Source organism: Symplocastrum torsivum, assembly GCF_059505465.1.
The window spans coordinates 1-57,671 of sequence record NZ_JCACKQ010000017.1; the positions used below are offsets into that span (position 1 = coordinate 1).

A 57,671-nucleotide genomic window follows, 5' to 3' on the forward strand; every position below is an offset into this window, starting at 1 on the left:
TAATAAGAATCCTACTACCTGATCTCAGCGGTAAGCTTTTTCTCGGAAATCACCTAAGGTCATCAAAACTTGGTCTTCCAGACAGATTTTCCCAGGCCGTCCAGTTTTCTTTTTTTGTTGACTATGTTGGTGAACTATTTCCACCATCTGCTTAAAAGTTTCTAGCCGGACGCCACAAAAGCGCTTAAATTCTGCTGGCTTGAGATGTTTAGCTCGTTCGTATTTCATCAGTTTTCCTTATGAATCTGTCGTGGTGAGCGCAGAAAACGGGTGAGCGATCGCCTAATTTCAGACCTCATATTACCCCAGCGACGACTTTTGCAAGAGGTCTAGTGAATGCGATCGCGTGAGACGAAGCCATAGCGACGTTAGCGAAGCGAACCGTAGGCTAGGAGCGTTAGCTAGTAGCGATTGTAAGGAGCGTCGGCGTTAGCCTAGCGCAGATCGCACTAAAGGCGCAGCCCTTAAAAGGTTCGTAAGTCTGATAGAAGTTGACAACTATTGATCGGAATGCACACATCTCACCTCTATTAAACAGATTTTTATGGCTGGACTCAAGAGCAAGTAACGCGGCTCAAAGCTCAGCAATTTCCTCAATTAGATTCAGTCAATCTGATTGAGGAAATTGAATCGTTGGGCAGAAAAGAGCGACAAGAGCTGAGGAATCAACTGGGAGTGTTGTTAGGACACCTGTTGAAATGGCAATTTCAACCTGATTTAAAGGGCGCGTTCGCCCAACTGATAACTTAAAGCCGTGCGATCGCTCTTTGGTAGTACCAACAGTATCGGAAAGTAAGTTCCGCAATGCTCTCTGCTAAAGTTGGGTTACAGCCTACCGATTAAATATTCCAGAATACTGGGTAGTTGACCCACTGACATCAAGGGTAACGATTTTCACCCTGATCGAGGAACTGTATGAAGGTGCGGAGTTCAGTGGTGCTGAGCAGATTATTTCAAGTACTTTTCCAGAGTTGACTCTGACAGTCGAGCAGATTATTTGGGCTGGGGCAATTCCTAGCGATGAAGAAAACGAATGAAAGACAATTCCTTACACAATAGCTCTGCTCACTCAGACTTGTTATTCTAGGCTTCAGTTAGAGGGATTCAAAACTAATGCCATGACATCAGGAGTAATTTATCCTCACATTGAGAAAGCGGAAGGTCAACCCGCACGGTTACAGAGGATACCGCGTGTGCGTGTCGCTCAGATTGTCATGGATTACTTGGCTTATGGTTGGTCAGTTGAAGAAATGTGCCGACAGCATCCTTATCTGACACTATCAGAAGCTCATGCGGCGATGGTGTATTACTTTGATCGCCAAGATGAAATTGATAGTGAGATTCGCACGGAATGGGAGCAAGCGCAACAGGCAAAATCTCAAGCATTACCTTCTCCTTTTTTTGTGCGAATGAAGGCAAGAGGGTTGTTGTAAGTGGCGATCGCACTCTACATGGACGTTCATGTACCTCAAGCTATTACAGATCAATTGCGTCGTCGTAGTGTAGATGTTCTCACTGCAATTGCTCTCGCCTCAGAACCAGAGAAATGGCTCAATGTGGTAGAGTACCTGCCTTTTTAGTGCGATCGCACATTGGTCGTAACAACCGCATCTGAAGAATTCCTAGTTGCAATTGACCAAGCACTGGATGATCGAGTTTGTGTGCTGCGTAGAGTAAAGCTGCTTTCAGCTCGTCCATTTCAAGGTCTGGCATTTCTTCTAAGATTTGCTCAAAACTTAAAATCTCATCCAATTCATTGTTAAAGGCAAATTCCGCTCCACTCAGCGAAGCTGAGTCAGAGCGCTTTAGTCTAAACTCCAGTAACTTACAATGATTGCAGCTGCTATTCGATTGCTCATGGTGAGTGCGAATAGTCTTTGGCTATGCAGTGGCATCTGAAACCACGCGCCGTTAAGTGAAACTTTGCATGGAAAAGGAACCTTCATGACTAAAATAATCTCTTTGTTTAACAACAAAGGTGGTGTAGGCAAAACAACTACTATTTTTAATTTGAGTGCATCACTTGCCGCAGCAGGTAAAAAGATTCTTTTGATTGATTTTGATCCTCAGTGTAATCTTTCTATTGCAACAATTGGATATGATGAATTTGCTGACTATCTTCAGAGAACAGAAGAATTTCCATTTGGAAAAACAATTCGAGCTTTTGCTCAACCATCTCTTCAACCTACTCAAAATAGCGAAAGTTACGTTACTCAGCCTAAGTATCAGAATGACACGATTAATGATAGAATTAATACAATTTATGCTCAGACTATTATAGATATAGTTCCAGGAGATTTCTGGCTTAATAGTTTTGCTGATATACTTACGGTTGGTACAGATGTAGTGCAAGGTACTGGTTTGTATAGATTCTTAGTTCCCTTTCTTTTTGTAGAACATCTTAAAAAAAATGGAAAATCTTACGACTATGTATTAATTGATTTGCCTCCATCATTTAACACACTTGTCCGTTCAGCTTTATATTGCTCGGATTATTTCTTAGTTCCTTGTACTCCTGATTCATTTTCTGCTTACTGCGTTAGCCTCATTGGCGAAGTATTACCAACTTTTATTGATGATTGGAATCAAGGAAAGCGACGTTATGAAAGTTCAAATCAATACGATAAAGTTATACCTGGAAAAGGTCAACCTAAGTTTGGTGGATGGATTTTCAACGGATTTGATACTAAAAAATATACGAGTACTGGTGAACGGAAAGAAATTGGTGCAGACAAGGCTCATTTGGATAAAATTATAGAGAAAATAAAAAATGATTTAATCCCTAAATTGGAAGGAATATCCAGTTACGAGTGTTTACCTAAGTTTATAAATACAGAACCCGTGGTAAAAATTGAAGATTTGAATGTCATGGCTTCGGAAATTCAAAAATTGAATATTCCTCTTAAATATTTATCCAGTCAACGCCCAACTATATTTTCCGCATGGTCATCTTACCAAAAGGAGTTAATGAAGAGAATGAATGCACAATACGATTTTCTAGCAAAATATATAATTAAGAACTTCGACGCTGAAAATGAGAGTTAACAGGTAATTTGTCAGAATTAATATCAAATACGCTAACGCTCTATTCTCCTCGAAGTCCACTCCCCCAAAGTTGAGGCTGCATGAGAAGCGATCGCCCCTTACTTTGTTAAGCTGCAACATCACTAGATACTGGCTCAAAATGCAGCACCATAATTTGCTCTGGACGTAAACCAAGAGATTCGTAAGTGCGTCCTGTGCGATCGCTAAATTCAACTTCAAACGCCCTACCATCGGCAAGGATTTCAACAACTGTACCCACTTGCCCACGCCACAGATTGAACTCAAGCAAATCGACCGTAAGAGCAACTACATCTAACAACTTGATTGTATCTGTCATATAAACCTCCAACTCTTACAACGGGTAGCAGGTTGTCAATCTTGGAGTATCTGAGTCATGTTCAATAATCCAACCGCTACGAACAGTGGCAACGGTGGAGTGAGCGCTTATACTGTACCTTTGCCTAAAACCACTTCAACGGCTTACTGTCGGCGTGGCGATGGCAGTAAATTGAGTATTTGTCTGCTAGTCTTGCGGGTAATCTCATTAATATCAGTTCGTTGGTCTTCTGAAAGATTCTGAACCTCGTTTAATCCCTCCACTATTCCAGCACCTCTGCGTCTAGCAGACTTATATTGATTCTGTTGCTCTGGACTCAGCAAAGCTTCGATCTGAGTAATAGCTTCAGCTTGAATTTGATTGATTCGAGACTGTTGTTGCTGAAGCGGAGAAGGGGGTTGTGGGGGACGTGGGGGTTGTGGGAATTGGGCTAAAGCTATGCTTGGAGTTGCCAAGATGATGACAGCGGCAAGGAGTGAGGTGCGATCGCGTTTCAGCATAGGTTTCTTGGAGTAAAGGCTGTTGAAATCTATCCTACCCAAGAGGTGAGGATTATCTTAACCTCATAACGTGCGATCGCCTTTGGCACTGCGTTAACGCGATCGCTACATCAACGATTGGGACTTTCTTCGCTGTTCTCTATTTCACCGCCAATTCGCTCCAATGACCAGCCACCGAAGCCAAGGGAGGGAACCTAAGTGGTTTAGGACGCATGGTTCGACTGACTCTGTGTTGAACTAAACTCTGTGCAAACCCCGGCTGGATCGACTTGAAGATTAAACAAAGCGCTATCTTCACACTGACAGCTTCCCTGACCGAAAAACTGGCATACGGCACAACAATCTTGTCCTGATGCGATCGCTTGTTGTCTTGCTTTTTGTCTAACTAAACTTTGTTGTGTTAGAGGAATCAGTCTGAGCGCTATCCCATCCCACTTGGCGAGGACTGTGCCACTTGCGGCAAATATCTGCCAACGAGGGTCAGTCTCTACAATATCTTCTGGAATGCGTAACCATGCTCCTTCTACTTCGGCTTCTATTTGAACTTCAAACTCTTGTGGCTGTTCAATCTTGGTAATTTGCGTCGCACTTAAATGATTTGGTGCTTGACCATATTCCACTTCTTCTCCCACACAGGGGATATGAATGTAGTGCTTGGACCGTAAATCCCCGCTTTTGGCAAGTTCATGCAAGGCTTCACCACTACCATGAACTAAAATCAAGTGCTTTGGATTGACCTTGTTAATCACTTGAGTCAAACCAATTTTGTCAGCATGAGCTGAAAGATTAAAGCGCTCAATCCGTGCTTTTACTGTAATCTCTTTACCATCTAATTCAACGGTATCACCCGTTTTTAGGCTTTGTAGCATTCGCCCAGGAGACTCTTCATCGGTGTAACCCGAAATAAAGATTGCTGCATTTTCTCTCTCTAGCAGCACGCCAGCATAATACACACTGGGTCCACCTGTGAGCATTCCTGAACTTGCAACTATCACACTTGGATGAGCAATTGCTAGAGGTCTTTCTTTATGAGAGCCGATTGGAATAATGGGAGGATTAGGGTTTTCATTAAAGAATGGTTCCTCTTGTTTCGCAAAGTTTTGTACTGAGGATGGGAGGAGTTCCAAATTATCTCGAAATGTATCTGTAATTGCCCGTACTAACCCATCGACATAGATAGGAATTTTTAGCTTTTTGAATAAAGCACTTGTCCGAATTGCGAGTAAAATTTCTTGGGCACGTCCCAAGGCAAAACTGGGTAGAAGAACATTTCCTCCAGCTTCAACAACAGACGCGATCGCATTCATCAATGCTGTCTCTTGATTCCTTCTTGCTGGGTGTGTATCTGCCCCATAAGTAGACTCGGTAATCAATATGTCTGCTTGAGGCAAATCGGCAAGTTTTAATCCTTCAGTCGTTCTACTAGACGTTGTATTGTAGTCCCCGGTATACAACAAACTCCTCTCTCTATACTGGAGATAAATACAAGCCGCTCCCACAATATGACCTGCATTGATAAATTGCACCTTTAATTCTGGCAGAGGTTCAAAGTAGGAGCCAATCGGCTTCGTCTCTAAACGAAACAACGTCCGTTGCAATTCATTCTCATTAAATAATTCATTTGCATCCTCATTTCTCTGTTGAACTTTTAAGCAGTCAGTTAACATCACATGAGCAATTTCACGAGTACCCGGAGTACAAATCATTGGCACGGCTGGGTAGCGGCTGTGAAAGACGGGAACAGCGCCTAAATGGTCTTGATGAGCATGAGTAATGAGGAGAAGATCTGGATTTTTGAGGTGTTCTAGTGCTGGTAATGGGTCATAGCCTTTTGGTCTTGTGCCGCAGTCCAGAACAACTTCATAGGGTCCGATGAAAACTTGAAAACAACTGGCACCAATGCCACGAGCAGCACCTAACGGTTTAACAATTAAACGTTCTGTTTCATCGTTATTAATGGGCGTGTTACTAGGCAGCTCATGGCTTTGGTTCTCTGTATGTAATGGGTACTGGTAAACACTAGTCTGTAAGCTGAAGTGCTTAACAGTAACTCTTGCTCGATGTCCAGTGTCATTGACAGCTTCCCATTCCCAACCCTTTAAGCGGCGCTTAGGTGTGAGAAGTTTCCAGCTATCTACACCTGTTTCTTGCTGTAAGGCGAAAAGAGCTTCTTTCGTTGGCAAAGAGATATTCGGTAAAACTGTAGTAACAGCATTTTGAGGAGGATTAGTCGAGTTGTTTGAGGGAACCTCACGCTCTTTTACTGATTTTGCAGGTGCTTGGTTGGTCGTTACTGATTTGGTAGGTGCTTGGTTGGTAGTTACTGATTTGGTAGGTGCTTGGTTGGTAGTTACTGATTTGGTAGGTGCTTGGTTGGTAGGTGCTTGGTTGGTAGTGGCAGGGACTTGACTAGCCTCAATAGGATTAGCTGTTTTAACTTTGAGAGTATTTCCATCTCGTGTAAACAAGACTTGCCATAACTGACCAATCTTCATCCGGGGGTCAGGAGATAGCAGGTTGATTTTTAGGGTTTTTTCTCCGGGACGAGGGATTTTTAGTTGCAGGTGACGTTTACCCAGTTGCACAACTCTCCCAAGCGTCTCGCCTATTTCGGAATCTCCACTCTCTTCATCTAACAAGCTGACGGTTGCAATTACTCCTGTAGAATCTGTACTCGGAATAACTGACCAAAGTCCTTTACTGGCTGGTGGATTGGATTGAGATTTTACAATTAATTTTGTTAAGTCAGAACAAACAAGGTAGGTAACATCTTCTACTTTTTCTATAGAGCCATTTATTGTTAATTTAAAATAAAAACTTATGCTGTCATCCATTGGAACTTTCAGGAATTATAGTTAGCAATATGGTATCGCACTGAACACCTATACAAAGCTATAGCACCAGAAGCCTTGCGATCGCGTCTCAACAGAAAAAGGTATAGCGGTCTCCTGGAGAGATGAGGTACAGCGGCAGGTGTGTGAAAACTAGATCAGAGCAAGGAACACAAAAAGCTGATAGCTGATAGCTGAGGGCTTCCTGCTATAAAACAAGTCTCATTTGACACCAAAATCGGCAAAATAGGGAATCATTAGACTCAGGAGATATACGCGAACGCTTGGACTGGGATGGATTCTACTGCCGATTTGCCTGCTGAACTGACGACTGTTGACCGGATACCTGTGGTGCAGACTGTTGACCTGAGAAAGGTCTATCGCACTGGATTTTGGCTCAATCAAAAAATTGAGTCCCTGAAAAATTGTACCCTTACCGTCTATCAGGGAGAAACCTTCGGCTTACTCGGCCCCAACGGAGCCGGAAAAACAACGCTACTGAAGACACTTCTCGGAATAGTACGCCCAACATCAGGACGAGCCTGGTTACTAGGGAGTCCAATCGGCAACATTAAAGTCAAACAACGCATCGGCTACTTGCCAGAAAACCCCTACTTCTATGACTATCTCACGGGTTGGGAGTTTTTACAGTTTATCGCAGGGCTATTTGAAATCCCATCTGAACTACAAAAGCAGCGCATCCCAATGCTGTTTGATTTAGTAGGCTTATCCCAATCAGCGGCTCGTAAAAAGCAGATGCGACAGTATTCTAAAGGGATGCTTCAGCGGGTTGGGATGGCACAAGCCTTGATTAATGACCCGGAAGTCGTGTTTTTCGATGAGCCGATGTCAGGGCTTGACCCGATGGGACGCTACCAGATTCGGGAGATTATTCTCTCACTCAAAGCGCAAGGCAAGACGATTTTCTTCAATAGTCATGTTCTGTCGGATGTCGAGAAAATCTGCGATCGCGTTGCTATCTTAGCAGAGGGAGAATTAATTTGTATTGGTTCCCTCGATGAACTACTTGGCACTTCTGAGATTTACTATGTCAAAGGTCAAGGTGGCAACTTAGAGATTATCAAACGCTGGGTAAAAGACTTCAACTTTGATTCAGGTTACTGGTACGGTAAGCTGCAAGGTGACCCCCAAGAGTTTCTCGCAACACTCCGCCTCACGGGTGGTCAAATCATTGCCATGAACCTCACACGTACTTCATTAGAAGAGTTTTTTGTGCAGCAGTTGCGGCAACGGGGAATCACATCCAGCCATTAACCACAACTCCAACCTTTGAAAGATGCTTGTTAAATCTTCTATTTGTAACTCTTAACAAGACACACATTTTCAAAGAGACAAAACTCTATGGCTGATATCGTTGAGACTGCCATCAATGCAGGTTCATTCAACACACTGGTCAAGGCGGTTGAGGCTGCCGGTTTAGTTGATTTCTTAAAAACTCCTGGTCCCTATACTGTCTTTGCACCTGTTGATGAGGCATTTGAAAGACTGCCAGAAGGCACATTAGATGAATTGTTACAGGACATCCCAAAGCTCAAGAAGATTTTGACTTATCACGTTGTCTTTGGTGATGTCAGAAGTGATAACCTTCTTGAAATTGAGGAAGCCGAAACCGTTGAAGGTTCAATCATTGCCGTTGATACGTCCAACGGCTACAAGGTAAATCAAGCCTTAGTTATCACACCAGATATTCTCACCGACAACGGTGTCATTCACGTTATTGACTCGATCCTGATGCCAGCCGTGCTGGAATTCCAAACACTCTAAACGTCTAGTTGCACTCTTCTTTAGGGTAATCGGAGGCATCAATTATCTTGATGCCTCCGATTTTTTTGCTAAGGTATCAATTAGCTGAACCAAGGATGCAACCTGAGCGCGGTGGCAGTTCTAGGGACAAGTAGTTGGATTCTCCTTCTGTCTTCCACCCTGCCGCCGCGCTGCCATACAACATCTGGCTCGGCTGAGACTGTAGACCCGTTACCTGAAAACTCACAGGCACGGCTGCTGTCCCGATGTTGACGGCAATGATTAGCTCTTCACCGCCTAAAATTCGAGCAAAGACATAAACCGTTCCCTCGGCAAACAGAACTTGGTAGCGACCTGTCCGAAGTGCGGGGTAAGCATGACGCAAGGCAATCAGCTTGCGGTGGTACTCTAGAACATCACGTTCCCAGTGAGCTTCCATTGGAAAGCCGCGACGGGAATCTGGATCGAGGCGACCAGGTAAGCCGACCTCATCGCCATAATAGATGCTGGGCGCACCGGGAAAGGTCAACAGTAACAGTGTTGCCAGCTCTACACTGGCTTTATCACCTCCGGCAATTGAAAGTAGCCGCGCTGTGTCGTGACTCGCGAGAAGGTTTAGCTGGGTGAGTTGAATTTCCCAAGGGTAGAGTTCCAACAAGTACTGGATTTTTTCACCATACTCGGCAGCCAATAGTGGTGGATAGGGTTGATAGGAACGGTCTTGCACTTGTTCCATATCCACGCGATCGCCTGCGGTAAATGCGATCGTTGGTGCGGTAAAGAGATAATTCATCACCCCATCAAATTGGGTGCCATCCAACCACTCTCGCGAATCTTCCCAAACTTCCCCGACAATGTAAGCTTCGGGGTTGATGGCTTTAACGCGATCGCGAAACTCCTGCCAAAAACCTGGCGTTCTAATCTCAAACGGCACATCCAAACGCCAACCATCAATACCAAATTTAATCCAGTGTTCGGCAATCTCCATAATGTATTCCCGCACTTCTGGATTGTCATGATTAAATACGGGCAAGGCTCGATTATCCGCCCAACCAACATAGTTAGCGGGAAAATCTCCATTGTAGGCAGACAGCGGCCAGCCTTCAATTTTGAACCAATCTACCCAAGGTGAATGGGGTCCATTTTCCAGCACATCATGGAAAAAGAAAAAGCCGCGACTGGAATGGTTAAACACTCCATCCAAGACAACCTTGATGTCTCGTTCGTGACACGCCTCTACCAGTTCTCTAAAAGCAGCATTCCCGCCCAACATCGGATCGACTTGGTAATAATCGTGAGTGTGATAGCGGTGATTGCTGGCGGATTGAAAAATGGGAGTGAAGTAAATCGCATTCACCCCCAACTCCTGCAAGTAACCTAACTGCTCAATTACACCCCACAAATCACCACCTTTGTAGCCTTGGAGTGTTGGCATTTCATCCCAAGCTTCCCAGGAAGCATTCTTTAAAAGTAGCTTTCGTGGCTGCTTGCTGCGAGCAAAACGATCTGGGAAAATTTGATAAAAAACAGCGTGCTTAACCCAATCTGGGGTTTGAATCTGCATAGATGACTCCCTAGCTTTTCCTCACTAAGGTACAGATACACGAAGTTTTCTAACTCAAACTTCTGGTAGAAAATCCTCGTTGAAGCATGACTGATTTAAGCCAAAATTTCGGTGAGCCTGCATCCCAACCTACTTATTTAGATGTTCCATAGGAAGAGTACCCATCAGGGTACTGTCAAGAGTTCTCCAATTTTCCAGAATATAGAACAGACAGAAACCTAAGTTGCTCAATGTAGTAATTAACTCAGTTTCGATTGCATCAGCTTCTAGTGCAGCGTGGCAAAAATAATTCCGCAAAGCGGCACTAGCTTGGTTGGTCAATAAAATCTGAGAAGATAAAATTAAGCGTCATTATAGATACAGTATTCAACCAAATCCTGTGCAGTCTGTTGAATGAATAGGCGCAGTATTGTTTTTGCACGGAATTACAAGGGAGGTCAGATATGCAACCTGAAAAAATTTCTCCGGGACTGTTAGTTGCTCTACAAGATTACAGATCAGAAGGACGAGTCGGGATAATTCCCCATACGCGATCGCTAGGGCTAATCTCTAAAGTAGACAGCCCAAAGCCAGCGCGTACTGTAGTCTTTATCTACTGTGATGAAGATGCAGAACTTAGTCACTTAGAGCAACATGGCATCCGCGTCAACCAGTCTACAGGCAGAATCCGCACAGCAATTTTGCCAATCCAGAGTTTAGACCCCTTATCAGAAGACCCTGCCGTGCAACGCATTAAGCCATCGCGCTACTTGCAGAAGCGGATGGACGTTGCACCAGAGAAAGTCAATCTACCGCAGTTTCGGGAAGCAAGCGGACTGACGGGACAGGGAGTCGTCATCGGGATTGTCGATACTGGCATTGACCCCAACTACCCTGGATTCCAAGGACGGATTCTGCGAATTTGGGATCAAGCGCTACCGGGTTCAGGTGTGCCGGAGGGAGACTACGGCATTGAATTAACAGGAACGCAACTCACAACCTCTCGCGATACAGACGGTCACGGCACCCACGTTGCGGGGATTGCGGGTGCTGCCGATCCTACCTATGGTGGAATTGCGCCTCAGGCAGAGTATGTCATCGTCAAAACCGACTTTCAGGACGCTCACATTGCTGACGGGGTTCGCTATATCTTCCGAGTTGCCAGTGAATTGGGACGACCAGCCGTTGTGAATCTTAGCCTAGGTGGACACGCTGATGCTCATGATGGCAGCGATTCACTCTCACAAATTATTGATGCTGAGTCTGGGCCAGGACGAATTGTGTGCTGTGCAGCAGGCAACGAAGGCAACGACAATATTCATGCTCAAACTACCGTATCTAGCGGAATGCGTACTATACGCTTTCGTGTGCCAGATAATTTGGTCGGAATCGCTTGGTTAAATGGTTGGTACTCCGGAGATAACTCCTTTGAAGTGTCAGTGCGTAGTCCTGGCGGCTTCGTGACACCGTTTCAAGGGGTAATCACTGAGGGCAATCCAGCACAAGAATACACTCTGGCAGATGCACGAGTGCAAATTGTGACACCTGGCCCCGACCCTGCCAATGGCGACCATAACTTCTTTGTTCAAATCCGGGGTATTGGCAGGCAAGCAGTCAAGGGAGGCGTGTGGCAACTGCGAGTCCGCAACGCTTCCTCAAATGAGGGACGGCTGGACGTGTGGACACTGGACGATCGCTCTGCTGTATTCTTCACTGGCGTAAGTGTACAAGACTCAGTGAAAATTGGTTCACCTGGAGCCTCGAACACTGCCATTACTGTTGCCTCCTACACAACAAAAGTGAACTGGACGGATATCGATGGTAATCCTCAAGAAGTTGGGTTGGAGTTGGATAAAATTTCTGACTTCAGCAGCGAAGGCCCTCTGCGTAATGATGTCCAGAAGCCGGATGTCGCTGCACCTGGGGCGATGATTGTTTCTGCTTTGAGTGCTGATTCGGTTCCAGATCCCTCAAATCGGGTGGATGAACAGTATCTGGTTTTAGCGGGTACAAGTATGGCTTCGCCATTCATCGCTGGTCTTGTTGCACTGATGCTAGAGCGTGACCCAAACATCGACCCTGATACAGTTAAGGCATTGCTGCGAGAAAATAGTTTGATTCCCGATCAGCCAGCCGGAACCTTCGACATAAAATGGGGCTTTGGGTTGATTAATGCGGCTGGGTTATAAATTTTATAGATTCCTTGGTTGAGAGCTTCTCTGATAGCCTTTCACCATAGGTCTATACAAGCTTTGAGGGCGCAAAACCTTGCGCCCCTACTGTATTCTGAGGCGAAAATTTCGCGATGAATTATCAGAAACTAGATGCCGCACTGGCAATGGCACTGAATGACGTTCAAAATCCAGAAGAACGATGTTTGGTTGTCTTCATCCATACGGAACCAGTGCCAGATGCGATCGCAACCGCTTTTTTAGAACGTTTAGGTGTCAAGGTTACGAGTGGGCGAGATATCTTTACAGCAACGCTATCGGTTAATGCGATATCAGAGTTGTCTGACCAACCTTGGGTGCAGTACCTTAAGCTATCTCAGAGGTTGCGCCCGTTGCAGCAGAGGTGAGGAATAGGAAATTTATATTAATTGGAACAGGCAAGATGCCCGTTCCACAAGAACTAGAGCAAGCATCAATTGGTTAATTGAGATGCACAAAAGCCTATTGATTTGTTGGAAGCTTACACTTGACCTGTATTTCTAAATTACTTTCAGCCGTGCCTTCAGTGATGTAAGGAATTCCCGCTTTACCACCTAGCTTTAACCCAAATTTAAGCGTTACTTCTTCAATTTCTGCTGCACCAAAATCCTTGAAAGCGCTGAGGGCATACTTGGTATAACCTCGAATCATGTGTCGAGCTTGCTGCATTTTTATGATCGCATCGTTGGATGGAAATCCGTAAGACTCATCCTCGTCATCATCTTGAGGACTTGGAACTGTTGGCGGCATTGTCGGAGTCGATTTTGATTCGACGTAAACCTCATAAGTCTCACCCTCTTCTTCTATTAATAAACGTTGCACTTCTGCCATAATCGCTGCCTTAGTTAAGTTTTTCGTGTGTTTTGCGTAATATTCCCGCCAATCCCGGAAATCTTTAGATATCCTAGTGTTTGCCTAAAATGGCTAGGGTGCCAATCATCAAGGTTTTGCAATAGTAATATCAATTCTCATAAATGGCTCGTTACGCTCTCGTTGTTGGCATCTCCCAGTATTGCAGTCCCCTGAAAAGTTTAGAGAAGACAGCTACAGATGCAGAAGCTGTTGCACAGGTTTTGGAAGAGTATGGCGACTTTGTGGAGGTGAAACGTCTTCCCTCACGGCGTAACCCACAAACTCAGAAACGCGAAATGGTAGCGAAGGTAGTTACGGGGGCTGAACTTGGACAAGCCTTACAAACACTACTACTAGAGCAAGCGTGTCAGAACGAGGCGCTAATCTACTTTACAGGGCATGGTATTACTGTGCCAGGTAACTTGGGTCAGCCGAGGGGGTATTTAGCGACTTCTGATTGTGAGATTGAAGCGGAAGGACAGCAGATAATTAACCAAAAGCACGGAATTGCCTTTGATGATCTCAATGATCTGATTAGTAAGTCTGAGCTGAGCAGTCTAGTTGTTTTATTAGATTGCTGCCACAGTGGTCATTTTCTGGAACGTAATCTGATTGAGCGCACCTTCAGAACCTTCAGTACACAGAAAGATTACTATTTGATTACAGCAGGTCGAAGTTTTCAACCTGTCTATGCTCGAAGAAATGAGCCGCACAGCGTCTTCACTAGCGCACTGCTAACAGGACTTGCTGCACAAAATGCTGATAGCGAACGGCGAGTTAGTGGCGATCGCTTATTTGATCATATTAGTCGAGAACTCCGAGGCACTGAGCAAGAACCACTCCGCTTGGGATGGGGAAAATCTCTTACTTGGGTTACTCATCCTCCGTTAGTTGTTCCTCCTTCTGTTGACGTTCCCGCAACTACTGCCGTTAATCGAGAAAATCCTTATCTAGGATTACGTGCTTTTGACTCTGGACAAGCAGATTATTTCTTCGGGCGTATTTTAGCAGTCCGAGCGTTGTTAGATCGGCTTAACAACAGCCGTTTTTTGGCGGTGATTGGTGCTTCTGGTTGTGGCAAGTCTTCGCTTGTGAAAGCAGGATTACTGCCGTACCTCAAAAGCGATCACATTCCGGGTAGTAGTCAGTGGATTATTGAATCATTCACTCCTGGTACACGTCCCCTTGAATCACTACAGAAAGCTTTAGAACAACAGCAACAAAATCAACCACTTTTGCTGTTTATCGATCAGTTCGAGGAAGTCTTTACTCTCTGCGAAGATGAGACAGAACGGCGAGAGTTCATCTGCCGAATAACACAGGAAGCTACAAGTTCTGACCGACTCACGCGAGTAATTGTAGCGATGCGAGGGGATTTTTTAGACCGTTGCGCGGCTTATGAAGAAGCAGCAGTCCTAATTAACCGGACACAACCTACAACCTACTTTGTAACGCCATTCACGCTTCCCGAATTAGAGGAAGTGATTGAAAAGCCAGCAGATAAGCATGGTGTCACGCTTGAGCGAGGATTGGTGCCACAGATTATTGCGGATGTAATGAACCAACCCGGAGGCTTACCACTACTGCAATATGCGCTAGCTGAGTTGTGGCGAGTCTGCATCACAGAATCTCCTCCCAATTCTCAACTTACGTGTAAAGGTTATGAACAGATTCGTGGTGTCAAGGGTGCATTAGAAAAACGAGCAAATGATCTTTATCAAAATCTTGCTCCGGCAGACAAAGTATTTGTACGTCGCCTGTTTCTTGCACTAGTACAGCTAGGTGAAGCTAAGGAAGTGACGCGCCGCCGTGCTACTTGGCAAGAGTTGGAAGTAAGCGCTGATTCCCAAGAACAACTATTACGGGTGACGCGACAACTAGCGAGTCAAGAGCAACGCTTGATTATCACGGATGAAAAAACGGTAGAAGTTGCTCATGAAGCATTGCTATCAGAGTGGGGACGATTGAAAGAGTGGGTTGAGCAAGATCGGGAAAATCTCCGTCTCAGTCGCCGCTTAGAGGTAGAATGCAAGGAATGGCAAAGGAATGATTGCTCAGAAGGGTTGCTGTTAACAGATGCGTGGTTGGCTGCGATCGCGGATTGGGTAGAAAAGACTCAACCTAGGCTTTCCCAGCTAGAGCAAGAGTTTTTGCAGGAGAGTTTAGAAAAGCGCGATCGTGAATTAGAAGCCAAAGTAGAGCAAGAACGCCAATTACGAGAACTAGCAGAATCCCGACAACGAGAAGCAGAAGCTAAAGCTAAAGCTGAAAAACAACGAACTCAAGTAGTAATGGGAGGGGGAATTGTAGTAGCAGTACTACTCACGTTGTTAGGGCTGTTACAATTTCAAGCAAAGAATAAAGAAATACAGACAGCAAAGATAGGTGAAATTAGGGCATTAATTGTATCGTCTGAGACAAATCTCCGTACAAACAATCAGCTTGAAGCCTTGTTGGCGAGTGTCAGGGCACTGGATAAGCTAGAAGAGGCAAAGATAGTAGACGCTGATGCGCTAAATCGACTCCAAGCAATAACTCAGAAAGCCCAAGAACGGAATCGTCTAGAGGGTCACACTTTGAGTGTTAACGGTGTAAGTTTTAGCCCTAACTCTAAAGATAAGCTAATTGTTTCTGCTAGCTCTGATAAAACTGTAATGCTTTGGAAGTTAGGTAATACTTCACCAAAAGTTCTGAAAGGACATACTGACAAAGTTTGGATTGTCAATTTTAGCCCTGATGGTCAGTATATTGCCTCTGCTAGTGCTGATAAAACCATTAAAATCTGGAACAAGAAGGGCTTATTAATAAATACTCTTACTGGTCATAACGACGATGTAAACTACGTTGCTTTTAGTCCTGATAACAGAACTATTATTTCTGCTAGCTCTGATAAGACTATGAGGCTTTGGAAGTTAAACCGCAATCTAGATAAAGTCATAAAAACAGAAGTTTTCAAAGAACATGATAGCGATGTTTTTAGCGCTGTTTTTAGTCCAGATGGTCAATTCATTGCTTCTGCAAGTGATGATAAAACAATAAAAGTATGGAAATCCGATGGGACTTCACTAACCTCACTAGTTACTCTTAAAGGTCATGAAGACACTGTTAGATTTGCTAGTTTCGGGCTTGATGGTCGAACTCTAGTTTCCGTTAGTGATGATAACACTATTAGACTATGGCAGCGGACAAGAGATTCAAGGGATTGGAGAGTCAGCAACGTTACATCAACTATTCTGACAAGAGAGAGTGATCGCTCTCAAGCAATACACTACAGTCCTAACGGTCAGTTAATCGCAGCGACAAATGCTGATGGAACTGTAAAAGTTTGGAAATCAGATGGCACACCACTAAAGCCAGTGACAGGTCATAAAGGTCAAGTCAATGATTTGAGTTTTAGCCCTGATAGTAAGAAAATTGCTACTGCTAGCCGTGACCGAACTATCAGAGTATGGAATCTTGACTCTCATTCCAGTAATTTTGAACTGAATAGTTACAGCTTACTAAAAAGAATTTGTAATAATTTATACGATTATTTGCTAAGTAATTTCAAACAACATCAAGATGAGTATGAAGCTTGTAGAGACATCAGTAACTAATGATAGTATATTGGAATCTTTAGATATATAAATTTATATAATCAACTGTCAATTTTTAGAAAAAATTAAGAAAACAACGCCAATGTGCTTACGTTATGTATAATTTATAATTGTAATTAGTACTGAAAAATACTATGTTGAACATGACTGCCTTAGAAGCCTCTGTAGAAATTTTAAAAATAGTTGCAGCAAGTGAATCTTTTGACAACCTAACTCTTGAAGAAAAAACTCAAAACATTCTGGAAACATTTAAAGTTATATATACACAGGTTTCTGGGATGAAAAAAGATTTTACTTCAGAAAACTTTGATTTTAAAATAGAAAAAATAACACAAGCTTCTGCAAATTTCTTAGATGTGCAAAATTTTAATCCTCAAGAGAAAGTTAGATTATTTAGTAGTATGGCATCTGTGATAAATAGGGATTGTGGTAAAGATTAGGTCTTTATTCAAGATAAGTGAGGGTAGTTGATATAAATCGATAGTCAGTTGAAAAAGGGTTTCGCAAACAGGTTATTAATTATTAGTTCTCGCAACAGTGTAGGTAGTCTTTGCCTCTTGCAAAATGAACTTGCTCAGTTCCTAAATACCAAAACATGATCGCACAACTTTCCCAGCTCAATAAGGCACTAATTGCCTAACCAAGCCTAAGTGTCAAAACTAGCTGTTGATGATTTCGTATACATAAATCACAATAACTATAAGAATTATTAAGAAAAGTTTTATATTTCAGTAATTCTGCTCTGCTCCTTGTGGCTTAGGTCAGAGCATCTTTATACTTAAGGTTTCACTCAAACGGTAGAGGCAGCAAAGACTTCTTATCTAGTAAACTGTGGAATCGAACGGTAATATAACGTTTACTATATCTGTACCATGTTGTCCTGTCAGAACCCTATTTTGCGTGTTCTTGTTGTTGATGACCATGAGCTAACTCGCTTCAGTCTGAAGCTGGCGCTATCTAACCAGAGGGACATAGAACTGGTTGGTTTGGCAAGCAACGGGAAAGAAGCGATCGCAATGGTTGAGCGCTATCGTCCTGATGTCGTCATCCTCGACTTACAAATGCCTGTGATGGATGGCTTAAGCGCTTCTACCCATATCAAAGGCATTAACCCAAATACTCAAATCATTGCTTATTCTTCAGTGGATGACCCCCAGATTGAAGTCATGAGCCAAACCGCTAGGGTTGATTTCTTCTGTAAGAAGGACACTGCTACCAAAGATTTAATCAACATCGTCAAGGAAGTGGGTAGCCGCAGTCCTCAATCCCCTGACGGAAATAACAACCAAAGCTACACCGGACAATAAAAATTGCCGCTCTAGCAAAAGAAGTGTAAGAGCGGCAATTTTGAGCAGCTACAGTTAGCTAGCTCCTGTTGTTTCCGGGAAAGTACGCTTAAATTCCTCAATTAGGTCATCTAGTTCTTCCAGCGCCTGATTGACATCAATTCTTAGTGTGCCTAAATCTGGCTTTTCCAAAAGCTGCACTAGAGATTCCCGATGGCTTTCGATCAGGGCGATCCGTTCCTTAAGTGTTTGTGGGTCCATCATTGGCTTACGTTACCTTTCTTTATATCTAGATACTGACAAGACTAGCGCAGGAAAGGCGGACGTTTCGGGTTTGCAGGCTTGTTTTTGATAACTTCTGAAATAAATCGCTTCAGTGCTTTATCACGATTTTTCATAAAAGCAGCCCAGAAGCCTGGTTGAAACTCATCCATAGTCTTGGCTAACGCCCAAACATCTACAGCCAAAATGTTATACAGAGTTTCATCCTCCTGCTTCAGGGAATTGAGCTGGTCGAGGATGGTGCTACTTTTTTCTGTAGCGTGCTGGCGTTCTTCCTTAATCATATTGAAGACTGGGCTAGGGATAAAGGATGGCAGATAAATACAACTATAGGCTAGACACTTCAGAAGTCACCCACAGCCAACGATAATGAATCTGAAGTAGATGCTAGGAGAGATAATCAGTGTGAAAATATTACCTCAAACTTCTCTAGGAACATTGGGTTTGTGGGTCGGTGGTGTTCTCACCATCACAGGCTTCATCGCCTATGCTACCGCCAATGCAACCTTAAATCTGGCAGGATTCTTCTACGGAATTCCCCTTTTACTCGGAGGTCTTGCCCTCAAAGCCTCGGAATTAAAGCCGATACCCTTCAGCCAGCCAACCACGCCTGAGGTGCTGAAACTGCGATCGCTTAAAGCCACTTCCACTCAAAACCAAATTCGTGACGATGTTACACGGTATCGTTATGGTCAAGAAGCCCATCTAGATAGTTCCCTTGAAGCGCTGAAGTTATCACCCACCGATGAGGAAAGACCAGTTTTGATCGGCTTACGAGAAACTGAAGTGGATGGTGAGTATGTTTTAGTGTTGGAGTTTAACTCCCCGCTTATTTCCTTTGAGACTTGGCAGCAAAAACGGGAAAAAGTTGAGAAATTTTTTGGTCCTGGTGTTCGAGTTGAGATCACACAGCCAGAAAGCGATCGCATTGATGTCGCCTTAATTACCACTCCTCAAGAAGCAACCAGCGTCTAGAGACATTCCCTGTAACCTCTCTACTTTTCCATCCGCACAACGTACCACTGTAAATACTGTCCAGGGCCAACATCAAGATCGCAAGACGTTTCCATCAAATACTGAGCTTGTTCCTCTACAGAAGCAAACTTCTGCAAATCTCGCGGCAAGTCATCCTGACGAGTCGCTAAAATTGCCTTGAGTTTTTCTAGTAATTCTTCTGGTGTCAGGAATTGCTCTGGTTGATTGGGTTCCAGAACAACAAAAGCGTCTTCCTGAAACATGATCGAGTCTGGCATTTTTAACTCCTAGCTTGCATGAAACTTAAGTGAACCCTTTCCCTAGAGAGGTTATCTAAGGGTAGGAAATCGCTATTGTCAAGTGTACTGCTATCAACCGATGACCTGAATATGTTCCTCTCCCTCAACTACGAACCCGCCTTGGAATCCTTGGGAACTGACTACTTTGACAAAGTAGCAGCAGCAGAATTTCCTCAGCATATCTTGAGGTTTCGCAATGACCACCTGTTACCGATACTGGGACTCGTCCCCAAAGAAGTCACCGACGCTGATTTTATCCAAGCCTTTGGCAAATTCGAGGGCGTGCGACCCTTTTTGGCACTACGGTACCACGGCTATCAGTTTGGCGAATATAACCCCAGGCTAGGGGATGGTAGAGGCTTTCTCTACGGTCAAGTGCGAGGAACCGATGGCGAACTCTACGACTTTGGGACAAAGGGTTCTGGAACAACCCCCTACTCTAGAGGTGGGGACGGGAAACTCACGCTTAAAGGTGGTGTTCGGGAAGTGCTTGCAGCAGAAGCGCTATACAGCCTCGGTGTTCGCACGTCCCGATGTCTAAGTTTGATTGAGACGGGTGAAGATTTGTGGCGGGGAGATGAACCGTCTCCTACCCGTTCTTCTGTGATGATACGTTTTAGTCGTTCCCACATCCGGTTTGGCACTTTTGAACGGTTGCACTATTTCAAGCGTCCAGATTTGATCAAAAAGCTGTTAAATCATGTGATTGAGCAGTATTACCCGAAGATTACCCCCCTAGCCCCCCTTACTAAGGGAATAAGAGATGAGGAGATTAAGGGGGGGGCAAGAGATGAGGAGCAATATATACAGTTTTATGCCGAGTTAGTAGAACGTGTTGCTCAACTGGTGGCGCAGTGGATGGCGGCTGGTTTCTGTCATGCTGTTTTGAACACGGACAATATGTCAATCACGGGGGAAAGTTTTGATTATGGGCCTTATGCCTTTATCCCAACTTATAACCCAGAGTTTACGGCTGCTTATTTTGACTATTACGGGCGCTACAGTTACAGCAATCAACCGGGGATTTGTAAGTTGAACTTAGAGATGCTTCAGCTACCCTTAGGGGCGGTAATTCCCCAACCGGATATGGAAGCGGCGTTAGCAACGTTTGATGACCATTTTTACAACGCTTATGGGCAGTTAATGCTCAATAAGTTAGGCTTTGACGTGCTGCCAGAACCACAAACCGACGCAGTAGTGGGTGATACAATTCAATTTCTCAAAGATAGTCAAGTCGGCTATCACGCCTTCTTTGCGGAACTCGCACAACAGTTTAACTCTAGCTGGCGAGATGATAGGGCACAGATTTTCAGTAGTGCATCGTTCTTGGAAACAGATGAGCAGCGTACACTTTTAGACAAATGGCGACAGACATACCATCACGCATTACAGAGTCTATCAGCGGTTGAGTTGGAGAATATTGCTAAGCGATTACGGCATCATAACCCCAAAACGGCGTTACTTCGACCTATGATTGAAGAAGTTTGGGATGCGATCGCACAGGACAATAATTGGCAGCCTTTTTCCGATCTAGTGAAGCGATTACAAACTAAGGAGTGATAGTTTTAACTAAAAAATTAGTATCACTAGCCGTCGCTAAGTGTTTCATTCCCAGGTTTTTGAGCAACTGCACGTCGTTCCTGCCAGACTTGCAAACTAAAAATACAGGTAATTAACCAAACTAAGCCTGCGGCGTACCCAGCAACGATATCAGTCGGCCAGTGAACACCAAGATACAGCCGACTTAAGCCAATCCCTGTTACTAACAGAATCGTTAAGCTGATAATCCCTATCCGCCACAAGGGAAACTTGGAACTCACTAAGTAGCCAATTATCCCAAAAATCACCATTGAAATCATGGCATGACCACTGGGGAAGCTGTACTGTCCGACATCGACAACTCGTTCCCAGAGCATTGGTCTTGCCCGACCAAATAGTACTTTGAGCAAATTGTTTAACGCAATGGCACCCGCTGCGGCAATTATGAGAATTGTAGCTTGCGATCGCTGTCCTCGCGTCAGTAACCAAGTGCCGATAACCAGACACACTATCAGTAAAATTACTGGTTCCCCCAGGAAGGTAAAACCTAGCATGACTTTATCCAGCACCGGGGTATGTAATTCTTTAAGAGTCAGTAAAATTTCCTTATCAAATGTAAAGCTTTCTTTGTCGAGGATTTCATCAGCGATCGCACTAAATAACCACAAACCTAGGGCAGCTAGCAAAAATCCAGCCACCCGAATCGTCAACAGTAGTGGCAGCAGGTGTTCTCGCACCCTAGACGGCAAAGCTAAAATTAACTCTCGGCTGAGCTTAGGCATTATTGTGATCTCACAACTGGCGGCAGACTTTCCCAGGCTTGCGCCACAATATCACTGAGCCAGCGTCTTTGGGCCTGGTCAAGTAAAGTATCTTCCGCTAGCACTTCGGCGGTTAAATCGTCTAGAGACTGTCCCTGTTGGCGAGCTATCTGAATGACACCCGCGATCGCTGCCGCCACCAATTCTTCATCGACGGGTTTTTGACGTAGAGCCACAATTTCTTGAGGGCTAACTGGGATGGGATAATTCATGGCTAGTTAACAACGGCACCCCTTACATTAACAAAATGAGAAACGTGTAAACTTTTTTTTCTAATCTTAAACAAATCAGTATCCGGAAGCTTAGCGTATTTTGTCCGCTTTTGACCTCCGTCTTCTTTCGTAATTGACTACCCGATGAGATCACCAAGATGAAAGAACTTTTCTACGTAGAATTACCTACCCCGGATACAGATGCCGTCTGCACCTGGTTACAACAGGAATGGCAGCCTGAGCGTGGGAAGAAAATTATTACTCGTGACGGTATCCGTTTGCAATTCGAGGGTGTAACTTCCAGCAATCAAAATCCTACAGCGGCGACGGAAACGATTCCGGAAATTTCCGTATTTCTTTGGTCAGTGCAGCGAACGACCTACCTTAAAGCCTTTCGCTGGGCTGTTGAGTCTATTAGAGGTGAGCATCAAATCTTACAACAGCTTGAGCGTAGTCTGAGAAGTCAATTTCCCTACCAATATCCTGAACCACCAGCCGTTGATTTATCCAAGCAATCAATCTTTGAAGCCTTAGCGGCATATTATCCTCAGACTGTCCATTTCTTTCAAAAAATGCCGAATGGGGAATATGACCTCAACCGCGTCTACTGGTGGGAGAAGCAATGGCGTGAGGGAGTCCGTAATCCCCAAAAGCCCAAGCAAGTCATATTTTCTCAGAAGGGTAAATCGGGAGATGGGGAGAACTTACCTGAACATCCCAGTTACGACTTAATCTATATCGGCGGTGCTTTGGGAGTCATCCATGCTGCTGTTATGGCACGACTGGGTTATCGAGTGTTGCTCATTGAGCGACTACCCTTTGGACGGATGAACCGGGAATGGAATATCTCACGGGATGAGTTCCAAAGCTTGATTGAGCTAGGTTTATTTACTTCAGCAGAGTTTGAGAGCCTCATTGCTAGAGAATACGTTGATGGCTTTAATAAATTCTTTGATGGCAACAATCCACCTCATCTCAAAGCCGCTGTTTTGCATACGCCTACAGTCCTCAATGTCGCATTAGATTCTGAGAAACTGTTACAGCTATGTAGCGAAAAGCTTAGAAAAGCTGGTGGAGAAATTTGGGATGAGACAGAGTTTATCCGGGCAGATATTCATCCCAATCAAGTCGTCGTTGAACTGCAACACCTGCCAAGTCAAGCGCATCGACAAGCTAGGGGGCATCTGTTAGTCGATGCGATGGGAACCGCTTCACCGATCGCATGGCAGTTGAATGGTGGTCGTGCTTTTGATAGTGTTTGCCCAACTGTAGGGGCTGTGGTTGCAAAGGGGTTTGAGCGGGGAGTGTGGGATTCTGATTATGGCGATGTTCTTTATAGCCATGGAGATGTCTCACGAGGGCGCCAGCTAATTTGGGAGTTATTCCCCGGTGCGGGTGAAGAACTCACCATTTATTTATTTCATTACCATCAGGTGAATCCGAGGAATCCTGGCTCACTGCTGGAGATGTATGAAGACTTTTTCACGATTCTCCCAGAGTACCGTCGCTGTGACATGGAAAAGCTGGTGTGGAAGAAACCGACGTTTGGCTACATTCCAGGACATTTTAGTGTAGGAAGTCGCGATCGCATTGTTGCATTTGATCGCCTTGTGTCCGTCGGCGATGCTGCCTCACTCCAGTCTCCCCTAGTTTTCACGGGCTTTGGCTCCCTGATTCGCAATCTTTACCGCCTTACTAACCTTTTGGACACTGCGCTACGGCATAACCTTCTTAGTGCCCAAGACTTGAATCAGATTCGTGCCTATCAAAGCAACGTCTCAGTGACCTGGCTATTTTCCAAAGGCATGATGGTGCCTACAGGCCGCCACCTGCCACCTCAGCGGCTTAATTCAATGCTCAATACCTTCTTCGGGCTGTTAGCAGACGAACCCCCAGTTGTTGCCGACAACTTCATCAAAGACCGCGCCGACTGGTTCACCTTCAACAGACTTGCACTGAAAGCAGCAGGGAGAAACCCTGCACTCTTACCTTGGATTTGGGAACTGGCGGGTTCAAAAGATATCTTTCGCTGGCTAGGTAGTTACTTCAATTTCACAGCTTACGCCTTAGTTAGCTGGTTACTCAGAGGTTGGTTCCCTAGTTTCATCCGGCGTATACAGCCTTGGGTAGAAAATCGTTATCCTGCTCTCTGGCTCAGACTGTTGGCTCAAAGCTATGCGATTACTGCTGGTCTAGGTCGTCCTGAAAGAGTGAAGATTAAGGAAGTTCAAGTGACCAGTGAAACGCTTAATGAACTGCCCCGTCCTCAATAGGCAGATTTATTGTGGGGTGGGCATCCTGCCCGCCCTATAGCTTTGACAGGCTTTCCGGCTTGTCCCACAAGAAAATGTATTTGCACAATTAGGATGCTCCCGAACAAAGTAGCTCTATTTCATCCAAATAAAAGCTGATACCGATAGGGCAGCCAAGCACGTCCGTCTTCCGGAAGAGACGGCAAGCACTCCTAAGGATTACGGTTGTGCCCACTGAGCAAAGTCCACCTTAGAGGGATACATTGTATTTACGAAGTACATAAAACTTTATATAAGGGTGATGTTCAGTTCACCCAATTATTAAACCGCTCGGTAAGGTGAACCCACCATGTTTGAACATTTCACAGATAGAGCCATCAAAGCCATCATGCTCGCTCAGGAAGAAGCACGTCGCCTGGGACACAATCTTGTGGGAACCGAGCAGATTCTCTTGGGGTTGATTGAAGAAGGAACGGGTGTTGCGGCGATTGTGCTGGCTGAGTTGGGCATTAACCTAGAAAACGCACGGGAAGAAGTTGAGAGAACTATTGGTCGTGGCTCTCGCTATGTTCAGTCTGAACTTCCCTTCACCCCCAAAGCTAAACGTATTTTCGAGCAAGCCTTCAAAGAGGCTCGTCAACTTGGACATGACTATATTGGTACAGAACACCTCTTGTTGGCAATTACTCAGGATAAAGAAGGTGTTGCTGCCAAAGTAATTGAAAATCTTGACGTTGACTTAGCGAAAGTCCGCACACAAGTCATTAGGGCATTAGGCGAAGTAGCTGCCGCCTCCACATCGACTAGACAAGACCCTTCAATGATGGGCGGTACCTCAAGGGCTAAAGCCACCTTGGATGAGTTTGGTACCAATCTGACGCAACTTGCCGCAGAAGGCAAACTTGACCCGGTTGTCGGTCGTGCGAAGGAAATTGAACGGGTAATCCAGATTTTGGGTCGTCGTACCAAGAACAACCCTGTGTTAATCGGGGAGCCAGGAGTTGGTAAAACAGCGATCGCAGAGGGCTTAGCTCAACGCATTGTGAGCAAAAATGTCCCTGACCTGTTGGAAGATAAGCAGGTATTCACGCTGGATATGGGTTCAGTAGTGGCAGGTACCCGCTATCGGGGTGATTTTGAAGAGCGCATCAAGCAAATCATGGCGGAAGTGCGTCAAGCGGGGAACATCATCGTGTTCATTGACGAAATCCATACCCTAGTTGGTGCAGGTTCACTTGAAGGTGGCATGGATGCCGCAAATATTCTTAAGCCTGCTTTAGCACGAGGTGAGATGCAGTGCTTAGGAGCGACCACGCTGGATGAATACCGCAAGCACATCGAGCGCGATGCGGCTCTAGAGCGTCGTTTCCAGCCAGTAATGGTCGGAGAACCTTCGGTGGGTGACACCATTGAAATCCTGCACGGTCTGCGCGACGCTTACGAGCAGTACCACAAGGTTGAAATCTCTAATGATGCCCTAGAAGCGGCTGCGAAGCTCTCAGACCGTTACATCTCAGATCGCTTCCTACCTGATAAAGCAATTGACTTGATTGATGAAGCTGGAAGCCGTGTTCATTTGAGGCACTTCCAATCGTCTCCTGCAACCAAGGAACTGAAGAAGGAACTGCGTTGCTGCACGAAAGAGAAAGATGAGGCAGTCAAAGCTCAGGATTTTGATAAGGCGGGACAGTTACGCGATCGCGAATTGGAACTTGAAGCTCAACTAAAAGCACTTGTTGAGAACACAGAGGAACAAAACAATTCCCTTACGCCAATTGTTGACGAAGAAGATATCGCCCATATCGTCGCCTCTTGGACGGGTGTGCCTGTAAGCAAGCTGACTGAATCCGAATCAGAACTGCTGATGCACATAGAAGACACCCTACATCAGCGACTGATTGGTCAAGAGGAAGCTGTTAGTGCTGTCTCTCGTGCGATTCGTCGGGCGCGGGTAGGCTTGAAGAGTCCTAATCGCCCAATCGCTAGCTTTATCTTCTCTGGTCCTACTGGAGTCGGTAAGACGGAACTCGCTAAATCTCTAGCGGCATACTTCTTCGGTTCAGAAGAGGCAATGATTAGGTTCGATATGTCTGAGTTCATGGAACGCCACACAGTCAGTAAGCTGATTGGTTCGCCTCCAGGATTTGTTGGCTATGACGAAGGCGGTCAACTTACCGAGGCTGTTCGACGCAAGCCTTACACGGTGCTGCTATTCGACGAAATCGAAAAAGCCCATCCTGATGTATTCAACGTGCTACTGCAACTTTTGGATGACGGTCGCTTAACCGATGCTCAAGGTCGCACCGTAGACTTCAAGAACACGCTGATCATCATGACCTCTAATATCGGTTCTAAGGCGATCGAAAAAGGTGGTAGTGGTTTCGGCTTTGACTCCTCCGACAACCAATCTGAGGCACGGTACAACCGTATCCGTGAACAAGTGAATGAAAACCTTAAATCATTCTTCCGCCCTGAGTTTCTCAATCGCCTTGACGAGATTATCGTCTTCCGGCAGCTAACCAGAGATGAAGTTAAGCAAATCTCTGACATCATGCTCCGTGAAATCTCAATACGCTTACTTGAGCAGGGAATCACACTGGAAGTCACAGAACGGTTCAAAGACCACTTGGTAGAACAAGGTTACGATCCCAACTATGGTGCAAGACCGTTACGCCGCGCCATCATGCGCCTTCTAGAAGATAGCTTGGCGGAGGCAATGCTCTCTGGTCAGGTAAACGATGGAGATACAGCCTTGGTTGATGTTGATGCTGATGGTCAAGTGAAGGTATTGCCTAGCAAGCGGCAAGAGTTGTTGCTCCAAGCTGTTGGCTAAGATTACCCCCTCTATCTGCTAGGTAGGCAATAAAGACAATTAAACCCATCCGCTCTTGATGCTAGGTAGCTAATACAAGAGCGGATTTTTTTGACAATTTCAAAGAAACATTTCAATCAAAGAAGAAACATTGCAGCCAGAGAAAATCCTTGGCAAGGCTTGGTAATCTTGAAGTGAACATTGAGACTGGCAACTTCCGTATCTTTTAGACAATCTCTTCTGTTTAGGAAGATTCCAGAAAAAATTAAGTTAAATAGCATTAAGAGGGTTTTATGGTGGCACAAACCTATGGGTTAGAGCGTGTTTCTGACAAACTGCAACAGATACTGAACCAGGAAGCACGTAACCCTTCAGCGGATAGGAGAGATGAGGTGGCAACCCTACTGAATTCTGAGCATTCTGTATCTTCCTACAATGCCTGTGTTTGGTGGGATGGATGCTACTACTGTCAGGATGAGAGTAAGAATTGGTACTGCGTTAAATGCTGCTTTTTTTAGCGATCGCATAGATTAAACACCCAATAAATCTGTCTTGTAGTTGCATTTTAACTAGCATAGTTGGGGTGTAGGGGAGAAGGAAGAGTTTCGGTCTACGACTTGCTTCTCAACTATTTCATGCCCATACATGGAAGTATTAAGTTTAGCGTCTTCCTTGATTTTGGTTCTTGACAAACGCCGAATCTTACCCTAATATTTTAATTATTATTTTCCAGTGGGTAGCCTAATTTTTATCTGGCAAACGTAATCATTTCAGAACGCCAGATAAAGAGCGGAGGAACCAAATCGTGGGGCTAATCTTGTAACCAAGAGAGACACCTTCCAGTCTTAGCCCGTCAGCTAACTCCGTCGGCAATGGGAGGAGCACCATAGGCATAAGCTTTTACAAGCCGTAGTCCTTGGGGTCTCCTAAGTAGATATCTGTAACACCAGTTGCAGGGATATTCTGCTGCCTGACCCACCTCGTAAACCGCTACAAACTAATGGAGGTTAGGGCAATGATGAGTTACAAGGAATGGAATCTAGTCACGAGCGAAGAATTAAACGGTATCGCTATTGACTATATTGACCCAGAAGGACATTCTTACAGTGCGCCGTTCTGCTTTTACACACTTGAAGAAGCCTTGAATTACGGTAAACTTTGCATCGACCAATCAATTCGATCCAAGACTTCGGTAAGCGATCGCATTGAGACCGTTAAAGAAACAATGAGCAATTAGGTTGTATTACGCTATAATTGTTCTTTCTAGATAAGAGTATGTCTCTTTTCATAGAAGCACTGCTCCTGGTCTAAGGGTGTTGTAAGAAAAAACAGAGTTTACTTTGGGTGTATCTGCAAAGTGACTGATTTTACTTTGCATAAGTAGGCTGAACGCAACTAGCCAAGCTATTGTCATAGCTTTACTCCTGGTTGGGGTAGATTGGGAAACGACTGGTACTGTGTCAGCCTACATTTTGACCAAATCTACAAATAGGCTCATAGAGCTATAAGTCAAAAGCCTCGGTACTTACACCGAGGCTTTTTGTTGTAAAAATTGTCTTTTAGTGACTGTATAGCAGTCGCCAAGGCGACTCTTGACGCTCACCAAATACTGAAACCTTGACCCGTCAATATGCATTCCTTCTGCCTTCTGCCTTCTGCCTTTTGCCTTCTGCCTTTTGCTATAGCTACTTGCCTGACTCACTTGAAAGGTTGTTCATGCACAGACTGTTTCAATTACTACTCAATTTCTGTATAGCTTTTATTCTTGTTTTTTGTGTTACGTCTGCCTGTCAAGCATCGTTGAGCGAAGTTACCGAACATGAAACTCCTCCTTATGGTTCTTCTAGAGGCAATGAGGGAAAAGTTGCTAGTGCTGACGTAATTTATCAAGCATTTGATATGCGGCTACGGGAGGTCAAAAAACAACTTCCTGAGCTTCAAAAGCAAGGCTTTACCTACATCCAAATTTCGCCACCTCAGAAGAGTAATCCAGCATCCGATTGGTGGGCGCGATATCAACCGATTGACCATACTGTACTTGAAAGTCCTTTAGGGAATGAAAAAGACCTCAAAGCACTCATTGACTCAGCCCATAGTCGGAAGATGAAGATAATTGTCGATGTGGTTCTCAATCACATGGCGAACTATGGGGAATATGTCAAAACATTGAAATATCCTCAGTTCTCACCCCAAGATTTTCATCCAAAAAATTGTATCGACTACAATAACCGCGCTTCGGTGACACAAGGTTGGATTAACTGTAATCTTCCTGATTTGAATACTAATTTGCCTCATGTTAGGCAAGAAGCCAAAAATTACCTTAAGAAGCTTGTAGTGCTTGGTGCTGATGGTTTCCGGTTTGATGCCGCAAAGCATATTGAACCTGACTACTTTCGTGATGTACTGACAGTAGTACCAGCAGATAAGTTTGTTTATGGCGAAGTGATTGGACAAACACTTGAAGAAAGCAACGAATATACAGGCGTATTTTCAGTAACAGACTTTCATCTAGTGAGTGCAATGATTGAGGCTTTTAGTTTAGGCGGTGATTTGCGATCGCTTATCAATCCAGTAAGTTCAGGAAAAGCCCTACCGGGAACAAAAGCAGTTACGTTTGCCCAAAACCATGACATAGCAACCAATCAAATCGGCTTCAAATTTTCTAGCCAGGAAGATGCGATGCTAGCCAATGCTTTTGTCCTTGCCCGTCAGGAAGGATTTCCAATTGTCTACCGCGATGATGTACAGAATTCGATTACCAAATCTGGTGTTTACTTCCACCAGAAAATGATAGGTGAGTCGCAATACTTCCGTAACGGTAATGAAATCGCGCCAGGTGCCGATAATCCCAATATGCTTTTTATTGAACGTGGTGATAAGGGTTTGGCAATCATCAATAAAGCTGGCGCATTTTTTGATGTGAAGGCAGCAAAAATGCCAGGTTTAAAAGTTGGCTGTTACCAAGAAGTGCGCTATAACTTTACGATGGCAATTGGTAAAGGTGGTGATGGTCAGAAATACATCACAAGATGGGGAACAAAGCAAAGGGGAGGCATTCAAGTTAGCCCCAGAGATGCACTCTTTTTCGTGCCAACCTCTACAAGTAAATGCCAATGATATTTAATACTTCTTCAACTTTCCTAGAAGCGATTAAAGTTCAGGGCTAACATGGGTGAAACTGCCACTTGGAACCGTGGCAACGGTTAGCGTTCTAATTGTTGAGGGAAATGCTTATGCCCGCTAATGCTCCGTTACACTCCAAGCCGTCGCTAGGAGGCTTATATGTCAAAACTGGCGAAAAACAGTTAGCCTTCCCGCTAAAACATACCGAAGTTCTTAGCAAAATTGCCGGAAATCTGTCACGAGTAGAGGTGACGCAGACCTTTGAAAATCCCTTCACTGAAGCATTAGAAGCCATCTATGTATTTCCGTTGCCGGATGAGGCGGCAGTGGATGACATGGAAATTAAAATTGGTGAGCGTATTATCAAAGGCAACATCAAAAAGCGGGAAGAAGCCAAAGAAATTTACGAACAAGCGCGGCGAGAGGGGCGAACGGCTGGCTTATTAGAGCAAGAGCGAGACAATATTTTCACCCAATCTCTCGCGAACATCAAACCCGGCGAAGCAATAGACGTTACCATCCGCTACACCGACAGCCTGGAATTTACAGGTGGCGACTATGAATTTGTCTTCCCGATGGTTGTTGGTCCTCGGTTCATTCCTGGTACAGCGATTGATGAAAGTGGTGATACTGACCAAGTTCCCGATGCTTCGCGCATCACTCCGCCTGTGATACCTCCTGAAACTCGCTCAGGGCATGACATCGGCGTAACAGTAGAGATTGATGCGGGTGTGCCAGTGAGTAACGTTCGCTCCACTTCTCACCAACTCACAATTGAACAGGATGGGCAAATTGTGCGGGTGAAACTGGGTAAGGAAGACACGATTCCCAACAAAGACCTGATTGTGCGTTATCAGGTGAGTAGTGACAACACCCAAGCAACGGTACTTAGCCAGTCAGATGAACGAGGCGGTCACTTCACGGTTTATCTTATCCCGGCATTGGACTACCGCAGTAATGAGATTGTACCCAAGGATGTTGTGTTCCTAATGGATACTTCTGGCTCTCAACATGGTGACCCCTTGCTGAAATCTCAGGAATTGATGCGTCGGTTTATCAATGGGCTAAATCCTGACGACACGTTCACGATTATTGATTTTTCCGATACCACGACTCAGTTATCGACCCACCCTCTGCCCAATACAGCGCAGAACCGTACAAAGGCAATAAACTACATCAATCAATTGCAAGCGAATGGTGGCACCTACTTACTCAATGGCATTCGTGCGGTACTGAATTTTCCTGCCGCACCAGCAGGGCGTTTGCGAAGTATTGTGCTGCTAACAGATGGCTACATTGGCAATGACAACGAAATTCTTGCCGAGGTACAACAAAAGCTGCAACCGGGAAATCGCCTTTATAGCTTTGGTGTCGGCAGTTCACCGAACCGATTTTTGCTCAATCGCGTTGCAGAGATTGGTCGGGGACATCTCAAGTTGTTCGTCAAAATGAACCGACAGAGGAGGTTGCCGAGAAGTTCTTTCGCCAAATCAATAATCCTGTCCTGACGAATATTCAAGTTGTGTTTGAAGGTACAGGGGAGGCAATAATTTATCCTTCTGCACCTCCTGACTTGTTTGCCCAAGAGCCTTTAGTTCTGTTTGGGCGAGTTTCCCCTTTACCAGAAGATCCCACGCCTAGTACTCTCCGCATCACAGGGACGGCGGCAGGTGGAACTCACTACGAAAAGACATTTAACCTGAATTTTGAGGAAGCTGGCAATCCTGCTATTGCCCAGTTGTGGGGACGGGCGCGGATTAAAGACTTGATGAAGCAAATGTTCGGCTATGAAACAAAGGCTGGGGTTGAGGCAGTTACGGATACAGCTTTGACGTATCAGTTGTTATCGCAATATACCGCTTTTGTTGCTGTGAGTGATGATGTGCGTGTCGAGCCAGAACGCGAATCTATCTCAATGCAAGTTCCTGTTGAGATGCCCCAAGGCGTTAACTATCAGGGAATTTTTGGCAGCGCTAATCTTGCTCGTATGCAGCCCCGGATGGCGAGGCTTCGTGCTCGAAGCTCAGCGGCACCGAAGTTTGAGAGTTTCGCGGCTCCAGAACAAGAGTGTCTAGATGCATTTGATACTACCTTAATTGATCCTGGGATAATTGATGATGAGGAAGTTACCTTAATCGGTCAAATGATTGATGATGAGGATTTGTCTTCTTCAAGATCAGTGGGAAGTAATGCCCAACTGCAAGTCGTCATCGTCACGGGATTGGATCAAGCAGCAGTGGCAGATCTAACGCGACATCTACAACAACTAAATTTACCTTCTGGATTCAGTGGTGAAATTGTCTTCGAGTTTGTAGTGAATAAAGGTCGTGTTGGCCGAATTGTGTTGGATGAGGAGGCTTCAACGCTCAAAGAGTTAGCCGTGATTGAGAGGATTAAGCGATCGCTTATCTCCTGGCGAGTCCCCCAATCTGCTACGGGTACAGTTTGCCTAACGTTGCGTATCCAAACTTAGGAACGCAACCGGAAAGCACTAGAACTCTTCAATTGTGACCAACCCATAACTAGTAGTGGTCTGGGGGTGGATAAGTCTCCCACGATAAATGAGTACAGACGACAGTCAAGGCGATCACTTCATCGAATCGGCTAACGAGGGCAAAGGCTTTGCAAAAAAAATAAGAGAGTCACTTTAGGCGGCTCTCTCAGTCATCAGGGTGCATCTAATAACCTTATTATTACCTTTAGGAATGAGGGGTGTCACCCCCCATTCATGAAGAATTAATGAAGTGTAAACAGGCACTCGCCCCCTGTCTTCTGACTCTTCTCTGGAAGCACTTAGATGGAGTTTCAAAGGAGCCAATATATTTGAGAATTAATTCAAGTATCTGTGCCCTGCCTCCACAAGAGCGTCGCCTCCTTTATTGAGGCGTGTCAACCTTGGGTTTAGGCTTAGGCTTAGGCTTAGGCTTGGAGGTAGCACCAGGGTTGGGTTGGGCAGCGTTGTTGCCTGAAACTGGCTTGGAAAAGGGCTTCCGAGCTTTTGATGCCGCAAGTTTTGTCCTCGCTGCCTCTTGCTTATCCTTCTTACCAGCTTTTAGGTAATTAGGTGGCGACTCAGAAGGGATTCCTAAAAGCGATACGAACTCAAAGTTGTCGCTTGCGCTGTTGAACCGGGCTTTGATCTGCACAAAGGACGCTTTGCCCTGAGTCTCTTTATCCAGGTTTTTGTTGAACCGGAATGGGGGCACAGGGGCATCTCGCCAGAGTACCGGAATGTGAGATGCCTTCATGAAGTTTACTTTTTTGTCCAAGGGTGCCGATTTGATGTACTCAAGCCGTTGCTTATCAAAGTTTTTAAATACTGAGATGCAAGGTACCCGACAAACCGGAATGAACTGCCATAAACCACAGATTTTGAACTCGTTTTCTTCCAGAACACTCTCAATTCCCTCTCCAGACACCGAGTGACCGACAAACCCTGCCAGTTGGAAGGCTAGGCGGTAGGGCTGTTTTCCTCCAGGGAAGTGAGTAATCCTGGGATAGACGATTAACTTTTGCTGGGTAATCCCGGTACAAGTAATCTCTTTTTTAAGCGCCTCATAAGCCCGCTTGTGGGTGCTGGCATAATAGAGTGCATAGGACTTTTCACCGATTGTCACAAAGGTTTTGTCCTCCTCGCTGGTTATGTTACCGAAGATTATGCCAACCGCTTGAAATAAGACCGCCTCAGCGGGGTCAGAGGCGACTGGGTCGGGTACTGGCGACTGGGTCGATTCTGGGTCAGAGGCGATGGAGTCGGGCACTGGCTCCGGGTTCTGTTCTGGGTCAGCGGTGACTGGGTCGGGGATTGGCGACTGGGTCGATTCTGGGTCAGAGGCGATCGCATTACTCTCAGGGGAAGAGGTGGAAATGGAAGAAGAGGCAGGAGCAAGCTCATCCACTGGGTTGTGTGCCTCTGGCTCCGGGGTAGAGACCGCATCTATTTCAGGCTTTTCAATTTCTAGCGTTGCTGGTTGTTCCTGTGACGGCTCGACTTGGGAAGCTGAACGCTTAAGTGCAAGAATATTCAATCCCTTGGTTGGGGGTGTTACTTGTTGTTGTGGACGTTTCTTTTTCATATTTGTGGTTCAACAGAGGATGCTTATCTCAGCCTAAACACTTAGCTGTACCAACTTACTTAATATTGAACTCATTGTGCCGAAAGAAGTCGAGGCGAAATGCTAAAAGTTAGGTTGAGGTAGAGCTAGGTCGGGCGTGTTAGTAGTCGGGACGAGGAAGTTTGTCAAGACAGACTTTTGAATAGGCATTGACAAGAAGCGGCAAAACATCTGTAGCCACCTTAAGTGAAATCCAGACTTGATGTAAATTTGAGGCACTGAGCGGGGTCTTACATACACTACATTTTGTGGGAGAACCAGCCTCTACTGTTGCTCCTACAGGAAGCTTATACCATTTATAATGATGGAGGTTTTTCTGGCTCAATGAAGTCAGTCAAAACTTCGTCCGGTTCATCTTCCAATTCATCAAAGCTATTACATCCAAACGTTACCGTAGTCGGCTGTACTAGGTTAGGGATATGAGCCTCTTCATTACTTAAATTAGATGGATCAAGAGCCGCTTGGGTCAGCATAGAACTCGCGATACTCTGGCGAAGTTGTGCGACTTGCTCACTCAAGCGAGTAACTTTTCCCTCAAGTCCTTCCACCTGCGCTAAAGTTGCATAACGCTTCGCCTGATTGCCCCTCTCAAAAAACTGAGTCAGGATTTCGCTGAGTGCGCTTGAAGTCTCCTCCAACCCTTTTTGCTCTTGATAGGACATGAGGGCTTGATAAAGCTCCTCCGGTAGGTAGATGCTAACTAGCTTTTTGTACGTGGTCATGAGCAATGTTTTCAGAACAACTTGGTTGTAGGAGGAAGCAACAATCTCTCAAATTTTAGCCCTGGTCAATTGAACATCCGAAAGTAAGGTTTTCTCATCCTCGCTAGAATGTTGAGTTGGAGATTAATTGAGCCGTCACACATCTCAAGAGTAATTCATGTCTAATTGGGTTTGGTTATCCAGAGTAACGTTACTGAGCTTTGTTGGGACAGGTGCCTTTGCCGTTTTATTGTTCTCAGGACGGGGTTTCAATCAATCAGCAAGTACGCCTAGCGATCGCATTCCCTCTACGACTACCTCTCCAGGAAAGATTGAAGCGGTGGATTTGTCCACATTCCCTCTGCCGACTTCGATGACTGGACGCGATCGCTCAATGAAATTTGCAGGTGACTCAAAAGTCCCCACTCGTCCTTTTGACCTTCAGCAAAGCCTAACAAGCTATTCTCCCCTGTTTGCCGCTCCGACATCATTAGGAATGGTAGCGATTGGTGTGGCAGAGGGAAATTATCGCTTACTTGTAAAAGACAGTACCCTCTATGTGCAGCAGACACCGTTCTACTTTGGACACACCGACCCCGGAAACTTAAGTTGGGGTGATGTCGTGAGTAACTATGGTCCCTGTAGCGACCAAGGACGTAGTAAGGGAGATATTGCCTTAGCAGAGCGGATATGCTTAGAACGAGCGCTCAATGGTCTGCCAACCCAGCTATTTGACTTAAACGCGGCGGGAATCGACCCAAATCTCGACTTAGAAGCAGTGCTGAACACAGCAGACTTATACAATCAAGCCAGTCCAATTCACTCCCGCTACTTCCCAAAAGCCTTAGCGATTGCCCGAAATGGAGGATTGAAAGGAATTGAGGCGCTTGCTTGGGCAAGGACTGCGTCCTTCTACCTCAACTTCAATAATGAGATGGATATAGAAGGGGGTTCAAACAAGGCAACGGGGTTAATAGGCATCTGTGCCAGAGAAAATCGTCCGACAACCGAGTGGCAATGTGTCTATGACGATCAAATGCGACGAGTAAAAGCGATCACTAACGTCTTAGAGAAATATCGCAGTCTCATCCCACAAGGAAAAACAAAGCCAAACTAGACTCAAAGAAACACACTACACACTCAACTCATGGTTCATCAGGAGCAAATTTCCCTTTCCACAGATAGTCATGGCGATATGCATGACATCACTGAGAAGGTGAATTCCATCGTCAAGAACTCCGGCATCAAAACGGGAATGGCTCACATCTTCAATATTGGTAGTACGGGAGCAATTGGTACGATTGAGTTTGAGCCAGGACTGCAACGTGACTTACCTGAGATTTTAAATAAGCTCATTCCACCGAGTCGGGACTATGGACATGAGCAGATGTGGCACGATGGCAATGGACACTCCCACCTGCAAGCGACTTGGCTTGGTCCTTCCCTAACTGTGCCTATCCAGAATGGGAAGCTAGAGTTAGGAACTTGGCAACAAATCTTCCACCTCGAATGTGACATCAAACCACGCCAACGCAAAGTCGTTGTAACGATTTATGGGGAGTAGTGACGTTAGTGCTATTCGGGGAATAGCTAGAGAGGTTCCAACGGCTCAATTTATCATTGGGGTACGCTCACTTAACTTCTGGGGAAAAACAGCGATCGCTTTTTTATAGCGATGCTCGTATCAGTGAGGTACATCTTACTTTCTTGCCTATTCCCCATTCCCGAAAACCCAGAATATTGTACCTCATCCTTTAGGAGAACCGCTATAACTACAGATTTTTGTCTAACAGATGACGCTACTCTATTTAAAATTAATTGCATCTAACTAAATCCGAACTTTGCCATGAAGCTAATTCGTCGCTCATTTGTTCTGCTTGTACTTGCCTTGCTGACGACTCTTACCGTAATTGCCTGTGGGAGTGGTGGTAGTGGTGAAACAGTCAAAGTCGGCTCAAAAGATTTCACCGAGCAATTCATTTTGGGCGAAATGTATGCTCTAGTCCTAGAAAACAGTGGCATCAAAGTTGAACGTAAGTTGAACTTAGGAGGTACACCCGTCGCCCAAGCGGGTCTTGAAAGTGGTCAAATTGATTTGTACCCAGAGTACACTGGCACAGGTTTATTAACAGTTTTGAAGCAACCTGCCAATAGTGACCAAAAGCAGGTATTTGACACAGTTGCCAAAGCTTATAAAGAAAAATACAACTTAGTCTGGCTAGAGCCTGCGCCGATGAACAACACTCAAGCCTTGGCGATGAGTCAGGAAGATGCGGCAAAATATGGCATCAAGACAATCTCCGACATGGTGAAGAAGGCAAATCAACTCACAATCGCCAGCACAGCGGAGTTTCAGGAGCGTGAGGATGGATTGCCCGGTCTTAAAAAAGTCTATGGCAACTTTGAATTCAAAAAACTGATTCCTCTCGATCCTGGATTGAGGTATCAAGCTTTAAAAAATGGTGAAGCCGATGTCGTTGAAGCGTTTGGCACAGATGGAGAGATTAGTGCCTTGAAGCTAGTTGTCCTAGAAGATGACAAGAAGTTATTCCCACCCTACCAAGTTGCGCCAGTTGTGCGTCAGGAAGTGTTGGATAAGAATCCGGGTATTCGTGATACTCTCAATACCCTTTCTCCTAAACTGACAGATGCGACAATGCAACGCCTAAACTATGAGGTAAGCGGTAAACAGCGTGAACCAGCAGAAGTAGCAAAAGAATTTCTGACTCAGGAAGGATTGTTAAAGTCTTGAGGAAATTGTTATACCAATTCTCTAGGAAGGTTGCACTTAATAACGAGGTGATGATGTAATTCCATCCACAAATAGAAGCGATCACTTCTGCTGAGATGGAAGCCTTGAACCTGTTTTAACTTCCGTCTTATTCATCTTTAGATCCCTCGCTTGTTCACTATCAAATTTTTTTAGCACCTTGGTATCAAGAAATGGAAAAGTATTTAGTCACCAAAGAAGAGATTGAGTTTTATGAAGGGCTGGAAAAAACACATTTTCTCAACTCCAATGCTCGCAGACTGAATAAGTCTTTAGGAGATTTGACAGGTTTAAAAAATATCGGTTTCCACATCATTGAAGTAGAGCCTGGACGTGAATCAACGGAGCTTCATATGCACTATCACGAAGAAGAGTGCGTATACGTTCTCTTAGGAGAAGCTGAGGCAACAATTGGAGAAAGCGTTTATCCAGTTAAAGCAGGAGATTTTATTGGATATCGCGCTGGTGGTAAGCCGCACAAGCTGAAAAACACAGGCAATTCTATATTCAAATGTATAGTAGTTGGTCAAAGGCTAGACTATGATATCGGTGACTATCCAAATTTGCAGAAGCGTATATATAGGAGCAAAGGTTTAAAGTGGAATCTGGTCGATATGGAAAATATAGCTGAACCAGTAGCAGGTAAGAAGGCATAACAGGTAGAATGCATTTCCTCAATCGAAACTTTGATTACCCGCTCCTTTGTTGCAGCAGTTACTGCATAACGCAGCCGGTGTTGTAATTCTTCACTGCTCTCATGCACTTCTACTCAAAACCGATTTCCCATACCCCTACACCCTTACCTCTGTCTCTTATAATTTAGTGCATCTTCATGGAGAATTGGTATTAGTAGCTAGTAGTTTGTTTAATCCTTAACTACTAACTCTTCAAAGTTACGGCTAAATTTAGGAGTAATAAACGTGGTGAAAATTGTTGATCGTAAATCATTAGGGATTCAACCCGTTTATGACATTGGTGTGGAACGTGACCATAACTTTATTTTGGCAAATGGGAAAGTGGCATCAAATTGCTTCAACAAATCCCATTCAACAGCTTATGGTTATGTTACTTATCAAACCGCTTACCTAAAAGCGAATTATCCCGTTGAATATATGGCGGCACTACTCACGGCTAGTAGTGGAACCCAAGACAAGGTGCAGAAATATATCGGTACCTGCTCAAGCATGGGAATTGATGTATTGCAACCTGATATCAATTGTTCTGAGATTGATTTCACGCCTGTAGCTGGCAAAATATTGTTTGGATTATCAGCAGTACGAAATTTAGGACAAGGGGCGATTGAGTGTATTTTAAATGCCCGTAATACTGATGGTGCATTTAAGTCACTCGCGGATTTATGCGATCGCGTTGATTTACGTGCTGTTAACCGTAGAGCCTTGGAAGCCTTAATTTACTCTGGTGCTTTTGATAGTATCTCACCGAATCGTAAGCAACTGATTGAAAATCTAGAAGCATTAATTAGTTGGGCGCAAGATCGGGCGAAAGATCGAGATAGTGGACAGACTAACATTTTCGATATTTTAGGAAGCACGAATGGAACCAAAAACACTAATGATGCGGCATTAGAATCTGCCCCTCAGCCTCCTAATATTCCTGATTTTTCCGCGCAGGAAAAGCTACGCTTAGAAAAAGAACTGCTAGGTTTCTATGTATCTGACCATCCTCTAAAATCAGTGGGACAAGTCGCTAAACTTATGTCTCCAATTAACCTTTCGGACTTAGCTGAGCAAAATCAAAGAGCGACTCTTAGCGCAATCGTGATGCTGACGGATGTCAAGCCCATCATCACAAAAAAAGGTGAACCTATGGCAATTGTGCAGATGGAAGACCTGAGCGGTCAAGCCGAGGGTGTTGTCTTTCCTAAAAGTTATAAGCAAATCGAACAATTCATCAAAGCTGATGCCCGCATCATTGTTTGGGGCAAAGTAGATCGGAAAGATGAGCAAATTCAGATGATTATTGAGGATGCTGAGTTTATTGAAACTGTACAAATGGTAGTTGTTGAACTACCACCAGAGCGAGTCACTAAAGATGGACTCACCCATTTAAGAACTATTCTGAAAGAATACTCCGGGCAAAAAAATCATGCGAAAAGACCAGTCTTAGCAACAGTAGCCACATCACAGCAACACCAATTTGTTCGCTTTGATTCTAAATATTGGGTACAAGACTATAAGGCAGCAATTAACGCTCTCAACAATGCTGGATTTCCTGCCCGTGCGTCTTCGCTTAATCGATAACAGGTAAGCTGTTATGCCTCTAGAGAAAAGGGGAAGGGTGAAAGGTGAAAGGAAAATACTTTTTTCCATGAGTGCATATTACAAATTAAAGGCGTAATAGCTTAGTAGCTCTCAAGTTATAAAAAGTGTCACATATACATCTTTAATGCTTCTAATACCGACATGCATTCAAAGAGCTAACTTTCTCTCCCTGTGCTTCCCCTGCTTCCTCTGCCTCCCTACATCCCCTGCTGAACGGAAGGGCTGAGAAACTCTCCCAGTAAAGGTTTACTCTGCAAGATACAACTGTAAGTAGACTAGCGTCAGCTTCTTAACTTCTGCCATGACTCGTTCTCGAAACGCTTCATCTCGGCTCAAAGAAAGGACATGAAGTTTACCAACCATTGACACAGTTACTAAAGCAATCAGCTCAGATTCTTCTGGTTTCAAGATAGGAACACGTAGAGCATAAAACGCTGCTAATTGTTTAGCAATTTGACGATCAACCTCCGCCTGCATTGCTAGCACTTCTGCTGAGGCTCCGTGTGAATGTACAAATACTGAACGGAAACCAGGGTGTTCAATGAAGAACTGATTAAAGGCATCACTGGCTTGCTCAACATAGACAGACAACGGTAAATGGACAGCCTCTGGCGTGTGTAATTGTGCGATCGCGTACTGCAACTGTTCAAGGTAGCGAACTGCCAGAGCCTTGAGAATTGCCACTTTATCTGGGAAAAAACGATAGAGTGACCCGACTGACATCTTGGCACGAGCGGCAATCTCAATTGTTGTCGCCCCCTCAAAACCCCTGAGGGCAAATACCTCGTCAGCAATGTTCAGAATGTGGTTCACCCGTTCAATGCTGCGGGCTTGTTGCGGCTTGCGCCGCATCTGGTCAGAGTTGGATGAGCCTTCAAACATTTTCTATTCATGTCTTGACAAACGCGAATAAGTATTCATATTTTATGAACATGAATACTTATTCACATCTTCCCTCAAATTAGATTTGGTGGAGACTAAGAAAATGGCTCGTTTTCTCATCACTACAATTCCTCTAGTTGGACATGTCAATCCGGCCTTACCCATTGCTCGCCAACTAGTGGAGCGTGGTCATGAGGTGTGGTGGTATTCAGGAAAAACCTTACAGTCCAAGATTGAGGCAACTGGCGCACGCTTCCTTCCTATACGCACGGGAATGGATTTCTCCGACCTCAAGAACGTGCCCGATTCATTGCGAGAAAAAAGGAAAAATCTCAAAGGGCTAGCGCAGTTTAAATTTGATTTCAAACACTTTTTTTGTGACTCGGCTGTTGGGCAGGTAAAAGACTTGACAGATATTCTGCGCGAATTCCCTGCCGATGTACTTTTATCCGATGTTTGTTTTTTGGGTGCTGCTTGGGTTCACGAAACGGGTGGACCACCTTGGGCAGCATTCGGAATTACGGCATTAGGGATTATTAGCCCTGATACAGCGCCTTTTGGCTTGGGAATGCGACCTGATGCCTCTACACTCGGACGCTTGCGTAATGGTGTTTTAAACTGGGTGTTCGAGCGGGGATTGTTTAAGGATGTAACTGACTACATGAACCAACTCCGAGCCAGTATTGGATTACCGCCATACCAAACGAGCTTTTTTGATGCTGTTGTATCCCCATATCTTTATTTACAGGGAACGGTTCCAGCGTTTGAATACCCTCGTAGCAACTTGCCGTCCCAAGTGCATTTTATTGGACCCTATTTGCCAGAGCCACCTGCTGATTTTACACCCCCTGTTTGGTGGGACGTAAAAAGGGGAAAGCCCGTCATCCACGTTACGCAAGGTACAGTAGCCACTGATGCAGATGATTTGATTGTCCCTACACTCCAGGCACTTGCAGATGAAGACGTGTTAGTTGTTGCTGCGACTGGTGGCGAACCGATAGAAAATATTAAAGCCCCTCTCCCAGCGAATGCCAGACTAGAACGGTTCATTCCCTATTACCATCTTCTGCCACACGTCGATGTCATGGTGACAAATGGCGGGTACAACGGCGTGCAGGCGGCTCTAGCGCATGGTGTACCACTAGTCGCCGCAGGTCAAACGGAGGAGAAGCCAGAGATATGTACTCGTATTGAGTGGGCTGGGGTGGGTATTAACCTAAAAACTAAGACACCTACGTCAACGCAGCTAAAAAACGCTGTGAAGAAAATCCTAGAATCACCCCACTATCGGCAGAAAGCTCAACTTATTCAAGCCGACATTACCCGTTACGACACACCGAGTTTATCCGCTAAGCTGCTGGAACAGTTGGCAGTGACAAAACAGCCAGTTTTTGTATCAAGTTGAATAAAATCTTATGAAGACGGGATCAAAAAGCGATCGCTTGCCTTGAGAAGGCTAGAGCAGCAAGAATCAGTTTGGGAAGTAGTGATAAACCAACGGCGTTATCAGTTTGTGTATCTTCAGCCAAGAACTTCCCCAAGTTATCAACTAGAGTTATAAGGAGCAAGGTGGTGAAAGCGATAGAAGCGACAGTCACGGTAACTACAGACGGTAAAATTACAATTCAACTGCCACCAGATATTCCACCAGGAGAGCATCAGATAGTACTAGTAATTGATGAGGAATCAGTGACAAAAGAAAAGCGTCTGGTTAGTCAAAGAAAGTATCTACCACTGAAATTTTCAGCTTATCCAGTTGGACTGGTCAAAGAAAGCCTAACTTTCCGTAGACAAGATCTCTATGGCGACGATTAATAATCCAGTCTTTATCGATACAAATATTTTAATCTACGCAAATTTGGCGATGTCTCCCTTTCATCGACAGGCTATTGAGCGACTTCAGTCACTTGATGAGCAAAGAGTTGATCTGTGGATTAGCCGCCAAACCCTAAGAGAATATCTGTCTGGTATGACAAGACAGGGAGAATTAACAGGAGACATACCTGTTGCATCTCTTATTGCAGACGTTCGATATTTTACCAATCGCTTTCGTGTAGCTGAAGATAGCCTTCAAGTGACAGAAAGGCTGTTGGTGCTGATGGAGCAAGTGTCTATCGGTGGTAAACAGGTGCATGATGCAAACATCGTAGCCACGATGCAAGCTTACGGAATTAGTCAACTACTCACGCACAACGTTGTTGATTTTAACCGCTTTTCGGAGTTTATTACTGTGTTGCCGTTGGTGGGGAATGAAGTTTAGGATGCGATCGCATTTACTCAAAAATTACTGAGCCTCCTCTCGGTTTCCTGAGAGAAGCCTACATATTAAAAACCGATGCCCACACTAAACACAAAAAACTTAACTCTAAGAGATGTTCATCGTCTTTTGGGTTTCCAAAGACAATCTAATAACTCCTTTACATCTTTATTATCCCTAGAAACTATCACAGAGTTTGAACAGCAGGAACTTGGGCAAATCCGAGATGACTTTGATAACTACTTGTCAGCCGGTAAAGTGTCTGAAGGGCAGGTGAAGTTCCTCGCTATTGCTCCACTAATGCGTTTAAGTGGCTTCTATCGCTCACCGATTGAGATTACTTTGGAAGAGGGCATTGAGGAGATTCTCGTTGAAGACGAAGATACATTAATAACCGGACGAATGGATATTTTGGCGGTTAGCAATGCCCAAGCTGCTACAGCAATTTCACGTTTTTGGGTATTAGTGCTTGAAGCTAAAAACAGTACGGTTGAAGTTTTTGAGGGTTTACCACAACTGCTTACCTATGCCTTTAAAAGCTTGGAGCAGCAAGAATCAGTTTGGGGGTTGGCGACAAACGGACTACGTTATCAATTTGTGTATCTTCAGTCAGGAACTCCCCCTACTTATCAACTGATGCCAGAACTTAACCTCGTTAGCTGTGAGCGTTCTATCCAGTTACTACAAGTTCTGAAAGCTATTTGCAAGCTTCAGGGTACTCTTGCCGAGGATTAATGCGATCGCATCTCCCCATTCCTCGTTAAGATCCCTTTCCCGTTCGTCCTGCTAGATTTGCAACCACTGCAACTAACTCTTCTGGATTGACAGGCTTAGGCATATGTAACTGAAAACCTGATGCAAGTGCCCGGATTCGATCCTCCGCTCTAGCATACGCCGTCAACGCCACAGCCGGAATCTGTCCACCTTGCTCGGCATCCAATGCCCTTATTTTCCGAATTAGGGCATAGCCATCTTGTCCCGGCATCCCAATATCACTGACCAATACACTCGGCTTTAACCGTGGCAGTACCTCCAGTACCTCACTTGCTGTTGCAACAGGAGTCACTTCAACACCGTACTGTCCAAGTATAGTAGTCAGCAAGTCACGGGCATCGGCTTCATCATCAACCACGAGAACCCGCAACCCTTTCAAATCTGGCAGGTTGTCAAGCGGCACACTATCCTCAACCGTTGACTCAACAGGTGATTGATTAGTGACATCTGTAAGCACTGTTACTAATGGGAGTTGTACTGAAAAGGTTGCTCCTTGCCCCTCGCCTAGACTATCGGCATGAACAGTCCCCCCGTGCAGTTCCACCAAATGACGGACAATGGCTAATCCCAATCCCAATCCCCCATAAGCTCTAGTGGTGGAGCTATTTTCTTGGCGGAAGCGGTCAAAAACATGGGGCAAAAATTCAGGAGCAATCCCCTTACCTGTGTCACTCACCTGAATTTGGACATATTTATCCATTGTCTGTTGTCGATTATCCATTGTCCATGCTAACTGACTACTGACTATTGATAGTTGCACCTCAACTCGCCCACCTTTGGGGGTGAACTTAACAGCATTAGAGAGGAGATTCCAGACAACTTGCTGTAAGCGGTTGCCATCCCCTAAGATTGGTTCGATTGATGAATCTAATCTCGACTCAATCCGAATATCCTTCGCCTGCGCTGCCGGACGTACTGTATCAATTGCTGCCTCAATCATAGAAGTCAGTTCGACTGGACGGGTATTGAGGTGGAGTTTGCCCCGAATAATCCGGGAAACGTCTAAAACGTCTTCAATGAGTACAGCCAATGACTTTGTATTACGGTCAATTGTCTCTAGGGCACGAGCAGCGGTAGCCTCGTTAAACTTCCGGGTACGGAGTAGCTGAGTCCACCCCAACATGGCATTGAGGGGGGTACGCAGTTCATGGGAGAGTGTCGCGAGAAACTCATCCTTCATGCGGTTTGCCGATTCCGCCTCACTACGGGCTGCCTGTTCACTAACTAGCAACTGCTCGCGTTCTGCCTCTACTCGCTTGCGTTCGGTGATGTCAATCATGAATCCACGCAGTACAGAAGGCTCATCCTCACTCCGAACAACATTTACAATGTCGTACAGCCACACAACTCGTCCATCAGCTGCCAACATTCTGTATTCAAATTCGTAGTTTTCAAGGATAGCTGAGCAGTCTAAGCAATATTGAATCGCCCAGTCTCGGTCTTCTGGATGGATGTGTTCAGACCAGAAACTGTCAGTGTACCAATCTGATAACGGATAGCCAAGAATTTGTAGGCTCTGTGGACCGACGTAGGTAAATCTCCCTGTGGTTGCATCAGCCTCCCAAGGAATGACACAAACCTTTTCTGCCAGTTTCCGAAACCGCTCCTCACTCTCTTTGAGTGCTGCTTCGGTACGTTTGCGTTCGCTAATATCGGCAACAATTGACATACAGCTAACATTGCCTTCTGCATCACGTAGAGGCGCAGCCCAAACGCTGATATCAATCTCTGAACCTCCCTTCTTTTGGCGACGAGCTTCCATACCTGTGAAGGTATTGCCTTGCCGAATAAAATCCAGATTGGCTAAGAATTCCGCTTGTTTGTCTTCAGAAACAGAAGGGAGAAAATGCCCTACTGCTTCCTGTTCACTCCAGCCGAAGATTTGCTCAGCGGCTGGATTCCACATCTTCACTTTTCCATCATCAAGACTAAAAACTGTAATCGCCAAGGGACAAGCTTGAATCAGCGCTTGCAGGGTTTGGTTGGTTTCGCTAAGCGCTTCCTCAGTCCGTTTACGCTCAGTGATGTCCTCAACCATCCCTAATCCAAAACAGACTGTCCCATCCTGATCAGAAACCATTGCCGAAGTCAGATTAACCCATAAACTTTCGCCATTCTTCTTGATATAGCGTTTCTCAATCTGATAGATCGGTATCTCACCTTTGAATAGCTGCTCTGCGTAGACAACATCGGTTTGAACATCGTTAGGATGGGTAATTGCCGCAAAGGTAAGTTGATGCAATTCTGGTGCAGAGTATCCCAACATCTCACAGTAGGTTTTATTTACCGTTAGAAACCGACCACTCAAATCAACAACAGAAATACCAATGGGTGCTTCTTCAAAAAACGTTCGGAATCGCTCCTCACTTTCTCGCAACGCCGACTCCGCTCGTTGACGGGCGATCGCAATTCCTGCTAAATGAGTAGATACCTCCACCAATTTCCGGTCTTGAGGACTGGGTTCTTTCGGTGTTCGATAATACATCGCAAAGGTACCCAAAACCTCCTCATCCTTACCAAAAATCGGCATTGACCAGCAAGCTTGTAAACCATGAGCTAAAGGCAAATCCCGCCATTGTGCCCAGAGTGGATCGTTGGCAATATCGGATACAATTACAGGCTCCCGACGATAAACGGCTGTGCCGCAACTCCCTGAACAAGCGCCAACAGCAACACCCTGGTTTGTAATTTCTTTGTAGCTTTCTGGAATGCTAGGAGCGATACACTCACCCAGCATTGTCCCGTCTTGATTCAGGAGGAGGATAGCACATAGAGCATCATCAGACTGTTCCTCAATTGATCGAGCTAGAACATCCAGCACATCAGGGAGTGCGGCACCCGTGGCAATTAGTTCCAGAATACGAGTTTGTGCAGCAAGTAACGCTTGGCTTCGCTTGTGTTCAGTTAAGTCTAGATAGAAGGCGATTAGTTCTTGTTGCTCATCATAAGGCTCTTGCAACATCGCCCCACCGATCAGAATCGGCACTCGCCTCCCGTCTTTTCGGATGTACTCTTTTTCAAAGGGAGTTGCAATACCTTGCGTCTTTAATTCTTCTGCTGCTTGTGCATCCAAGTGTAAAAATTCGGGCGGTGTCATCTGTGTCCAGTGGATTTGCCCTGAAAGCACTTCCTCCCGTGTGTAACCCGTCATTTCCAAGAAGTAGTCGTTGGTGTAGTTGATTTTGCCGATAAAGTCACCGAAGGCAACACCAAAAATATTTGACTCAACCAACCGTCGTAATCGCTTCTCGCTCTCCCTAAGAGCCGCTTCTGCTTGTTTACGTTCTGTGATGTCGCGCAACGCTGACACCCGTACCTGACGACCTTGGTACAGAGAGCTTTTTCCTTCTACTTCTAAGGAAAAGGGTGTTCCGTCTTTCTTTAAACCCGTTAGCTCATAAGGCTTTTCATCACCTAATCGGATATTTTCTAAGGTGATCGCATAAGATTCTGGGGTCAAAAAGTCTGCGGCTGACAGTTCCATTACCTCACTCAGTTCGTAGCCAAACATTCTCGCTAAGGCAAGGTTGGCATCCAGAACTTTTCCAGCTTCATGAATCAGAATGCCTTCAACCGTGGAGTTTGCTAAGGCGCGAAACCTTTCTTGACTTTCTCGCAATGACTGCTGTGCCATTGAGCGATCGCGTTCAATTCGATCTAACGTCTGGGCAATTTGCCAAATCCAAACGCACAAAACAACAATCGTCACCATTACCAGCAGCAACAACCCGAAGGTGGCACTGTAAAGCTTGGCGCGATAACCCTGGAGGATAAGGTAGCCCACAATTGAGGGAATAGTGATCGCCGCAACTAAGAGACGACGTGCGATAAATCCCCCAAGGCGATCGCTAGTGACGATTCTCATTAGTCCCTGTTGTGGATAGGTAAATAAAATACCAATACACAGAACAATGAACGTCACTACAGTGTGTAGTGCCATTTTCGTATAGGAGGCAATGCCGTAAAGAGACTGAAATTGGTAGGCATAACCGAGTAACGGCTGCCAGGAAACTAAAGCGGCGAAGAGGGCAAGGAACTGGGCAACACCGTGGCAGCGACGGGTTCTCTGACTCAAAAGCAGCAAGGCGAAACCAAGCAGGGCGAAATTCAGAGCTGTATTAGGAGCCATCCTGCCTGGATGTGACGTTGCCACCGCTTCCGGTAGCTCACGAAACAGCAAATGGTCGATCCCAAGGTTCCAGTTGAAGAGATATTCACTAAGCGTGAGTAAGCCAATCATCGCTACAGTGAAAGCACAGATTTGGGAAATCCACTGCCTTGAACGTATCGAATGGACTTGACGATACCAACGTGGTACTCGACTCCTGGAAGAGGGCACTCTGAGAGTTGGCAACGCACTATTTCGACTATCAGCAGAAATCTCTGCGTTTTTTTCCTGTGTTCCCGCCTCCTCTTCTCTTGTCGCGCTACTCTTGTCTTCGGTGGGCAACAGCCACAGTGACACCCCAGATAGGATAAACGCTAAAGCCGTGTTAGCTTTCATGGTGACTAAATTGGGAAAGACGCTCTTCAAGGGTGAGTGATCGAGCATCCAGCCAATTAGGACAATAAAGCCGACAAGGAACGCGATCGCACTTGCTGCTTGTGCAATCAGCTTATTGGAAGAGACTAGAGGAGAATCGGGAAGCTGTGGACGATTCACTTTTAAAATTATCGGGGGATTGAGTAGTTAAAACTAATGGTTCGTACCCCTACATTATCTTTTGACCGGGGAACTCTGATTTTGCACCCACCGCCCAAAGGCAAAGCCTGGGTGGATTATGCCACTTGGGATGATCGGGTGGAGAAGTTTCGTATTCCTGGAATTCATTACCGTCAGCTAGTGGAAGCTTTGCAAGCTGAAAGTGTGACGTTTAGTGATGAGGCGAAGGAATTTTCCCAGCTAGATTTGGTTCCCAGCTTTGAGATGGAACCTTACTCTCACCAAAGCGAGGCACTTTTAGCCTGGAAGCAGACAGGACGGCGAGGGGTAGTGGTGTTACCGACAGCGGCGGGGAAGACTTACTTAGCTCAGCTAGCGATGCAATCAACGCCTCGCAGTACCCTGATTGTAGTGCCAACGCTGGATTTGATGCACCAGTGGTATGCTCAGTTGGAAGCGGCATTTCCCGATGCGGAGTTGGGGTTGCTGGGGGGAGGTTCACGCGATCGCACTCCTTTACTCATTGCTACCTATGACAGTGCGGCTATCCATGCCGAAGCACTAGGAAACCTCTACGGATTGTTAATTTTTGATGAGTGTCACCACTTGCCGACAGACTTTTATAAAGTGATTGCGGAATATGCGATCGCACCCTACCGCTTGGGACTGACGGCAACCCCAGAACGCTCCGATGGGCGTCATAATGACCTGGATGCTCTGATTGGGCCAGAAGTCTATCGCAAAACGCCTGAAGAACTTTCTGGTTCAGCACTTGCGGAGCATAAGGTTGTTCAGATTAAAGTCAAGCTCTCACAAAAAGAACGCGATCGTTACAATGAGTGCGTTAAACTTCGCAATGACTTTTTGAAGGAATCAAATATCTACCTCGGTAGTCTACAAGGCTGGCAACAATTTGTCATGGCAAGTGCGCGATCGCCAGCCGGACGCAGAGCAATGCTTGCCCATCGAGAAGCCAAGGAAATTGCCTCTGGCACCGATGGCAAACTACGAATTCTCATAGACTTACTTGCCCAACATTACCCAGAACGCAGCCTTATTTTCACCAACGACAACGCCACCGTCTACCGCATCTCGCAAGAGTTACTGATTCCCTCTATTACTCATCAGACACCCGTAAAGGAACGCCATGATATCCTGACGCGCTTCCGAGAGGGAGAATACAAAACCTTAGCCGCTTCCCACGTTTTGAATGAAGGTGTAGATGTCCCAGATGCGCGTGTAGCGATTATCTTATCGGGTACAGGTTCAGCACGCGAGTATGTTCAGCGATTAGGGAGAGTGTTGCGTAAGGGTACAGATAACAATAAATTAGCGATACTCTATGAAGTCGTGGCAGAAGATACTAGTGAGGAAGGAACATCCCAGCGTCGGCATAGCTCAGAATCCAGAAACGAACCCGCCAAGAAACGAAAAGAAGTCGAAAAGCCAAAGTTGAAGCATCGGCAACTGGAAATTTTACCGTCTCCAACGTATGAAGTAAATCATTCTACGACTCCTAAAGCCGCTGAGTCACCAGCGAAGTGGGGCGAAGAGGACACGCTAGATGGTTGGTAATCAGGTGCAGAGTTATTGACTGGGATGCGCCGAGAGAGTGACCAGATCTACAGGGAATAGTACTGAGTGGTACATATGATTCGGTAGGATGAGCATAGGTTTACCCCAACTGCGGCTGTATGGTTAAAACACCCTCTCAGCATTGGACAATTCCCCCCTTAGAAAATGGCGATCGCTTAAACCGTTATGAATTTGAGCGCCGCTACAACGCCATGCCCAAGCTCAAGAAAGCCGAGTTGATCGAAGGAATTGTCTACATGCCTGCTGCACTGCGCTTCAAAAGCCACGGCCAACCTCATGGTTGGATGATCGGATGGTTGGTAACTTACGAAGCGACAACACCAGGGGTTGCGGTGGGGGATGCTCCAACAGTGCGGCTTGATATCGACAATGAACCTCAGCCGGATGTTGTTCTCCTGATCATGCCAGAAGCAGGTGGACAGGCGCGACTGAGTGAGGATGATTATATTGAAGGCCCTCCAGAGTTGGTTGTCGAAATTGCCGCTAGCAGTGCTGCCATCGACCTTCACACCAAAAAACAAGCCTATCGTCGTAATGGAGTGAAGGAATATATCGTCTGGCAAGTCCTCGATCGAAAAATTAGCTGGTTCTATCTAGACAAGGGTGAATATTTCGATTTACCGATTGATGCTGATGGAATTATCCGGAGTCGAGTCTTTCCGGGGTTGTGGTTAGCAGTTTCAGAGTTATTGGCTGGGAATATGCAGCGCGTCTTCGCAGTTTTACAAGAGGGGGTGCAGTCTCCTGAACATGGCGCATTTGTCCAGAAATTAGCCCGCGACTAATTAGCTAATAGGGAATTAACCTCAGCTCTATTGCAAGTATGAGGGACACTTAGGATTCGACACCTCACCATTGGGCATTATCGTTTGACACATCAGAGTACTTCTTAAATTCGCTCCACCTAAGTTTGCTCCGCTCAAATCGGCAAAACTCAAATTAGCACAGCTCAAATTAGCACAGCTCAAATTAGCACAGGTCAAGTTTGCTCCAAATAAATTTGCCCCAAACAAATTTGCGCCAAATAGATCGGCATCTCTCAGGTAAGCGTTATACAGCTCAGCATTTTTTAAGAGGGCACCATTCAAATAAGCATGATACAGGTCAGCATGTCTGAGGAGTGCACCTCTTAAATTGGCATGATACAAATCAGCACCACTCAGGAAAGCACCAATCAAGATTGCACCACTCATCGTTGCGCCACTCATCGTTGCGCCACTAAGGTTGGCTCGACTCATAATGGTTCCACTCAAGATTGCGCCACTCATAAACGAATGACTCAGATTGGCTCGACTCATGATGGCTCGACTCAAGTTTGCATTACTTAAATCAGCATTACTCAAGTCAGCACGAATTAGTTTGACATCAAACAGCTCAGCACCTTTGAGATTCATGCCGCTCAGGTTCATACCCTCCAGATTAGGAAAATACAAACCTCGCTCTCCTGCTGAATAGCGCTCTAGAAGCTTGCTAGCATCCATCGTAGTGAGTCACTTTATAAATAACGGTTGCTTCCCATAGATCGTCTTTGCCTCCAGCCGTCTCTCTCCCCTCCGCGTCATCACAACCGTTAGTATTCCCTTTTACCTCTACAGCTAAGCTACCACGCCTAACTTTCAGAGCATTTTGCTCACACTATTAACTTTAAAAATTGCTGATATGTCGAAGATTGACAACTGGCTAAGGAGAAAAGGCGATCGCATAATGTTTCTTTCGCTACAATCTACCACTAAAAAAGTACCCGACATGGGTACTGTTTAACTTCTAGGGATTTCGCACAATTGAACCAGTAGAGCGTCACTTATCTTCCCCGACTTAAGAACGGCTACCATTAGGAATCAACTGTATGTTCACAATTCGGTTCAACACAGCGAATTATACTCCAGATTGGCTAATTACCCTTCGGAACAATGTAGACGGATGGGAGAAAGATATTCCGGGCGAATATCAGAATGACGAATGGCGCTTTGAATTACCTGAAGCCAACTATCAACAGGGTTTCTTCTTCAAGTTTGTACTCGAAGAAACCTACTGGATGGAGGGGCTAAACATTAATCTCCAGCCTGTAGCGGGTGGGGATTATCTTTACGAAGAAGGTGCAGTTAAATTTCCTCCAATCACAGAAGCGATCGTTGAAAACGGCTATGTACAACATCTCTTCTTCAAGCCAAATCTAGACGAAGCTCACTTATTTGATGTCATCGTTATTGGTTCAGGCATTGGTGGCGGAATTTTAGCTGACCAATTATCAGATTTGGGTGTCGATGTACTCGTCCTAGAAGCTGGTAGCTATTTGTTTCCAACCCATGTTGCTAATCTCCCTCGTCAGCACAAGGTTGGGCAATTTGATAAGCATGTCTGGGGGCTATTTGATGAGTTCAAAATCCAGAACTATGTCAAGCCTAATGACTCTCAATATAAAGGAGCACAAGCTTTTAATTTGGGCGGTCGCTCAGTTTTTTGGGGTGGTTTAATTCCTCGGATGTCTTCCTGGGAAATGGATGCTTGGCCGACTCCAATCAAATGGTACTTAGAAGATAGTGGCTATCAGCTAGCAGAAGACTTAATGCGGTTGGCACTACCCTCATCAACTTATCAGCAAAGTGTCAAAAAGTTTTTAAAAGAGCAACTGCCTGAGTTCAATCATATTGATGCTCCAGTTGCCGTTAAGCATAGCAATGTTGACCTGAACACAATTCCCACAGGAATGTTTTCCACGGCTGATTTGCTGATGGAATCCAAACTCACGAATGGTGCAAGCGGCAATCAAAATCTATCAATTAATCTCAATCATCCCGTCGTTGAGCTAGAAACTACAGGCACCTCAGTTACAAAAGTCGTTGCCTACGACTTGATTGCTAAGAAATATCGGAAATTCCAAGCAAAGCAGGTTGTCCTTTCAGCAGGAACAATTGAGAGTGCAAAGCTAGCGAAGCTTAGTCAACTTTTAGATCCGAATAACAAGATTGGAGTGGGTATTACCGATCATCCCATTTTCTTCACTCATTTTGCTGTTCCCGCTACCTCACCGTTCTACAACGTTGCGGCTGCTAGTAAGGTTCTCTCGTGGCATAAACAGGCATCAGAAACTCAGCATCCCTACAATATTGTGTTGGAGTTGGGAGCTGACTTTAATCAGGGACGCTATCTTGATTCTGATATTGTCAATGCACACCGCCAGCAGAAAGGCAATGCAATGCTCTGTGAGATTGTCTTTTTGTTCAATGCTCCCCTAATGGCTCAGAATGGGGTTGATCACAATGGTGCCTCTTTTGTGAAGCCCTCTGTACGGATGCAGCCTAGCCCTAGTGCTAATGCTTTCTTTGGGGAAGTGAACGCGATTAAAGATAAGATTATTCAGCAGTTGGGCGGTGAGGCGCTAATGGGTGAAAATCTTGGCCTCAAAGTGGGTGATTTAGGGGGAGTTGCCCACGAAGTTGGAACGTTACGGATGGGTGCAAACAATGATGGAGTGGTTGATACAAACTTGAAATTCTTAAGTTACGACAATCTCTATGCTTGTGACTTGTCTGTATTTCCTACCTCTCCCGCCGCTAACCCAACGTTAACGCTTGCCGCGCTAGCGATGCGTTTGGCAGAGCATTTGAAGAAAGTGCTGTAGTAGGTGCGATCGCTTTTCTCTATTAGGGGCGTATTCTTATATGTCCCTACATTTGTAATCTGGGATTCTAAATACAAAAGTAAGGTGCGATCGCTCATCCTACAATCAGCCTTCGCTTAAGCTGAACCTAGATATCATCTGGGTTTACTCCCATCTCACGTAATCTAGCCGCTAATCGTTCGGCTCGTTGTCGCTCCTCATCAGCCCGTTGTCGCGCCTCATCAACCTGTTGCTCAAGCTGTCGTCGTTGCGCTTGTTCTTCCCTAATTAAGTCCTCTACTAATGGAGGAGAAAGAATTGTATCGACTGATAAAACTAATCCAGGAAACTGCACAAGTTTCAATTCTTGCCCACGAGTGAACTCTTCCCGTTGATAACCCTCTTCACCCTCAGGATGACTTAAGACCCAGATTCGCTCTTTATTGGAGTCTACAATCAAATATTCAGGAATATCGATGAGAGCATACTCCGCCCTTTTGCGAATGTAGTCCTCTCGCCAATTGTCACTGGTGACTTCCACTACCAACGTCGGCACTTCACCAAGGTCAAGAATTCCAGAACCAGGTCTGGTACAGGCTTGCTCCCAGAGCGCTGAAGTGCAAACAACAACATCTGGAATGCGGGAAGAATCAACTTCTGTTCTGACTCCAGTAGTAGTTAATGCAATCAGGGGTAGGTTTTGATCAGCAAAGTAAAACTTCAATTTGTAGACTAGAAAATCACAAATTCTTGTATGTAATGCTGTTGGCGTTGCCATCGGTATTAAATGTCCCCGAAATAGTTCATAGAGGACATCCGGCTCTCCCTGGTAGAACCGATATTCTTCAAATGTTAGGGTTTCTGTTGATGCAACAGACCGAGACATATCAATTCTCCCCATGATGATTGCGGCTTCTACTCCTCAGTATGGCGGATGTCTAGCAAGTGCATTGCATTTTGCATCTCTTTTGCAGGCAATGAAAGAGCATGGTGATATTGACTTTTATTTTAGTTTGTGTATGGAGATGAGCAATTTATCAACCCTTGTTGCTTCTTTCTGAGCCAAGCATTCTTATCAAACAAGAGAGTGAAGCTTGTGCGATCGCTTTCTATAGCAAATAGTAAGAATAGACATCTCAGATAAATAATTACTGTGAAATCCTTAGAACGGCAACGCCCTGCCATTCCCCACAGCCTCACGGACTAATAAATAAGCTTTCCTGCCTTGTCTATGTAGCGACAGTCCTTACTAAGGATGACCAATGCCATTCCTTCAGAAAAGTCAGAAGCAAAATAAAATTGAGGCTGAATAATTACTTGTCCTGTCTGAGCAATGTAGCCACACTGAACACCAATTTTAACTACTGCTAGTCCTTCCGCAAAGCCACGAGCAAAATCAAACTGTAATTGTATAACTATCTCCCCTGTTTGATTGATATAGCCCCACTTTTTGTTGCTCTCAACCGCTGCCAACCCTTGGTAAAAAGGGCTAGCCCAATCAAACTGAGTTCGGATGACTACCCGCCCTGTCTGGTCAATGTAGCCCCACTTTTTATTGCTCTCAACCGCTGCTAGCCCTTCAGAAAAGGGCAAAGCTTTATCAAATTCTAATGGAATAATTACTTGCCCTATCTGGTCAATCCAGGAATTTAATCACCTCAGTCTCACTCCACTGCTTACCCGAAGTGATTTCCTGGATCAAGTCATGCCCGTCTATGAATTCTTGAACGAGATAAAGTTTTCTATTTTGCTCAAAATAGGCGTAAAGTTTGGGGATTTGGTCATGATTTTGACCCAGCTTGTAGAGAGTTTCCCCTTCTTTCTCGAATAAACGCACAATATCTTCGAGCGGAATCTGCGGTATGTCTGGAGCTATTACCTTTGGCTTGAGCTGCTTGACAACGCATTTAGGCTTGGGAGTGACAGGGATATCTAAGTCTTCAGCCAGATAGGTTTCTCCAAATCCTCCGGCTCCTAATTTCTTGATGATTTGGTAGCGCTGCCGCAGTTTTCGTCCAATCATTGTACTCGTGCCACAGACCCATTCTTGTTGATTTTGACACAATCGCTCTGATGACGAAGTTGTGGATACACGGAAAAAGGGTGCGATCGCATCCTAGCTGTTCTACTTAAGATTGTTGACAAACTCCTGCACTCGTTGCCACACCTTCTCTAGTAATTCAGGATTGTCTGCATCAAACCATTCAATTTCTGGATAAGCCCGAAACCAGGTGCGTTGTCGCTTGGCAAATTGCCGAGTGTGCAAAACTGTTAATTCTTTCGCTTCAGTAAGAGAAGTATCACCTGCAAGATACTGCTTCATTTCTCGATAACCCAGTGTATCCAGCAGTGGTAAATCAATACCGTATTTCTGACAAAGGGCTTTGACTTCTGCTTCCCAACCAGAGGCTATCATTTGCTCAGTACGCTGTTCAATACGGCGAATAAGAGTGTTAGAGTCGCTACATTCCAAGCCAATCTGGAGAATTGGGTAACGCGGAGGATTCTCTCCTTGTTGCTTTGAAATTGGATATCCGGTGACATAAAATACTTCTAATGCCCGTAATGTCCTCACTTCATCATTAGCGTGAATCTTTTGGGCAGCTACTGAGTCAACTTGTTGGAGGAAGGCGTAAAGCTGGGTTTGACCAAGAGAAGAAAGTTGCGATCGCAATTCACTTTGAGGCGCAACTCTTGGTATTTTTAACCCCTGCACAATTGAACGAATGTATAAACCAGTACCTCCTACTAGTAAGGGAAGAGAGAAACGGTTAATCAAAACCTGTGCTTGCTGCTGATAGTCTGCCAGCGTCAACGTCTCTGTTGGATCACAGATATCTATTAAATAATGTGGTACTAATTGTTGTTCAGCCACTGAAGGCTTTGCCGTGCCGATATCAAACTCTCGGTAAACCTGACGAGAATCAGCACTGAGAATCACAGAACCTAGCCGCTGCGTCAATTCTAAAGCCAACCCTGACTTCCCTGTAGCTGTTGCCCCGCAAATCACAATTAATCCTGAGGGGGTGAAAGAGTTAGGGGGACAAGGGAGAGTTTTCTGAAAACTTTGTCCTTGTCTTGCCTGTCTCCCACTCTCCTCGGCTCCTTTGCCCTTATGCAATGGGTTCATCCCCTATATAAATTGCTCGTGAAACTGCGCTGTAGCCGCCTTAAAGCCTTTTATGTTAAAATCTTAGAGTGTTTTGCCATTTTTGAAGCATTACAACGGCTCAAAGCTTTTAGTGGAGAATCCCTTACATGACGAGTAGTTACAGTGCCGATCAGATTCAAGTTCTGGAAGGTCTCGAACCGGTGCGTAAACGCCCAGGGATGTACATCGGTTCTACTGGCCCAAGGGGACTCCATCATCTAGTTTACGAGGTAGTAGACAACTCTATTGATGAGGCTCTGGCTGGCTACTGCACCCATATAGAAATTGACATCAATGCTGATGGTTCTGTCACCGTTACAGACGACGGACGAGGCATTCCGACTGATACTCATCCCACGACTGGGAAATCGGCACTGGAAACAGTAATGACGGTGCTTCATGCTGGGGGTAAGTTTGGCGGTGGTGGATATAAGGTATCTGGGGGCTTACACGGCGTTGGGATTTCGGTTGTTAACGCACTTTCTGAGTGGGTAGAAGTGACGGTTTGGCGGGAGGAAAAAGTACATACCCAACGCTTTGAACGGGGTATCGCTGTTACTCAACTGATTGCAAAGCCTTATAAAGAGGCAAGAACTGGCA

Annotated in this window: 54 protein-coding genes, 2 pseudogenes and 1 riboswitch (1 of these 57 running past the window's edge); of the genes and pseudogenes, 34 read left to right on the forward strand and 22 right to left on the reverse strand. The window is 45.2% G+C overall.

Translation table 11 applies throughout. The features are described from left to right. Positions 1–24: 24 nt before the first annotated feature. Positions 25–228, reverse strand: coding sequence for a hypothetical protein (locus AC5JL3_RS05930; protein WP_496073594.1), 204 nt, complete (start codon positions 226–228; stop codon positions 25–27). Positions 229–594: 366 nt separating this feature from the next. Between AC5JL3_RS05930 and AC5JL3_RS05935 the strand changes: the two are divergent. From AC5JL3_RS05935 to AC5JL3_RS05950, 4 genes and pseudogenes are all read left to right on the forward strand, one after another. After that, positions 595–750: pseudogene (locus AC5JL3_RS05935) on the forward strand (DUF29 family protein); the annotation flags it as partial. Between the two features lie 95 nt (positions 751–845). Then, positions 846–1,037 (forward strand): Uma2 family endonuclease, encoded by a 192-nt coding sequence (locus AC5JL3_RS05940; RefSeq protein WP_496073660.1) that lies wholly within the window; start codon positions 846–848, stop codon positions 1,035–1,037. A gap of 81 nt (positions 1,038–1,118) precedes the next feature. Then, positions 1,119–1,433 carry a DUF433 domain-containing protein gene (locus AC5JL3_RS05945; RefSeq protein ID WP_496073595.1) on the forward strand — a complete coding sequence of 105 codons (315 nt, stop codon included), beginning with the start codon at positions 1,119–1,121 and terminating at the stop codon, positions 1,431–1,433. Beyond that, a complete protein-coding gene (locus AC5JL3_RS05950; protein ID WP_496073596.1) occupies positions 1,434–1,580 on the forward strand; it encodes a hypothetical protein in 147 nt (48 codons plus the stop codon). Here AC5JL3_RS05950 and AC5JL3_RS05955 read toward each other — a convergent pair. Beyond that, complete coding sequence (locus AC5JL3_RS05955; RefSeq protein ID WP_496073597.1) at positions 1,552–1,752, reverse strand: DUF433 domain-containing protein; 201 nt, start codon at positions 1,750–1,752, stop codon at positions 1,552–1,554. The two genes, AC5JL3_RS05950 and AC5JL3_RS05955, sit on opposite strands and share 29 nt — an antisense overlap. Before the next feature lie 192 nt (positions 1,753–1,944). On the opposite strand from AC5JL3_RS05955, the gene AC5JL3_RS05960 reads away from it, so the two are divergent. Continuing rightward, positions 1,945–3,045 carry a ParA family protein gene (locus AC5JL3_RS05960; RefSeq protein ID WP_496073598.1) on the forward strand — a complete coding sequence of 367 codons (1,101 nt, stop codon included), beginning with the start codon at positions 1,945–1,947 and terminating at the stop codon, positions 3,043–3,045. A 106-nt stretch (positions 3,046–3,151) separates the two neighbouring features. Here AC5JL3_RS05960 and AC5JL3_RS05965 read toward each other — a convergent pair whose 3' ends face one another. The 4 genes from AC5JL3_RS05965 to AC5JL3_RS05980 form a co-directional block, all read right to left on the reverse strand. Continuing rightward, positions 3,152–3,382, reverse strand: coding sequence for a DUF4926 domain-containing protein (locus AC5JL3_RS05965; protein WP_496073599.1), 231 nt, complete (start codon positions 3,380–3,382; stop codon positions 3,152–3,154). Positions 3,383–3,397: 15 nt separating this feature from the next. Further along, positions 3,398–3,493, reverse strand: coding sequence for a DUF6883 domain-containing protein (locus tag AC5JL3_RS05970; protein ID WP_496073661.1), 96 nt, complete (start codon positions 3,491–3,493; stop codon positions 3,398–3,400). 32 nt (positions 3,494–3,525) lie between these two features. After that, positions 3,526–3,882, reverse strand: coding sequence for a hypothetical protein (locus AC5JL3_RS05975; RefSeq protein ID WP_496073600.1), 357 nt, complete (start codon positions 3,880–3,882; stop codon positions 3,526–3,528). A 203-nt stretch (positions 3,883–4,085) separates the two neighbouring features. Further along, positions 4,086–6,716 carry an MBL fold metallo-hydrolase gene (locus tag AC5JL3_RS05980; RefSeq protein ID WP_496073601.1) on the reverse strand — a complete coding sequence of 877 codons (2,631 nt, stop codon included), beginning with the start codon at positions 6,714–6,716 and terminating at the stop codon, positions 4,086–4,088. 291 nt (positions 6,717–7,007) lie between these two features. Here AC5JL3_RS05980 and AC5JL3_RS05985 point away from each other — a divergent pair, with 291 nt between their 5' ends. Together AC5JL3_RS05985 and AC5JL3_RS05990 are read left to right on the forward strand one after the other, a co-directional pair. After that, complete coding sequence (locus AC5JL3_RS05985; RefSeq protein WP_496073602.1) at positions 7,008–7,988, forward strand: ABC transporter ATP-binding protein; 981 nt, start codon at positions 7,008–7,010, stop codon at positions 7,986–7,988. 87 nt (positions 7,989–8,075) lie between these two features. Continuing rightward, complete coding sequence (locus AC5JL3_RS05990; RefSeq protein WP_496073603.1) at positions 8,076–8,498, forward strand: fasciclin domain-containing protein; 423 nt, start codon at positions 8,076–8,078, stop codon at positions 8,496–8,498. 76 nt (positions 8,499–8,574) lie between these two features. Here the strand turns inward: AC5JL3_RS05990 and AC5JL3_RS05995 are convergent, their stop codons facing one another. Continuing rightward, positions 8,575–10,041 carry a glycoside hydrolase family 13 protein gene (locus AC5JL3_RS05995; protein WP_496073604.1) on the reverse strand — a complete coding sequence of 489 codons (1,467 nt, stop codon included), beginning with the start codon at positions 10,039–10,041 and terminating at the stop codon, positions 8,575–8,577. Between the two features lie 443 nt (positions 10,042–10,484). On the opposite strand from AC5JL3_RS05995, the gene AC5JL3_RS06000 reads away from it, so the two are divergent. Together AC5JL3_RS06000 and AC5JL3_RS06005 are read left to right on the forward strand one after the other, a co-directional pair. Beyond that, positions 10,485–12,209: a S8 family peptidase gene (locus AC5JL3_RS06000; protein ID WP_496073605.1), complete on the forward strand. Its 1,725-nt coding sequence runs from the start codon at positions 10,485–10,487 to the stop codon at positions 12,207–12,209. Between the two features lie 116 nt (positions 12,210–12,325). Then, positions 12,326–12,598: a hypothetical protein gene (locus AC5JL3_RS06005; protein ID WP_496073606.1), complete on the forward strand. Its 273-nt coding sequence runs from the start codon at positions 12,326–12,328 to the stop codon at positions 12,596–12,598. A gap of 94 nt (positions 12,599–12,692) precedes the next feature. Here AC5JL3_RS06005 and AC5JL3_RS06010 read toward each other — a convergent pair whose 3' ends face one another. Next, positions 12,693–13,061, reverse strand: coding sequence for a CU044_2847 family protein (locus AC5JL3_RS06010; protein ID WP_496073607.1), 369 nt, complete (start codon positions 13,059–13,061; stop codon positions 12,693–12,695). Between the two features lie 143 nt (positions 13,062–13,204). Between AC5JL3_RS06010 and AC5JL3_RS06015 the strand changes: the two genes are divergently transcribed. The 3 genes from AC5JL3_RS06015 to AC5JL3_RS06025 all read left to right on the forward strand — a co-directional run bounded on the left by AC5JL3_RS06015 (position 13,205) and on the right by AC5JL3_RS06025 (position 17,985). Continuing rightward, the gene (locus tag AC5JL3_RS06015) at positions 13,205–16,678 is read left to right on the forward strand and encodes an nSTAND1 domain-containing NTPase (protein ID WP_496073608.1); all 3,474 of its coding nucleotides are present in this window, start codon (positions 13,205–13,207) and stop codon (positions 16,676–16,678) included. A 143-nt stretch (positions 16,679–16,821) separates the two neighbouring features. After that, positions 16,822–17,118, forward strand: a complete 297-nt coding sequence (locus tag AC5JL3_RS06020) for a hypothetical protein (RefSeq protein ID WP_496073609.1) — start codon at positions 16,822–16,824, stop codon at positions 17,116–17,118. A 456-nt stretch (positions 17,119–17,574) separates the two neighbouring features. Next, positions 17,575–17,985 carry a response regulator gene (locus AC5JL3_RS06025; RefSeq protein WP_496073610.1) on the forward strand — a complete coding sequence of 137 codons (411 nt, stop codon included), beginning with the start codon at positions 17,575–17,577 and terminating at the stop codon, positions 17,983–17,985. A 54-nt stretch (positions 17,986–18,039) separates the two neighbouring features. On the opposite strand, the gene AC5JL3_RS06030 is transcribed toward AC5JL3_RS06025, so the two are convergent. Further along, on the reverse strand, positions 18,040–18,225 hold the full coding sequence (locus AC5JL3_RS06030; RefSeq protein ID WP_192220702.1) for a hypothetical protein: 186 nt from the start codon (positions 18,223–18,225) through the stop codon (positions 18,040–18,042). A 44-nt stretch (positions 18,226–18,269) separates the two neighbouring features. Next, entirely contained in the window at positions 18,270–18,530 is a 261-nt protein-coding gene (locus tag AC5JL3_RS06035) for a hypothetical protein (RefSeq protein ID WP_496073611.1), read from the reverse strand. 127 nt (positions 18,531–18,657) lie between these two features. On the opposite strand from AC5JL3_RS06035, the gene AC5JL3_RS06040 reads away from it, so the two are divergent. Beyond that, positions 18,658–19,221 (forward strand): DUF2854 domain-containing protein, encoded by a 564-nt coding sequence (locus AC5JL3_RS06040; RefSeq protein ID WP_496073662.1) that lies wholly within the window; start codon positions 18,658–18,660, stop codon positions 19,219–19,221. 20 nt (positions 19,222–19,241) lie between these two features. Here the strand turns inward: AC5JL3_RS06040 and AC5JL3_RS06045 are convergent, their stop codons facing one another. Beyond that, a complete protein-coding gene (locus tag AC5JL3_RS06045) occupies positions 19,242–19,499 on the reverse strand; it encodes a CRR7 family NDH-1 assembly protein (RefSeq protein WP_496073612.1) in 258 nt (85 codons plus the stop codon). 111 nt (positions 19,500–19,610) lie between these two features. On the opposite strand from AC5JL3_RS06045, the gene AC5JL3_RS06050 reads away from it, so the two are divergent. Further along, positions 19,611–21,080, forward strand: a complete 1,470-nt coding sequence (locus AC5JL3_RS06050; RefSeq protein WP_496073663.1) for a protein adenylyltransferase SelO — start codon at positions 19,611–19,613, stop codon at positions 21,078–21,080. Positions 21,081–21,106: 26 nt separating this feature from the next. On the opposite strand, the gene AC5JL3_RS06055 is transcribed toward AC5JL3_RS06050, so the two are convergent. Together AC5JL3_RS06055 and AC5JL3_RS06060 are read right to left on the reverse strand one after the other, a co-directional pair. Continuing rightward, positions 21,107–21,841, reverse strand: coding sequence for a phosphatase PAP2 family protein (locus tag AC5JL3_RS06055; RefSeq protein WP_496073613.1), 735 nt, complete (start codon positions 21,839–21,841; stop codon positions 21,107–21,109). After that, positions 21,841–22,092, reverse strand: coding sequence for an OsmC family protein (locus AC5JL3_RS06060; protein ID WP_192220464.1), 252 nt, complete (start codon positions 22,090–22,092; stop codon positions 21,841–21,843). Before AC5JL3_RS06060 ends, AC5JL3_RS06055 begins: the two co-directional genes overlap by 1 nt. 158 nt (positions 22,093–22,250) lie before the next feature. Between AC5JL3_RS06060 and AC5JL3_RS06065 the strand changes: the two genes are divergently transcribed. The 6 genes and pseudogenes from AC5JL3_RS06065 to AC5JL3_RS06090 all read left to right on the forward strand — a co-directional run bounded on the left by AC5JL3_RS06065 (position 22,251) and on the right by AC5JL3_RS06090 (position 32,752). Then, positions 22,251–24,365: an NAD(P)/FAD-dependent oxidoreductase gene (locus AC5JL3_RS06065; protein ID WP_496073614.1), complete on the forward strand. Its 2,115-nt coding sequence runs from the start codon at positions 22,251–22,253 to the stop codon at positions 24,363–24,365. Positions 24,366–24,693: 328 nt separating this feature from the next. Beyond that, complete coding sequence (locus AC5JL3_RS06070) at positions 24,694–27,177, forward strand: ATP-dependent Clp protease ATP-binding subunit (protein WP_496073615.1); 2,484 nt, start codon at positions 24,694–24,696, stop codon at positions 27,175–27,177. 272 nt (positions 27,178–27,449) lie between these two features. Then, the gene (locus tag AC5JL3_RS06075) at positions 27,450–27,674 is read left to right on the forward strand and encodes a hypothetical protein (RefSeq protein WP_496073616.1); all 225 of its coding nucleotides are present in this window, start codon (positions 27,450–27,452) and stop codon (positions 27,672–27,674) included. 248 nt (positions 27,675–27,922) lie between these two features. After that, a riboswitch (cyclic di-AMP (ydaO/yuaA leader) is annotated at positions 27,923–28,043 on the forward strand. A 128-nt stretch (positions 28,044–28,171) separates the two neighbouring features. After that, a complete protein-coding gene (locus AC5JL3_RS06080) occupies positions 28,172–28,393 on the forward strand; it encodes a hypothetical protein (RefSeq protein ID WP_496073617.1) in 222 nt (73 codons plus the stop codon). 563 nt (positions 28,394–28,956) lie between these two features. Then, positions 28,957–30,273 carry an alpha-amylase family glycosyl hydrolase gene (locus tag AC5JL3_RS06085; RefSeq protein WP_496073618.1) on the forward strand — a complete coding sequence of 439 codons (1,317 nt, stop codon included), beginning with the start codon at positions 28,957–28,959 and terminating at the stop codon, positions 30,271–30,273. A 110-nt stretch (positions 30,274–30,383) separates the two neighbouring features. After that, positions 30,384–32,752: pseudogene (locus AC5JL3_RS06090) on the forward strand (VIT domain-containing protein). A 403-nt stretch (positions 32,753–33,155) separates the two neighbouring features. Here AC5JL3_RS06090 and AC5JL3_RS06095 read toward each other — a convergent pair. Together AC5JL3_RS06095 and AC5JL3_RS06100 are read right to left on the reverse strand one after the other, a co-directional pair. After that, positions 33,156–34,355, reverse strand: a complete 1,200-nt coding sequence (locus tag AC5JL3_RS06095) for a hypothetical protein (RefSeq protein WP_496073619.1) — start codon at positions 34,353–34,355, stop codon at positions 33,156–33,158. Between the two features lie 335 nt (positions 34,356–34,690). After that, positions 34,691–35,116: a hypothetical protein gene (locus tag AC5JL3_RS06100; protein ID WP_496073620.1), complete on the reverse strand. Its 426-nt coding sequence runs from the start codon at positions 35,114–35,116 to the stop codon at positions 34,691–34,693. Between the two features lie 157 nt (positions 35,117–35,273). Between AC5JL3_RS06100 and AC5JL3_RS06105 the strand changes: the two genes are divergently transcribed. From AC5JL3_RS06105 to AC5JL3_RS06125, 5 genes are all read left to right on the forward strand, one after another. Beyond that, the gene (locus AC5JL3_RS06105; protein ID WP_496073621.1) at positions 35,274–36,212 is read left to right on the forward strand and encodes a hypothetical protein; all 939 of its coding nucleotides are present in this window, start codon (positions 35,274–35,276) and stop codon (positions 36,210–36,212) included. Between the two features lie 30 nt (positions 36,213–36,242). Continuing rightward, complete coding sequence (locus AC5JL3_RS06110; protein ID WP_496073622.1) at positions 36,243–36,659, forward strand: secondary thiamine-phosphate synthase enzyme YjbQ; 417 nt, start codon at positions 36,243–36,245, stop codon at positions 36,657–36,659. Positions 36,660–36,941: 282 nt separating this feature from the next. Beyond that, a complete protein-coding gene (locus tag AC5JL3_RS06115) occupies positions 36,942–37,847 on the forward strand; it encodes a glycine betaine ABC transporter substrate-binding protein (protein WP_496073623.1) in 906 nt (301 codons plus the stop codon). A 191-nt stretch (positions 37,848–38,038) separates the two neighbouring features. After that, entirely contained in the window at positions 38,039–38,521 is a 483-nt protein-coding gene (locus tag AC5JL3_RS06120; RefSeq protein ID WP_496073624.1) for a cupin domain-containing protein, read from the forward strand. Positions 38,522–38,788: 267 nt separating this feature from the next. Then, positions 38,789–40,126: a helix-hairpin-helix domain-containing protein gene (locus tag AC5JL3_RS06125; protein ID WP_496073625.1), complete on the forward strand. Its 1,338-nt coding sequence runs from the start codon at positions 38,789–38,791 to the stop codon at positions 40,124–40,126. Between the two features lie 267 nt (positions 40,127–40,393). Here the strand turns inward: AC5JL3_RS06125 and AC5JL3_RS06130 are convergent, their stop codons facing one another. Continuing rightward, positions 40,394–41,029, reverse strand: coding sequence for a TetR/AcrR family transcriptional regulator (locus tag AC5JL3_RS06130; protein ID WP_496073626.1), 636 nt, complete (start codon positions 41,027–41,029; stop codon positions 40,394–40,396). Between the two features lie 103 nt (positions 41,030–41,132). Between AC5JL3_RS06130 and AC5JL3_RS06135 the strand changes: the two genes are divergently transcribed. The 4 genes from AC5JL3_RS06135 (at position 41,133) to AC5JL3_RS06150 (ending at position 44,021) form a co-directional block, all read left to right on the forward strand. Further along, the gene (locus tag AC5JL3_RS06135; RefSeq protein ID WP_496073627.1) at positions 41,133–42,434 is read left to right on the forward strand and encodes a glycosyltransferase; all 1,302 of its coding nucleotides are present in this window, start codon (positions 41,133–41,135) and stop codon (positions 42,432–42,434) included. A gap of 167 nt (positions 42,435–42,601) precedes the next feature. After that, positions 42,602–42,844 carry a hypothetical protein gene (locus AC5JL3_RS06140; protein ID WP_496073628.1) on the forward strand — a complete coding sequence of 81 codons (243 nt, stop codon included), beginning with the start codon at positions 42,602–42,604 and terminating at the stop codon, positions 42,842–42,844. After that, positions 42,831–43,289, forward strand: a complete 459-nt coding sequence (locus tag AC5JL3_RS06145) for a type II toxin-antitoxin system VapC family toxin (RefSeq protein ID WP_496073629.1) — start codon at positions 42,831–42,833, stop codon at positions 43,287–43,289. Before AC5JL3_RS06140 ends, AC5JL3_RS06145 begins: the two co-directional genes overlap by 14 nt. Positions 43,290–43,364: 75 nt before the next feature. Beyond that, positions 43,365–44,021 (forward strand): restriction endonuclease subunit R, encoded by a 657-nt coding sequence (locus AC5JL3_RS06150; RefSeq protein WP_496073630.1) that lies wholly within the window; start codon positions 43,365–43,367, stop codon positions 44,019–44,021. A gap of 25 nt (positions 44,022–44,046) precedes the next feature. Here AC5JL3_RS06150 and AC5JL3_RS06155 read toward each other — a convergent pair whose 3' ends face one another. Then, positions 44,047–48,723, reverse strand: coding sequence for a PAS domain S-box protein (locus AC5JL3_RS06155; RefSeq protein ID WP_496073631.1), 4,677 nt, complete (start codon positions 48,721–48,723; stop codon positions 44,047–44,049). A gap of 36 nt (positions 48,724–48,759) precedes the next feature. On the opposite strand from AC5JL3_RS06155, the gene AC5JL3_RS06160 reads away from it, so the two are divergent. Continuing rightward, positions 48,760–50,298 (forward strand): DEAD/DEAH box helicase family protein, encoded by a 1,539-nt coding sequence (locus AC5JL3_RS06160; RefSeq protein ID WP_496073632.1) that lies wholly within the window; start codon positions 48,760–48,762, stop codon positions 50,296–50,298. Positions 50,299–50,417: 119 nt separating this feature from the next. Then, positions 50,418–51,104, forward strand: coding sequence for a Uma2 family endonuclease (locus AC5JL3_RS06165; RefSeq protein WP_496073633.1), 687 nt, complete (start codon positions 50,418–50,420; stop codon positions 51,102–51,104). Between the two features lie 27 nt (positions 51,105–51,131). Here AC5JL3_RS06165 and AC5JL3_RS06170 read toward each other — a convergent pair whose 3' ends face one another. Then, positions 51,132–51,800 carry a pentapeptide repeat-containing protein gene (locus AC5JL3_RS06170; protein ID WP_496073634.1) on the reverse strand — a complete coding sequence of 223 codons (669 nt, stop codon included), beginning with the start codon at positions 51,798–51,800 and terminating at the stop codon, positions 51,132–51,134. 365 nt (positions 51,801–52,165) lie between these two features. Here AC5JL3_RS06170 and AC5JL3_RS06175 point away from each other — a divergent pair, with 365 nt between their 5' ends. Further along, positions 52,166–53,941: a GMC oxidoreductase gene (locus AC5JL3_RS06175; RefSeq protein WP_496073635.1), complete on the forward strand. Its 1,776-nt coding sequence runs from the start codon at positions 52,166–52,168 to the stop codon at positions 53,939–53,941. Between the two features lie 127 nt (positions 53,942–54,068). Here AC5JL3_RS06175 and AC5JL3_RS06180 read toward each other — a convergent pair whose 3' ends face one another. Beyond that, positions 54,069–54,806, reverse strand: coding sequence for a Uma2 family endonuclease (locus AC5JL3_RS06180; protein ID WP_496073636.1), 738 nt, complete (start codon positions 54,804–54,806; stop codon positions 54,069–54,071). 13 nt (positions 54,807–54,819) lie between these two features. Here AC5JL3_RS06180 and AC5JL3_RS06185 point away from each other — a divergent pair, with 13 nt between their 5' ends. Then, a complete protein-coding gene (locus AC5JL3_RS06185; protein ID WP_496073637.1) occupies positions 54,820–54,981 on the forward strand; it encodes a hypothetical protein in 162 nt (53 codons plus the stop codon). A 142-nt stretch (positions 54,982–55,123) separates the two neighbouring features. Here AC5JL3_RS06185 and AC5JL3_RS06190 read toward each other — a convergent pair whose 3' ends face one another. The 3 genes from AC5JL3_RS06190 to miaA form a co-directional block, all read right to left on the reverse strand. After that, entirely contained in the window at positions 55,124–55,561 is a 438-nt protein-coding gene (locus tag AC5JL3_RS06190) for a WG repeat-containing protein (RefSeq protein ID WP_496073664.1), read from the reverse strand. Further along, the gene (locus AC5JL3_RS06195; RefSeq protein WP_496073638.1) at positions 55,557–55,943 is read right to left on the reverse strand and encodes a protein kinase domain-containing protein; all 387 of its coding nucleotides are present in this window, start codon (positions 55,941–55,943) and stop codon (positions 55,557–55,559) included. Before AC5JL3_RS06195 ends, AC5JL3_RS06190 begins: the two co-directional genes overlap by 5 nt. Before the next feature lie 102 nt (positions 55,944–56,045). Then, the gene (gene miaA, locus AC5JL3_RS06200; RefSeq protein WP_496073639.1) at positions 56,046–57,050 is read right to left on the reverse strand and encodes a tRNA (adenosine(37)-N6)-dimethylallyltransferase MiaA; all 1,005 of its coding nucleotides are present in this window, start codon (positions 57,048–57,050) and stop codon (positions 56,046–56,048) included. 128 nt (positions 57,051–57,178) lie between these two features. Between miaA and gyrB the strand changes: the two genes are divergently transcribed. Continuing rightward, positions 57,179–57,671: the 5' portion of a DNA topoisomerase (ATP-hydrolyzing) subunit B gene (gene gyrB, locus AC5JL3_RS06205; RefSeq protein ID WP_496073640.1), read on the forward strand. 1,433 nt of this gene lie beyond the right edge of the window; only the first 493 of its 1,926 coding nucleotides appear in the window; it begins with the start codon at positions 57,179–57,181; the stop codon falls past the right edge of the window.

Excerpts from the sequence above, each read along its gene's own strand:
- AC5JL3_RS05930 (WP_496073594.1), bottom strand. The coding sequence starts at position 228 with ATGAAATACGAACGAGCTAAACATCTCAAGCCAGCAGAATTTAAGCGC.
- AC5JL3_RS05945 (WP_496073595.1), top strand. The coding sequence starts at position 1,119 with ATGACATCAGGAGTAATTTATCCTCACATTGAGAAAGCGGAAGGTCAA.
- AC5JL3_RS05960 (WP_496073598.1), top strand. The coding sequence starts at position 1,945 with ATGACTAAAATAATCTCTTTGTTTAACAACAAAGGTGGTGTAGGCAAA.
- AC5JL3_RS05965 (WP_496073599.1), bottom strand. The coding sequence starts at position 3,382 with ATGACAGATACAATCAAGTTGTTAGATGTAGTTGCTCTTACGGTCGAT.
- AC5JL3_RS05975 (WP_496073600.1), bottom strand. The coding sequence starts at position 3,882 with ATGCTGAAACGCGATCGCACCTCACTCCTTGCCGCTGTCATCATCTTG.
- AC5JL3_RS05980 (WP_496073601.1), bottom strand. The coding sequence starts at position 6,716 with ATGGATGACAGCATAAGTTTTTATTTTAAATTAACAATAAATGGCTCT.
- AC5JL3_RS05985 (WP_496073602.1), top strand. The coding sequence starts at position 7,008 with ATGGATTCTACTGCCGATTTGCCTGCTGAACTGACGACTGTTGACCGG.
- AC5JL3_RS05990 (WP_496073603.1), top strand. The coding sequence starts at position 8,076 with ATGGCTGATATCGTTGAGACTGCCATCAATGCAGGTTCATTCAACACA.
- AC5JL3_RS05995 (WP_496073604.1), bottom strand. The coding sequence starts at position 10,041 with ATGCAGATTCAAACCCCAGATTGGGTTAAGCACGCTGTTTTTTATCAA.
- AC5JL3_RS06000 (WP_496073605.1), top strand. The coding sequence starts at position 10,485 with ATGCAACCTGAAAAAATTTCTCCGGGACTGTTAGTTGCTCTACAAGAT.
- AC5JL3_RS06005 (WP_496073606.1), top strand. The coding sequence starts at position 12,326 with ATGAATTATCAGAAACTAGATGCCGCACTGGCAATGGCACTGAATGAC.
- AC5JL3_RS06010 (WP_496073607.1), bottom strand. The coding sequence starts at position 13,061 with ATGGCAGAAGTGCAACGTTTATTAATAGAAGAAGAGGGTGAGACTTAT.
- AC5JL3_RS06015 (WP_496073608.1), top strand. The coding sequence starts at position 13,205 with ATGGCTCGTTACGCTCTCGTTGTTGGCATCTCCCAGTATTGCAGTCCC.
- AC5JL3_RS06020 (WP_496073609.1), top strand. The coding sequence starts at position 16,822 with ATGACTGCCTTAGAAGCCTCTGTAGAAATTTTAAAAATAGTTGCAGCA.
- AC5JL3_RS06030 (WP_192220702.1), bottom strand. The coding sequence starts at position 18,225 with ATGGACCCACAAACACTTAAGGAACGGATCGCCCTGATCGAAAGCCAT.
- AC5JL3_RS06035 (WP_496073611.1), bottom strand. The coding sequence starts at position 18,530 with ATGATTAAGGAAGAACGCCAGCACGCTACAGAAAAAAGTAGCACCATC.
- AC5JL3_RS06045 (WP_496073612.1), bottom strand. The coding sequence starts at position 19,499 with ATGCCAGACTCGATCATGTTTCAGGAAGACGCTTTTGTTGTTCTGGAA.
- AC5JL3_RS06050 (WP_496073663.1), top strand. The coding sequence starts at position 19,611 with ATGTTCCTCTCCCTCAACTACGAACCCGCCTTGGAATCCTTGGGAACT.
- AC5JL3_RS06055 (WP_496073613.1), bottom strand. The coding sequence starts at position 21,841 with ATGCCTAAGCTCAGCCGAGAGTTAATTTTAGCTTTGCCGTCTAGGGTG.
- AC5JL3_RS06060 (WP_192220464.1), bottom strand. The coding sequence starts at position 22,092 with ATGAATTATCCCATCCCAGTTAGCCCTCAAGAAATTGTGGCTCTACGT.
- AC5JL3_RS06065 (WP_496073614.1), top strand. The coding sequence starts at position 22,251 with ATGAAAGAACTTTTCTACGTAGAATTACCTACCCCGGATACAGATGCC.
- AC5JL3_RS06070 (WP_496073615.1), top strand. The coding sequence starts at position 24,694 with ATGTTTGAACATTTCACAGATAGAGCCATCAAAGCCATCATGCTCGCT.
- AC5JL3_RS06075 (WP_496073616.1), top strand. The coding sequence starts at position 27,450 with ATGGTGGCACAAACCTATGGGTTAGAGCGTGTTTCTGACAAACTGCAA.
- AC5JL3_RS06080 (WP_496073617.1), top strand. The coding sequence starts at position 28,172 with ATGATGAGTTACAAGGAATGGAATCTAGTCACGAGCGAAGAATTAAAC.
- AC5JL3_RS06095 (WP_496073619.1), bottom strand. The coding sequence starts at position 34,355 with ATGAAAAAGAAACGTCCACAACAACAAGTAACACCCCCAACCAAGGGA.
- AC5JL3_RS06100 (WP_496073620.1), bottom strand. The coding sequence starts at position 35,116 with ATGACCACGTACAAAAAGCTAGTTAGCATCTACCTACCGGAGGAGCTT.
- AC5JL3_RS06105 (WP_496073621.1), top strand. The coding sequence starts at position 35,274 with ATGTCTAATTGGGTTTGGTTATCCAGAGTAACGTTACTGAGCTTTGTT.
- AC5JL3_RS06110 (WP_496073622.1), top strand. The coding sequence starts at position 36,243 with ATGGTTCATCAGGAGCAAATTTCCCTTTCCACAGATAGTCATGGCGAT.
- AC5JL3_RS06115 (WP_496073623.1), top strand. The coding sequence starts at position 36,942 with ATGAAGCTAATTCGTCGCTCATTTGTTCTGCTTGTACTTGCCTTGCTG.
- AC5JL3_RS06120 (WP_496073624.1), top strand. The coding sequence starts at position 38,039 with ATGGAAAAGTATTTAGTCACCAAAGAAGAGATTGAGTTTTATGAAGGG.
- AC5JL3_RS06130 (WP_496073626.1), bottom strand. The coding sequence starts at position 41,029 with ATGTTTGAAGGCTCATCCAACTCTGACCAGATGCGGCGCAAGCCGCAA.
- AC5JL3_RS06135 (WP_496073627.1), top strand. The coding sequence starts at position 41,133 with ATGGCTCGTTTTCTCATCACTACAATTCCTCTAGTTGGACATGTCAAT.
- AC5JL3_RS06145 (WP_496073629.1), top strand. The coding sequence starts at position 42,831 with ATGGCGACGATTAATAATCCAGTCTTTATCGATACAAATATTTTAATC.
- AC5JL3_RS06150 (WP_496073630.1), top strand. The coding sequence starts at position 43,365 with ATGCCCACACTAAACACAAAAAACTTAACTCTAAGAGATGTTCATCGT.
- AC5JL3_RS06160 (WP_496073632.1), top strand. The coding sequence starts at position 48,760 with ATGGTTCGTACCCCTACATTATCTTTTGACCGGGGAACTCTGATTTTG.
- AC5JL3_RS06165 (WP_496073633.1), top strand. The coding sequence starts at position 50,418 with ATGGTTAAAACACCCTCTCAGCATTGGACAATTCCCCCCTTAGAAAAT.
- AC5JL3_RS06170 (WP_496073634.1), bottom strand. The coding sequence starts at position 51,800 with ATGGATGCTAGCAAGCTTCTAGAGCGCTATTCAGCAGGAGAGCGAGGT.
- AC5JL3_RS06175 (WP_496073635.1), top strand. The coding sequence starts at position 52,166 with ATGTTCACAATTCGGTTCAACACAGCGAATTATACTCCAGATTGGCTA.
- AC5JL3_RS06180 (WP_496073636.1), bottom strand. The coding sequence starts at position 54,806 with ATGTCTCGGTCTGTTGCATCAACAGAAACCCTAACATTTGAAGAATAT.
- AC5JL3_RS06185 (WP_496073637.1), top strand. The coding sequence starts at position 54,820 with ATGATGATTGCGGCTTCTACTCCTCAGTATGGCGGATGTCTAGCAAGT.
- AC5JL3_RS06195 (WP_496073638.1), bottom strand. The coding sequence starts at position 55,943 with ATGATTGGACGAAAACTGCGGCAGCGCTACCAAATCATCAAGAAATTA.
- miaA (WP_496073639.1), bottom strand. The coding sequence starts at position 57,050 with ATGAACCCATTGCATAAGGGCAAAGGAGCCGAGGAGAGTGGGAGACAG.